This is a genomic window from Coprobacter fastidiosus, from assembly GCF_030296935.1.
GTDB classification, from domain to species: domain Bacteria; phylum Bacteroidota; class Bacteroidia; order Bacteroidales; family Coprobacteraceae; genus Coprobacter; species Coprobacter fastidiosus.
The window spans coordinates 3,056,585-3,114,255 of the sequence record NZ_AP028032.1 but is presented as its reverse complement, the minus strand read 5'-3'; the positions used below and the strand labels follow the sequence as shown (position 1 = coordinate 3,114,255).

The following is a 57,671-nucleotide window of genomic DNA, read 5'->3' as shown; positions in this document are numbered from 1 at the left end:
CCAAGGCGTATCTCCGAATGTGAATTTAGCATGAATATCAATTGCTAAAATTCCACCTTTCCATACTTTCTGATAAATATCAGCCAATACATCGGTCGTATAAAAAACATCTTTATTCCCAAGAAAACAGGGAGATAAACTTTGTTCCAACTTCAAATAGACTCCTTTATACGAATTAGTCTGAAAATCTCTCGTATCGTAGGAAATCGAACCTCCTACTCCAACCGACAATGTCGATTTAGCAGCTCCGTTCAATGTTTCAGGCTTCTCAAAATTCGACCCTGCAACATAATCGAAACTTGCCAAAGGTCCTGCATAAAGGTTATTGGCCAAACGAAAAAGAAAATCTATTTTGACCTGATTCTGAATACGCTTATAGCTTCCTTTATTATCATCATTACTTCCGGCTTCATATCCCGTCCCCCAAAAATATCCGGGGAAAGAGAAGAAATACAAATTATATAACAAACGGTACTTATCTTCTGGGAAAAAATGGGTTCCTTTTACTCCTAAAAGATAAAATCCTGTCGTAGATACGTCCCCATACAAAGACACCATCGAAGGCTGCATCAAAGTATCTTTTCCTTGATAAAGCCCGGCAGCAACCAATCCGAGTCCGAGTTTAGTATCGCTCGAATAATGAGGTCCTCCAATTATACTGAAATCAAATTTCTTACGGGGCTTCGGTTTATTGGCATCATTAAAATAATTCAAAAAACGACGGAAAAAAGAAGTTTTTTTCTTAATCTCAGCCGTATCTAAACTCAAAGACAAAGACGAACCGATAACAGTATCTGCATTAAAAGGCTCTGCAATGACAACTGATGTCTGTTCCACAGAATCGGTAGCTGACAAGAAAAACGATTCGGAAACCGGACAAGCAGATGCCGAAACTATAACTCCTTCTGAACATATCAGAATAATACATATAATCATCCGAACCTCTTTCATACATTCGATAAATACCTATTCTTAATAACAAGCAAAGTCTCAATGTGTTTGACAGTAAACCGAAATATATTCGATTCATAAGTCATAAACAGGACAAATTTATAACAAAACGTTTTAACACACGATAGTTTTCTTAAAATTATAATCTTACATTATGCTTTTTTATATTAAGCACAGAAACTTAGCAACATCATAGATTTTAAGAGCCAATCTAAATAATTATCTTCAATTCTCATTTGTAGAAACATACCGTTTTTTCATACCTTTGTATTATAATATAACCAAAATTTTAAATGAAAGAAATAAGTATCGTTTTTAACAATCCTATTCCCCGTTTACCAGAAATACGATTTAAAAGAGCACTAAACTGGTGTATAAAGCCAAACGAACAATGGGCGATTATAGGTCCTAACGGTGCAGGAAAAAGTATAATAGCCGGACTTTTACAAGGGAAATATGCCCTGAAAGAGGGAGAAATTATCAATAATTATCCCGGCAAAACATCTGACGTAATAAAAACTATTACTTTCAAAGATATTCATTCTATTACAGATAGCCGTACAACTTTCTATCAACAACGGTGGCATTCCTCCGAGAATGAAGGAATCCAGACAATAAGAGAACTATTATCGAACAATTATGATGAAATATCTATCCGGGAATTATTTATTCAATTCCGAATAGAAGAAATGTTAGACAAGAAAGTTATCTATCTATCAAGTGGAGAATTACGTAAATTTCTAATTATAAGGACATTGCTTACTCATCCACAAATACTGATTCTTGACAATCCTTTCATCGGATTAGATGCGACTTCTAGAATTCTGTTAACAGAAATGCTAACACAAATGTCCGAAATGAAAGAATTTCAAGTCATTCTGCTTCTATCCAATCCGGATGACATTCCAGAAATGATCACTCATATTCTTCCCGTCCGAAATCGTGTCTGCTATGATCCTATATCCCGCAATGATTTTTTACAAAATAACGATTTAAGGAATTACCTCTTTCCTGAAGTTCACAACCAAATACGACTTCCTGATCCTACTCGTAAAAAGTCAGAACACAATGTAACATTTCGAATGGAGAAAATCAATATCTCTTATGGATCACACCCAATACTTAAAGGATTAGACTGGGAAGTAAAAAACGGCGAAAAATGGGTACTACTGGGAGAAAACGGGGCAGGAAAATCTACACTCTTGAGTCTTATTTATGCAGATAATCCTCAATCTTATGCAAATACGCTTTTTTTGTTCGATCGGAAACGAGGCTCTGGAGAAAGCATCTGGGAAATAAAAAACAGGATCGGATATGTATCGCCAGAAATGCATTTATACTATACAGAAAATGTTCCTGCTATACAAATCGTAGGTTCTGGATTTTTCGATTCTATCGGACTATACCGAAAATGTTCCCCAGAACAGGAAAATATCGCACTGGCCTGGATGCACACTTTTGGAATCGAAACTTTATATAACAGACCTTTTCTTACTCTATCTTCGGGCGAACAGCGATTGATATTGTTAGCCCGAGCTTTTGTAAAAGACCCGGATCTATTAATTTTAGATGAGCCTCTACACGGTCTAGACATCAGTAATAAATGCCGTGTCAGAAAAATTATAGAAAATTTTTGTGAACGACCGGGAAAAACCTTAGTGTATGTAACGCATTATAGTCACGAAATACCTTCTTGTATCCGATACCGATTTAAACTAATAAAAAATCGGGAAAAGAGCTTGTAACCTCTATAAATATTTCCATTTCAAGCCAACATAAAACTCATTTTTTTGTTTACATTTGTAACAGAAAATATATACTTATTATACGTTATGAGCATCCTCAAAAAAAATATTCCGGTAGGTCTTGCAAGTGATCATGCTGGTTTTGAAATGAAACAATTTATCAAACAATTTTTAATCGAAAAAGGAATCGAAATTAAAGATTTCGGTACATTTTCTTGTGAAAGTGTCGATTATCCAGATTTTGCTCATCCTCTTGCTAATGCAATAGAATCAGGAGAGTGTTACCCGGGATTTGCATTCTGCGGGAGCGGAAACGGCATTAACATGACATTAAATAAACACCAAAAAATCAGAGCTGCCCTTTGCTGGAATGAAGAGATAGGAAAGCTTGCCCGCCTTCATAATGATGCAAATATTTGCGTAATGCCGGGTAGATTTATAAAAAACGAAGAAGCCGAAAAAATCGCTGAAACATTCTTAAATACAGAATTTGAAGGAGGAAGACATCAAAGACGTATAGATAAAATTCCTGTAAAATAAGCAAATTCAGAAGTCTCTCTTTTGTCGATTTGACAAAAGAGAGACTTCTGAATTTGTTCAAATTTTCCGATGCAAAAAATATTATTAGGTCACGCTTATGTTTTCTTCCGATCTTTTTTCCGTTTTCACTTGTCAGATAGTCTGCTATTATCCTTATAAAATCAGAAAAGCATCCTCGAAAGAAACTTCCAAATTTAATTCGAATAAAATTTAGACAGCCTCTAAAAATAATTTACAGTTCTTTCGTCCTCAACAAATTATAGTTTTCCTAAAATCAATATTTATCTTCATAGAGAGTTATTACTCCCTTCTCTAAAATAGAGATCCTCCTTTTTAAATTTGCAAAACTCTACTTTTACTTATTAAGAAGCAAGCAATAAATACTAAAAAAACAGAAGTTAAAATCAGACTGTCACTCTTTGAGTAACCCCCCCGGCACTTACCAAATAAAGTCCTCTTGATTTAGGCTGAAGTTCAGACAATCCAGGACCAGCATACGTATCCATTACCAGACTACCTACAATAGTATAAACTTTGACTTTGACTTTTTTGGAAGAGCGAACATAAATAGAACCATTACTGGCATATATTTGAACAGAATCTTCGGGTAAATCATTTTGTACCATGTTGACTTCAGCAGACATAGGCATATAATTATCTGCCGTCCGGAAAAAATCTTGCCCATAAACAGACTCCTGACGAGCAGATACCTGAACTACAGCCCAAGATACCAACAACGTAAAAATGAGTAGTTTTATAGTTTTCATATTTTCCTCTCCTTGAACAGATTCCTTAATTAGTGCCTAAAGATACATCTTTTTTGCCATCTTGAAAAAATTTCTGATGTTAATTATAAAAAAATAATCGGTTTAGGAATATTTGGAATATAATAAAAAGGCAATTACTCCGTTTTATTTGATTCATTATCCCAAGAATACACTCTATTCGGATTCTTAGGAAACCATCCTTTCCGTACCCGTTCTTCCTGTTCAAATATTTCTTTTATAGTCCAAAACGATGAAAAAGAAAAAACTCCGAGCAAAGCAGCGAACAATACATTATCTGTTATCAAAGAACCTGCCACACCTAAAATACCCAACAGTAAAAACACCCACCAATAACGAGTTCCCCAATAATATTCAACTTTCACTACTATAGGATGAAACAAACCTATAATTAAAAATGTAGAAACCCCGATAACCAATCCCAATAAATGATACTCTTCTAAAAACTCCATTTCAAAAAATATTGAAAAAAGAGTGTCCGGACTTAATCGCAAACACTCTTAATTATATCATCAATAACCTAACTCTTTTTGCCGTTTAACTTCATCCAAAACCGAATCAAGGCAAATAGCGAGCTGTTCGGCTATACCTTTGCCGCAATTTTCATCAGCTTGATAAAAACGGGCTACAGCCCGTATCTGTATCTCTTCTGGAACTCCCTGCATAGCCGCCGCTACATTAGAATGAATCCGCAACTTTTCATCGTCAGGCACAAGCCTGTATAATGCTCCGGGCTGAGAATAATAATCCTTATCCTTCCGGTTATCATAATTCCAAGCATCTCCATCTAAAGTCAAAGGAGGTTCATTGAATTTCCCGTCATCCGTCGGTCCTCCGAAACTATTCGGTTCATAATTAACCTGAGCGCCATTATTTCCATCAACTCGCATATAACCGTCACGATGATAATTATGAACAGGACATATAGGCTTATTTACCGGTATCGTATCCGAATTCACTCCTAAACGATAACGTGCCGCATCAGCATAAGCGAACAAACGTCCTTGCAACATCTTATCCGGAGAAAACGAAATTCCCGGAACGACACTTGCCGGATTGAATGCAGCTTGCTCAACTTCTGCAAAATAGTTTTCCGGATTCCGGTTCAACTCAAGAATTCCGACATCGATCAAAGGATACTCTTTTTGACTCCACACTTTCGTCAAATCAAACGGATTTTCTTTTCGGTTACGAGCCTCATCTTCTGTCATTATCTGAATGCAGAAACGCCATTTGGGGAAATTTCCTTTCGCAATATTTTCAAATAGGTCTCGCTGTGAGTATTCACGATCCTTTGCAACAATAGACGCAGCCTCCGAATCGGTGAAATTAGCAATGCCTTGTAAACTTTTAAAATGGAATTTCACCCAAAAACGCTCTCCTTCAGCATTAATAAAACTATAAGTATGGCTTCCGAAACCATGCATGTGACGATAATCTTGAGGAATACCCCGATCGCTCATCAAAATCATCACCTGATGCAGAGTTTCAGGAGAAAGGCTCCAAAAATCCCACATGGCAGTATTGCTACGCAGATTAGTTTTCGGATCTCTCTTCTGTGTATGAATAAAATCAGGAAATTTTAACGGGTCTCTGATAAAAAATACTGGAGTATTGTTTCCTACTAAATCCCAATTTCCTTCCTCCGTATAAAACTTAACAGCAAATCCACGTACATCCCGTTCGGTATCTGCCGCACCTCGTTCTCCGGCAACAGTAGAAAAGCGAAGGAAAAGATCTGTTTTTTTACCTACCTCAGAAAATAGAGCTGCTTTCGTATATCGGGTTATATCCTCGGTAACGGTTAAATTTCCATATGCTCCTGAGCCTTTTGCGTGTACCACCCGTTCTGGAATACGTTCTCGGTTAAAATGCCCCAACTTCTCCATATACCAGACATTTTGCAACAAAGCAGGACCTCTCTCTCCAGCAGTCAGAATATTCTGATTATCCGCAACAGGGACACCTGCTTGAGTAGTTAATTGAATCTTTTCCTTTTCTTTCATACTCTATATAATTAATAATTATTCTTTTTCCGCTCGAAATAAGCTTGCGGATGAGCACATGCCGGACATTTTTCCGGAGCTTTCTTGCCTTTATGTACATATCCGCAATTGCGGCATTGCCATTCTATTTCTTCATCTTCTTCAAAGAATTTTCCGGATTCTACTCTTGCCAACAATTTACGATAACGAGCTTCATGTTCGGCTTCTACTTTAGCAACCATCTTAAATGTTACCGCAATAGCAGGAAAGCCTTCTTCTTCAGCAATTCGAGCGAACTCAGGATATAAATCTGCCCATTCTTCATTTTCTCCGTCAGCTGCTGCCTTCAGATTTTCAACCGTAGTAGAAATAACACCGGCCGGATAAGATGCAGTAATCTCGACCATACCCCCTTCAAGATATTTGAAGAATTTTTTTGCATGCTCCTTTTCCTGTTCTGCCGTTTCCATAAATACTCCGGCAATTTGTTCATAACCTTCTTTTTTTGCCACACTTGCAAAGAACGTATATCGGCTTCTTGCCTGAGATTCTCCTGCAAATGACTTTAACAAATTCTGTTCTGTTTTTGTTCCCTTAATACTCTTTTCCATAATCTTGTTTTTAATTTAATTAGTAATTCTCTATATTTCCTATCAATTGTACTTTCACATCCTTCAACTCAAATCCGGGAATTTTTCTATTTTGTATAAATGTCCGAATCAATTCGGACAACTCATTATCATAAAAATCCTGTATCTCATGAGTTTCTTCACTATATAAATGATAATGCCGGCTTAGATTCGTATCGAAATACATTTTATTATCAACAGTCAATACTCTTTCTATCACTCCAGCTTTTGCAAAACAATCTAACGTATTATAAACCGTAGCGACAGTTACAGTCGGTAAGATACTTCTTACCCTCTCAAGCACTGCTTCTGCAGAAGGATGCTTAAGAGATAACAAAGCTTCATACACAGATATACGCTGAGGTGTCGCCTTTACCCCTTTTGATTGAAATAATTCTATGATTTCATTTACCCTCATCAACAATACTTGTTTTTAAACTGCGGTACAAATATAATTAGAATATTTCTAATATTAGAATAATTCTAAAATTATTTTCAGAAAAAATAATCGATACGAAATTTATCCTTTATATACAACTTAGAGCCTATCTAAATTTTCCAATAAAAAAACACAATCAGGTCATCTTTGCGTTTTCACTCGTCAGACAACTTGCTACCGTCCTCATAAATTCAGACAGAATCTCAGTAAATGAAACTCACATCCTTATTTTTTATCTTTTTGATAAACCGGGTTTATTTTTACACAAACTATATAATCCATATCTTCCGGAAGTCCATTGCGTGTACCGGGAATCCATTTTGGCATGTTTTTAACCAACCAATATGCTTTATCCAAAATTTCCTTAGAAATATGTCCTTTCAACTTAGATATCGGGGTTTTCAATTTTACATCGGAAATTTCTCCGGAAGCAGTCACCACTATCGAATAAAGAATACGGTCGACCAGCCATTCAGGTGTATTTCCTTCAGGCATCAATACATCAATAACCAAATATTTTTTCATAGCTTCCTCTCCTCCCGGAAACTGAGGAAGGACAATAACATCTTCACCTTTGATTATGCCAGACCGATATTCTACCAACTCTAATTCCGGAAAAGGAAATAAAGATAGCGGAACAAAAAGAAAAAAACACACCCAAAACAGATTTTTCAGTAATATGGACATAATACCCTCCTTTCCTTAATTCAATCTACTTAGAGCCTGTTTATTTTTTCATCATTATATATAGACTTTGTGAATTTCTTTTCGGACTATTCTCCCGCTTTAATATATCACACAGCCCCCCTTAACTAGGAATAGAAAAACATCTTCCAAAAAGATCTGAACAAAATTTAAACAAACTCTTGATTTTCAAATTTAATAAAAAGATTAGAGAATAACAATTATTTACAAAATAAATTCAGTGTTCATCTAAAACCCGTTTAAATTTCTCGATAAATATATACGATCTGTTAAGGCTCTTTTCGGTCTTGTTTTCACGTTTCTGCACATCGTATAAAGGAACAGTAAAACACTTTTGAAAACAGTCCTCAAAAAAAACATCCATGTAAAATTTAAATTCAAATAGATCACAAACTAAGCCATATATTATTATAACTATCGGTAATATCTACCAAAAGCGTCAAATATTCCACATTTCAATAAAGAGACGAAACTTATTTTTGCATATAATTATAATTCTAACATTTATGAAAAACTCAACTTATCTACTATTAAGTTTATTATTTTGTTGCATGTCTGCATTCCCTAAAGAAATTACAATTCATACCATCGGAGATTCTACGATGGAGAGCAAACCAGAGGATACGGAAAGTAATCCGAACGGACAAAGAGGATGGGCACAAATGTTACAGCAGTTTGTAACAAACGGTGCAACAGTAAATAACAGATCTAAAAGCGGAACTAGTTCCAAATCTTTTTATGAAGCCAAAGACGACAACAATAATTATCGTTTTTGGGCAACCGTGAAACCTCAGATCAAAGAAGGAGATTATGTTATTATTCAATTCGGACATAACGATGAAAAAGATGGAGGAGAAGAAGGTGAAATAGGAACCAATCCATGGAAAAGTTACACGGAATATCTGACTAAATATGTAACGGAGGTAAGAGAGCTAAATGCTATTCCGATATTATTCACCCCTATTGTACGCAACTATTTTGAAAGTGACGGAAAAACAATTACAGCACGAGGAGCCCATAATCTCGGTATGGGTTCGGACGGAAAAGAACTCGACTATGTCGCAGCCATGAAAAAGGTTGCAGAAAACACGAATTGTCTTTTGGTCGATCATACAGCTCTTACCAAAAAAGTTTGTGAAGAATACGGAAAAACTAAATCGACAGAACTCATTTACAACGTAGGAGACGGTACACATTTAGGAGAATACGGAGCTACTTTATATGCTCGTTTAGCAGTACAAGAATTAATAAAACAAAATATTCTGACAGAATATCTGAATGCAGATCCCGAATTAATATTAAGTAGTCCTGAATATAATTTTGGAAAATGCTATGCTAACACCGTCAATATTCATTCCTTTTCGGTAAGTGGAATCGATTTAGATCCGGTAAACGGGAATGTAACAATAACCGTTCCCTCAGAATTCAGTATATCAAAAGAGCAAGACGGCAACTATACTCAGCAGATAACCATACCCTATGAAAATGGCAACCTCAGCATTACTCCATTTTTTGTAAAATATGCACCTGAAGATACAGGTATCTCAACAGGAAATATTACAGTAAGTAACGGAAAGAACACGAAATTCATCGCCTTAAAAGGTGAATGTGTCTCTTTCGAAGGAGGTATCAAAGCAAAAGCATTTTGGGAATTATCAAAAAACGAAAACAGTATATCCGAAGGACCTATTACAGTATTACCTGAAACATTAAAAAACATGTTTACCGATAGGTATGCAAAACCGGGAAGCACAACAATATGGGAAGATAATCGCATCGATGGAGAAACAAAAACTCAACGTAATATTATCGAAGGAAGAACGTGGCCTGCTGGAGAAATAGACATCGTACATGACCGCTACATTCAATTCGGAGTTAAAGCGACTAAAGGAAGTGTTTTTAATGTCGATTCTATCGGATTATATGTAGGAGGATCTGGGAGCAATGGGATACGATTCAAAGTATATTATTGTAAAAACGAACTTTTCGGCGATGATGCCGTGATGATTGCAGACAGACAAAATAATACAAGCAATACTATGTATCCGATCTCTCACAAAAACATTATTGAAGTAAAAAGTGAAGAATCTTTATATATCAGAATCTACCCTTGGTTGAACAATGGAGGAGACAGTAAATCTATCTGTCTATACGGAGTTACGATAAGCGGAGTGGTTACAGAAGAAAGTACCGACGGAATAACGACTTCTATCATCGAGAATAACATATTCTGCTATCCCTCGAAAACTTCAGGTACAACCACACTCAATTATGTTACAACCGAATGTTCAGATGTTCTTATCGATATTTTTTCTATTGACGGGAAAAAACTCAATAGCTACAGAAAAGATTCTCTACCAGCCGGACAACATCAACAACAAATTAATCTGGAAGGGTTGAATAACGGCATATATATTTGTTCACTTACTAGCAACACAGACCGAAAGGCAATCCGACTGATAAAAGAATAATAAGATCGGTTAAACAAATGCGAAATGTGACGGATCTTTAAAGAAAGATTTCCGTCACATTTTTATATATAATTCCCGGTTTCTATCAAAACCTTATTTTTACATAATTCCTTTTTCACGCAAACGCAATTGCCATTTCCACGCAGAAGCTAACGTATCCTCGATAGACTCTTCCGCTTTCCATCCCAGCACGTTATTCGCCTTTTCAGGATTAGCCCACACTTGTTCAATATCACCTTCTCGACGACCGACAATCTTATAATTCAACTTTTGCCCTGTCACCTTCTCGAAAGTCTTTATCAGCTCCAATACAGAAAGTCCCCGACCTGTACCCAAATTGAATGTTTCTACATTCTCAAGAGATTTTCCGGTAAGCATACGATCCACAGCTACGACATGCGCTTTCGCCAAATCGACAACATTTATATAATCACGAATACAAGAACCGTCAGGTGTATTGTAATCATCACCGAACACACTCAATTGTTCTCGAATCCCCATAGCTGTCTGGGTAACAAAAGGAATAAGATTCTGGGGCACTCCATTCGGCAATTCGCCAATCTCTGCAGTAGGATGAGCTCCTATCGGATTAAAATAACGCAATATAATGGCTTTATAAGGGACACCCGAATAAATCGTATCACGAATTATTTCTTCATTTATTTGTTTTGTATTCCCATAAGGAGACATTGCCGGTTTTATAGGTGCATTTTCATCAACCGGAAGCACATCCGGCTGACCGTACACGGTACATGAAGAGGAAAAAACCAAAGCATCAACTCCATATCGAGGCATCAGCTCCATGAGCGTAAGCAAAGAATCGATATTATTACGATAATACAACAACGGTTTCTGTACCGATTCACCGACAGCCTTACTGGCTGCAAAATGAATAATACCTTTTATATTCTTCTGCTCCTCGAAAAGCTTTTCCATGCCGGCCTTATCATTGCAATCCAATTTCATGAAAACAGGACGCACACCCGAAATTTTCTCAATACCGTCGATTACGCTTTCACTTGAATTAGAAAGATTATCTACGATAACCACTTCATAACCGGCATTCTGCAATTCTACCGTAGTATGCGAACCGATATACCCGGCACCACCTGTAACTAAAATTTTCCCTTTCATGTTTTAAGTTAAGTTTAAGATGAATTGCAAATATAACGGATTTTTACCAAAAGATTTTATCAAAATCTCTAAACCTTACGACCAAACTTTATTTTTTGGAACAAAAAAACAGATAAACAAAGTGTATTAAACAAGACACATTATTTCAATACAAACTTTTTGGATAACACAAAAATAAGTCTTACCTTTGTCGCGCTTTTTGAGTATTCCGTGCGATGGGAAATTAAGAAGCTGATTATCTTAATTTTGAGTAACACAAAAAAATTAAAACAATGAAAACATTTCAATTAGAAGGAACTCCCAGAACCGATTTGGGAAAGAAAGCAGTAAAAGCTTTACGTAAACAAAATCTTATCCCTGCTGTTTTAAACGGCGGACAACTTGTAACCCTGCCTTATGATAATGCTCTTAAAGCTGGTGAAAAAGTAGTAGAAATTGCAAACAATCAAGCTTTGATCGTAACGGATTTCACTGTATCTACAGAATCTGTACGAAAATTAGTTTATACTCCCGAAATTTTCGCTATCGATCTGACTATCGGTGACAAAAAAACCAAAGCCGTTATAAAAGATATTCAATTCCATCCGGTAACCGATGCAATCCTTCACATGGATTTTCTTGAAGTTAATGAACAAAAACCCATTATTATGGAAGTTCCCGTGGCTCTTGAAGGACATTCAGAAGGTGTTAAAGCCGGTGGTAAATTGAGCCTCGAAATGAGAAAATTGAAAGTAAAAGCTATCTATTCTCAGATTCCTGAAAAGTTGGTTATCAACATCGATAATTTAGGTTTAGGCAAAACTATACAGGTAGGAGAACTTCACTTCGAAGGTCTTGAATTGATGAATGCTAAAAATGCAGTTGTTTGTGCTGTTAAACTAACAAGAGCAGCTCGCGGTTTGCAAGCAAAAAGCGGTAAATAATAATATTGCTTAAATGAAATATTTGATTGTGGGATTGGGTAATATCGGACCAGAATATGAAAATACCCGTCACAACATAGGATTCAGAGTATTGGACGCTTTAGCTAAAGCGTCCAATCTCGTTTTTACAGACAAAAGGTATGGCGAAATCTGCGAATTAAAAATCAAAGGACGCACATTAATCTTGTTAAAGCCGTCTACGTATATGAATTTGAGCGGAAATGCCGTACGTTATTGGCTGCAAAAAGAAAACATTCCGGTAGAAAATTTATTGGTAATAGTGGATGATTTAGCATTACCCTTCGGTAGTCTGCGTTTAAAGCCCCGAGGTAGCGATGCCGGTCATAACGGTCTGAAACATATTCAACAAATATTAGGGAGTGACAATTACGCCCGACTTCGATTCGGAATCGGGAATGATTTTTCTAAAGGACAACAAGTCAACTACGTATTAGGAAGCTTCCCCGAAGAACAAGAAAAAGAATTACCCGCCCGTCTCGAACGTGCAGGAGAGATCATAAAAAGTTTCTGTCTGGCAGGCATACAACTGACCATGACACAATTCAACAATAAGTAAAATTGTCATGGAAAAAGAAAATGAAGTTCGAATAGACAAATGGATGTGGGCTACACGCATTTTCAAAACACGTACAATTGCAACCGAAGCTTGTAAGAAAGGGCGAGTCTCTATCGGAAACGTCTCGGTAAAACCATCCCGTACAATAAAAGCAGGTGAAATCATCCAAGTACGGAAACCTCCTGTCACTTACTCTTTTAAAGTATTGGCTCTGACCGAAAAGAGGATGGGAGCAAAACTTGTCCCGGAATACCTTGAAAACGTTACACCGCAAGAACAATACGATATACTGGAAATGAACCGTATCAGCGGATTCATAAATCGGAGCAAAGGACTGGGAAGACCGACAAAACGAGAAGGAAGGGAACTGAAAAAGTTTACCGAAGGAGATTTTTTTGATGACGGATTCGACTTTGATTTTGATTTTGACGATTACGAAGAAAACGATTAAGCAAAACTTATACAACACTTGATCTGTTATACTGCAGCAACTTGTTCAATCCGCATCAAGACTATCTTTATAGGATTCACATAGGAGATAAGAAACTTTTAATCGGAATGACATGATCATGGATCTGCAAAAACGTAAAGAATTAAAAAAGAAACTATACACCATCATATTCAAAACCGATACGGAAGAAGGAAAGAGATTCGATATCATCTTACTGAACGTAATCCTTCTCAGCGTTATATTGGCAGCAATAGAAAGTGTAGTCGCATTCAACGCTCGATACGCACTCCCATTCCGTATCTGCGAGTGGATTATAACCATACTGTTTACTATCGAATATGCAACCCGTATTTACTGCAGTCCGAATCGAAAAAAATATATTTTTTCAGTTTATGGAATCATTGACCTCTTATCTATTTTACCGTTCTTCATCGGTATCCTGTACAGTAGTACTCACTATCTTATCGTTATTCGTGCCTTACGTCTTCTTCGTATCTTCAGAATACTAAAACTAACGCATTTTTTAAAAGAAGGCAACCATTTGGTCGATTCTTTACGAAGAAGCGTAAAAAAGATCATGATATTTACCTACTTCATCATGATTCTCGTAACGATATTAGGAGCTTTGATGTATTTGGTCGAAGGAAGTGTAAATCCTTCTTTCTCCAACATTCCCAAAAGCATATATTGGGCAGTCGTCACTATCACGACCGTAGGATACGGAGATATAACGCCTATCACATTCTTAGGTCAGACAATTTCAGTCATCGTCATGTTACTCGGATACTCGATACTGGCCGTTCCTACCGGTATTATTTCTTCAGAATTGATCAAACCTTTACGAAAAAAGAACATTACTTGTCCTAATTGCGGAGAGAATAAGCATGAGGCAGATGCTTCTTATTGTAAAAATTGCGGGACATTCTTACCTCATAACAATAACAACCTGTCATAAATTTTCTTTTTTTTCTTTTAAACCGGAATAATGTTCAATATTTCGGACAAAAAACAGTTACAATATTTATAAAAATTGTAACTTTGTAAATCTTACATGTAAATATCGAAAAACAATAATAAAAATGAAAACTATCGATTGGGCTAATTTATCATTCGGTTACATGCCGACCGATTACAATGTACGGTACAATTACCGGAACGGAAGTTGGGGCGAACTTGAAATAAGTAGCAGCGAATATATCAATATGCACATGGCAGCCACTTGCCTGCATTATGGACAAGAAGCTTTTGAAGGATTAAAAGCTTTTCGCGGAAAAGACGAGAAAATACGAGTATTTCGTCTTGATGAAAATGCGGCACGGCTGCAAAGTACTTGCAGAGGAATTTTAATGCCTGAACTATCTACGGAAAAATTCCGTGACGCTATCCTTAAAGTCATAAAACTGAATGAACGGTTCGTTCCGCCTTATGAAAGCGGAGCGTCTCTTTACATCAGACCATTATTAATCGGAACAGGTGCACAAGTAGGTGTACATCCGGCAAGCGAATATATGTTCATCGTATTTGTCACACCGGTAGGGCCATACTTTAAAGGTGGATTTTCAACTAATCCTTACGTCATTATCCGTCAATATGATCGCTCAGCACCATTAGGTACAGGAGTTTATAAAGTCGGAGGAAATTATGCTGCCAGTTTACGGGCCAATAAAATGGCACACGACATGGGATATTCCTGCGAATTTTATTTAGATGCAAAAGAAAAAAAATATATCGACGAGTGTGGTGCTGCTAATTTTTTCGGGATTAAAAACAATACGTACGTAACTCCGTTATCTACTTCTATCCTACCGTCTATTACCAATAAAAGCCTAATGACATTGGCAGAAGAAATGGGCTTGACCGTCGAACGCCGTCAAATTCCGGAAGAAGAATTAGATACTTTCGAAGAAGCGGGAGCTTGCGGTACTGCTGCAGTTATCAGTCCGATACAACGTATCGACGATCCTGAAAAAAATCGGTCATATATTATTTCTAAAGACGGAAAACCGGGTAAAATATGCACCCAATTATACAATAAACTCCGGGCCATACAATATGGAGATGAACCGGACAAATATGGTTGGGTAACTATCGTCGAATAATATTCAGATTAATTAAATAATACAAAAACCCGGAATGTCCTTAATGCTGTTCGTTCCGGGTTTTTATTTTTATATATAAAATGAAATATCGAACAAAAACACATCTTAAAGAGTTATAAATAAGGAACTATTTCCTAAAAATGACATTATGAAAACATTTCTGCTGACAGGACTCGCTATTACATTAGCTATCACTATATGGGCACAGCATAAAAAACAAAATAATATGAATCTTAATAAACTCACTCCAGAAGAAGAATATGTCATGCTGAAAAAAGGAACAGAAGCCCCTTTTAGCGGCGAATATAACAACTTCTATAAAAAAGGGATATACCTATGTAAACAATGTGACGCTCCATTGTACCGATCTTCTGATAAATTCGATTCGGGATGCGGCTGGCCGGCTTTTGATGACGAAATCCCTAACGCCGTTATCCGGAAACCTGATAACGACGGAAAACGAACTGAAATTATTTGCGCCAATTGCAAAGGTCATCTCGGACATGTATTCTTAAACGAACATTTGACACCCAAAGAGACCAGACATTGTGTGAACTCGATTTCTTTAAAATTTAAGCCCGATAAACCAGAGCAAATATCCAAAGCCTATTTTGCATCGGGATGTTTTTGGGGGACAGAATACTATTTTCAAAAATTAAAAGGAGTCAAAGAAACCACAGTCGGTTTTATGGGAGGATCTAGCAAACACCCGACATACAAAGAAGTTTGTTCTCAAAAAACAGGACATTTTGAAACTGTCGAAATAGAATATGATCCAGAAATTGTCAGTTATGAATCACTGGTAAAATTCTTTTTCGAGACTCACGATTTTACCCAAACCGATGGTCAAGGTCCTGATATAGGTACACAATATCTTTCGGTAATCTTCTATGCCGATCAAAAACAAAAAGAAATCGCTGAAGAATATATACATAAGCTCACAATTATGGGATATAAAGTCGCAACGCGACTTTTACCGGTCTCCACATTCTGGCCGGCAGAAAATTATCATCAAGACTATTATGAAAACAAAGGAACAACTCCCTACTGTCATAAATATCACAAAATATTTTGATGCCCAATAATCGAACATTCAACCCTATCAATATTTTTATAATTCTGTTCAATACGGATAAAAGAACAAAGCCTTTATTCTAAGAGCCTGTCTGAATTTTACTTAGGCCAGATTCGAGAGTTCCTTTCGAGTGAAAACAGAAAAATAGATTGGAAGAAAACGTAAAGATGACCTGATAATATTTTCTTATTGGAAAATTTAGATTGGCTCTAAAATTTTTTTTGTATTATTGCACAAAATACAATAGAAATGAATCCTTTTACAATCATCGATAAATATTATACACAAGGAACCGCACTATATGATATTTTAGTAGATCACAGTCGTCTGGTTACACAAAAGGCTCTCGAAATAGCAAATGCTCACCCCGAATTGAACGCAGACACAGAATTTATCTCCGAAGCAGCCATGTTACATGATATCGGAATCTTTCTTACCGATGCCCCCGATATAGAATGCCACGGCACACGACCGTATATCTGTCACGGTACATTAGGCAGCGAGCTCTTGAAAAAAGAAGGTTTTCCTCGTCATGCTTTAGTCAGCGAACGCCACACAGGAGCAGGACTTTCTTTAGAAGACATTATTAATCAAAACCTTCCTATTCCTCACCGAGATATGCTTCCGATAAGCATAGAAGAGCAAATGATCTGCTTTGCCGACAAATTCTACTCCAAATCAAACCCTTTAAAAGAAAAAAGTATAGAACAAATACGAAAAAGTATGAGTAAATACGGAGAGGCTTCCGTCGCCCGTTTTGAGAGGTGGTATCACCTTTTCCTCCTCTAAAATATATTAAATAGGCTTCAATACCTGATATGTTAGGGTAAATTGTGTATTTTTGCACCTCAATAACCTATTGGTTTGTGAATGTCATCGAGAAATAAGATTCATATAATAGTCCTTACCCTGTTTTGCTCCTTACTGCTGGTCAATCTCAGTGCCCAGCCTAAAAGGAAAAGCCATATACGGCAAGCGAATCCCGCTTTTGCCGACACTGTTACACCAGCAGACAGCGACAAAATAAAATCTATTTCCGATACATTTCCCGCTTTACCCGATTCTATTCTTATCCGTCCCGACTCATTATTGAAGAGTGTCGATTCTATTCTTGTTGACTCTGTCATGACCGATACGGTACAAGCTCCTCCTCCCAAAAAATCACCACTGGAAGATGTGGTAAAATATACGGCAAACGACTCTATCGTATTTTTAAGTAACAATCAAGCTTATATGTATGGACAAGGGGTTGTTACTTATCAAGATATAGAACTCGATGCAGACGAGATACGAATGAATATGGACAGTAGTACGGTGTTCGCGATCGGACGTCCCGATACCGCCGGCGAAATTGTAGGGAATCCCATATTTAAAGATAAAAGCGGAGAATATGAATCTGCTACAATGAAATACAATTTTAAAAGTCAAAAAGGATATATCACCAATATCATTACCCAACAAGGAGAAGGTTACCTGACAGGAGGTAGTACGAAAAAGAACAAAGAAGGGGATTTTTACTTGAAAGACGGGAAATATACGACATGCGATGACCATGAATGTCCGCACTTTTATCTCCAACTGACCAAGGCTAAAATGCGTCCGAAGAAAAATATCGTTACAGGTCCTGCCTACTTGGTTCTGGCAGGAGTACCTCTTCCGTTAGCAATTCCTTTCGGCTTTTTCCCTTTCACAGAAAAATATTCATCAGGAATCATTATGCCGACATTCGGGGATGAAATGGCTCGCGGATTTTATTTAAGAGACGGCGGTTATTACTTTGCGATCAACGATTATATCGATTTAGCTCTCACAGGTGAAATTTATACAAAAGGGTCGTGGGGATTGAATGCCATGTCTAACTACGTGAAAAGATATAAGTTTTCTGGGAATTTCAATATGGGATACCTGGTGACTATACTCGGAGACAAAGGAATGCCCGATTATCAAAAACAGACAAATTTCCGATTAATATGGTCACACTCCCAAGATGCAAAAGCAAATCCGAATATGAGTTTCTCTGCCAGTGTCAATTTTACGACAAGTGGATATGACCGAAACAATCTGAACAGCTATTATAACGCAACTTCTTTTACGGAAAACACCAAAAGTTCGACAGTGAACATGACCTATAATTTTCCGAATACCCCTTTTAGTATATCGGCAACAGCCAACATCACACAACGAAGTAAAGATTCCACTTTGAACGTATCATTTCCGGACTTTACCCTCAATATGAGTCGGGTATATCCGTTCAAACGAAAAAATCCGGTAGGCAAAGAAAAATGGTATGAGAAAATCAGTTTAAATTACACCGGTCTATTCCGAAACTCTATAGAAACAAAACAAAATCTGTTTTTCAAGTCAAGCTTGATTAAAGACTGGCGCAACGGCATGCAACACACGATTCCCGTATCGGCAACATTCAGCTTATTTAAATATCTCAATATATCTCCGTCGTTCAACTTCACCGACCGAATGTACACCAACCGCATCATGCAACAATGGGATCCCCAGTCCGCAGCCGTTGTAAGAGACACTACATACGGTTTTTATAACGTTTTTAACTATAGTTTCAGCGTCAGTGCCCAAACTAAGTTATATGGATTCTACCGACCTCTACCCTTTTTCGGAGGGAAAAAAATACAAATGATCCGGCACGTATTCACTCCCAGTGTCAGTTTTAGTGCCGCACCTGATTTCGGTAGTTCCCGATACGGATTCTGGCAAACATATTCAAAAATTGAGAACGGGAAACGGGTAGATGTAAAATATTCTCCATTCTCTCACGGTATATTCGGAACTGCGCCTCAAGGAAAACAGGGTACAGTATCTTTCAATGTTTCCAATAATTTGGAAATGAAAGTCAACTCAGATCGGGATACAACCGGAGTGCGAAAAATCAGTCTTATCGAAAATCTCACCGCAGGGATCAGCTATAACATGGCTGCCGACTCTATGAATTGGAGTAATATCAATACTTCGATATTAATCAAACTAACTAAAAATTTCAATCTGCAAGCTTCTGCCGTTTTTGATACTTATACTTATCAACTGAATGAATACGGCAATCCTGTACGTGTAAATATTCCACGATGGAAAGCTGGAAAAGGATTAGGCAGACTATCAAGTACAGGAACTTCTTTCTCTTATACATTCAGTAACGATACATTTAAGAAAAAATCGAAAAACAATACTAAAGAGACAGAAACTTCGACTAACGAAACTCCGATTGATAATAATACAGAAAACACTGAAAACAGAGAAAACGAAAGTCAAGAAAAAACAGAAGACTCCGGATTAGAAATGAAAGACGGATATATGGTATGGAATGTTCCCTGGAGCCTATCGGTTAACTATTCGATCAATTACGGATATGGCACTTTCAATAAAAAGAAAATGGAATATAACGGAAAGATCACACAAAATCTCAGCTTTTCAGGACGCATTCAACCCACAAAGAATTGGTCATTCAATTTCTCGGCAAGTTATGACTTCGACGCAAAAAAAATAGCATATATGAACTGTGGCATTACCCGTGATATGCACTGCTGGACTATGAGTGCAAACTTTATTCCGGTGGGTCCTTACAAATCCTATAATTTCCATATCAGCGTGAAGTCTTCATTATTAAGTGATTTAAAATGGGATAAGAGCGGAAACTCTTATGATCGCTTAAAATGGTATTAACCTTATATTTTTGTTTTTCGATAAAGCTTTTAGTGGGGAATAAAAATCGGCTATCCAACATATTCTTATTATAAAGTGACGAAAATATCTATCTTTTTATCTTTTTGTTTATTAACTTTGTAGACAAGACTCATAAAAAGGAAATCATGCACAAACAAGCCTCAAACCTTCGGAAAAAACACCGGCACATAAAAAACAATCTGCTGACAGACGAATATATATATACCGGAGATCGCAAAGGAGAAATGCACATTTATCTTACACAATATGATGCCGATAATTATATCCAACATTCTTTCACATCTCCGGAAAAGTTACCGGCTCTCATCCAAAACGGTAAAAAGAATTGGATACATATTTCCGGATTGTCCGACACTCATACTGTTGCACTCATAGGCAAAACATTAGGGCTACATTTTACGGATATACAAGATATACTTACCAGCCAACACATTGCGAAGATCGAGACCTATGAAGATAAAACATTCCTTATCCTAAATACATTCTATTACTCTGAAAACAAAGAATTGCAGCAAGAACATATTTGTATAATTATGGGTAAAGAATACGTATTTTCTTTTCAGGAATCAGATCTTCCGCTCTTCGATAATATAGAAAAAGCTATCACTCAAAATACTGCCCGTGTACGCAACCGCCCGACAGACTACCTATTTTGTTTATTGATAAATAACGTATTCAGCAATTATTTAGACATTATTGCAACCCTCGAAGATGTTTTGGGCACAATGGAAGACGAAATCATTACAGGAAACCCTCGTGATGATTTCGGCAACCGAATACAGGCGAACCGAAGAGATTACCTACAACTGAAAAAATCTATACTCCCCTTAAAAGATGATTTTAATAAACTGATACACAATGAGAACAAACTCATTTGTGACGAAGACATGATATATTTTAATGATCTTGAAGACCGGATGTTATTCATTATACAATCTATAGAAATATGTAGAGAAACTCAGGCTTCTTTACTGGATCTATATTTCTCGAACAATGATTTAAAAATGAATGAAATCATGAAACGGCTGACTGTAGTCACAACGATATTTATCCCTTTAACTTTTGTTGTGGGCGTTTGGGGTATGAACTTTAAGTCAATGCCGGAACTGGAATGGCAATATGGATACCTAATGGCATGGGGATTAATGGGGATTATCGTTATTGGAGTGTGGTGGTACATAAAAAAACAACACTGGTATTAAAGCCTGTCTAAATTTTGCACGGATCGAGTTTAATATTTTTTGAGAATGCTTTCTGTTTTTGAAATGGACACTGAAAGTTGGATAAAAAACTTTCGGTGTCCATTTCATTACTCATATAAAATCAATTAAAAATCATTTTTTGATAAATTGTAAGCGGACAATATCTGTATCTGACTTAATCAAAATCGAATATACACCTTGAACAAGAGACGAAACATCTATTTTATTATCTACAGGGAAGACAGACATGAGAAGTTGTCCGTTCACCGAATATATTTTTGCTTCTTTGGCTACTATACCCTTAATACAGATATTTGAAACAACCGGATTAGGATATACGGTCACGACCTCGGCTGAAGCTGTACTTAATCCGGTCGGAAGCGTCATTACAGCAATCTTTTCCGAAGCTGTAAAATAATCTCCTGAAGTGGCGGTTATAACTACAAAATATTGAGTAGAACCGGTCAAATCCATAAACGTAAAATTCGTTTCATCCGTCACAATATCATCATACCCATCCACCAGAACATCTCCTTTATATAAAGTTACGTGATACTCAGCAGCTCCGGCAACGACATTCCAACTTACTGGAATTTTACCTTCACACACATCACCGACAGCAATAACAGGTTTTGCCAGCGAAGATGTCCCGTTCAATGCTACATTCACCGACTGGGCATAATCCGAAGTCAACGAAAGAACCGCCTCATGCTCTCCTACCTCTTCAGACTCATAAGTTATCGTAATTTGCATAAGACCCGACTTATCCAAAATTAGCACATCTGTATCGAACTTATCAGCATCCGCACCCGTTATAGAAACTGTAATATCATCATATAGATCTGTAGCTGAAATCGTTATTTGCTGTTCAGCAACGACAGAAACTTCTGTTGTAAATTTTGGAATAACAGGCGTCTCAATAACCGGAACTACAGATGTTGTTATCATTTCCGAAACAGCTTCCGGCGAAACAAGCTCTCCATACTTGGCTACTATCTTAAAAATATACGCCGTAGCAGGACTCAAACCGGTTATTTGACAAACTGTACCAGCATCCACTTCTTTAGCAACATATCCGTCAACAGGTTTTCCTTCTACAGTCACAACAGTAAGTTCATACACAGTAGCACCCATAACAGCATCCCAATTAGCGAAAAAACCGTCAGGTGTAACTTGCGTTGTAATCAATCCTGTAGGGGCAGGCAATGTCGCCGTACCGTTCAACACCACTGTTACCGGCTCGGCATACTCCGACACTAAAGTTAACTTAGCCGTATGAGTTCCCGGCTTCACCGGTGTATAAGTTATATGTAACTGCTTAGAATCAGCATCCTTACCAATAGTTTCTTCTCCCTCTCCCAAAGTAAATAATGCAGCGTCATCTCCCGATATAACCACTGAAATATCACCATACAAATCGGTCGCACCAACTGTTAAGGTTTGCAATGACGATATACCTGCAACCGATTCAAAAGTCTCTATAACAAGGGGAGCAATCACAGGTTTCAATGTCGTTACTTCTTTTACCAAAGAAGCCTCAGATACAAAATCTTCAATTTTTGTTTTCACCGAATATTTATATAATGTACCGGGTACTAACCCTGTAATGTCGACCGATGTCGCCTCAGTAACAACAAAATCATTATACTCCCCTACTATATCACCATCGGCATCCGTTACCGTCAACAAATATGAAGAAGCATTTGTTACCGGTTGCCATGCTACTCGAAACGAAGTCAAATCAATATTATCAGCTGCTTCCACAGAAGGAGCTTCAGGAAGAACGGTGACAATGTCCAATCCCAATACTTTCGAATACGTATTATTTCCCTCATCTGTCACCGTAATATCCGCATGTTTTGCTCCAGTTACCGAAGGATTGTATATATATGATATTTCTTGACTACCTTCTTGCCCAGAAACTCCATTAATTCGAGTGGTCTGAAGAACAATATTCGGATCAGAAGAAATCAATATTAAATCACCCGAAGGGTTGGAGTAATTCACTGTAAATTTTCCGGTAAACGATACACCTCCAGTAATCGTATCCGTCACCACTGAAGAAGGGAAAGATATAGGCTCTGTAATCGTAATAGTCGGTATCCAGCCATGAGCACAGTAATTTAATCCAAACCAACCCGATGCAGTCACATCATAGTAGAAACGTATGTAACGATCATCTTTATTCAATGGTTGGTCAAAATCCACAGTACCGCTTTCATGATTAAAACTACCCAACTGCCGATAAGAAATATTATCGCTCGAGGCATATACTGTCAGTGAGTTTGTATGGCTTGTGCAAACAGAACCATTTTTACCCACAGTCATTTTCAAACGTCCGGGAACATCACCGATCCAAATAACAGCCGAAGACTCTCCCGTTTTTGAACCATCCTTTATAAAAGAAATCTGATTCGTTCCCGAGACAGATGCTTTAGCCGTACCACTTTCAGAGCGGGAAAAAAGCTGATCATTACTTGTAATATTCAATGGCAGCGATTGTGCCTCCTGTGCCGAAAGTCGTAAATTACCTAAACAAAATAATAAACTTAAAAAAAACGTGAGTCGTAAATCTTTCATATTACTCTTCTTTTATTGATTAATACCTATTTTTCTAAAAAATCGAAGCAAATGTAGATGTTTTGATTACAAATATTATAATATAAAACATTGTTAACGTTTCCCTAAAAGATTTACTATTTATATAAATTCTAAATAAGCAATTTCACTATTCTATTATACGGTAAATTCAAAAGATAAAAACAACGTATTTCAAAGAACTATACTTTCTATTCCTTTTTAAAGAATTAAATTTTTATCTTAAAAATAGAACACGATCATTCAATCTTCAGAAATGTTAATAAATATATAAAACACAAATTATGAGATCTAAACATTATGATAATATACCTATTACACAAATTTCCAATAATACTAACAAGAAAGAATATGCTACCAACCAATTAAAAAAAGAATAGTAAATAAGCATTTCCGCATTAACTCGATTGATATATTCGACAAGAGATAAAAAATACACAATTAAAATCCTGTATAAATTTTCCGCCCAAAATATCATCAAGAAGTGTTTGAATTTTATGAAAATATTTTATTTACAATCAAAAAAGGGGGTCAGGACTCTTTGTATATCAAAATAAATCACTACCTTTGCCCCGATTTTGAGACCATATAATGTCTAACTTATTAACAAGAAAATCAATTATTTAAACAAATGGATCAAGAATTAAAAAACTCACCCGTTGAAAATTTCGATTGGGATGCCTACGAAAAAGGCGAAGTGTTAGGTGAAAAAAGCCGTGAAGAATTGATCAACACTTATGATCAATCTCTTAACACTGTAAAAGACAAAGAAGTAACCGAAGGAACGGTTATCTCTATGAACAAAAGAGAAGTTGTCGTAAACATCGGTTACAAATCGGACGGCGTTATTTCGATGAACGAATTCCGTTACAACCCTGATTTAAAAGTCGGAGACACTGTCGAAGTGTATATTGAAAGTCAGGAAGATAAAAAAGGCCAATTGGTGCTTTCTCACAAAAAAGCGCGTGCTACCCGTTCTTGGGATCGTGTTAACTCGGCTCTTGAAAACGATGAAATCATTAAAGGGTTTATCAAATGCCGTACCAAAGGCGGTATGATCGTTGATGTATTCGGCATCGAAGCCTTCTTGCCGGGTTCTCAAATCGACGTTAAACCGATTCGCGATTACGATGTATTCGTAGGTAAAACTATGGAATTCAAGGTGGTAAAAATTAACCAAGAATTCAAGAATGTCGTTGTTTCTCACAAAGCTCTCATCGAAGCAGAACTGGAACAACAGAAAAAAGATATTATCGCCAAACTCGAAAAAGGACAAGTACTTGAAGGAACTGTTAAGAATATCACTTCTTACGGTGTATTCATCGACTTGGGTGGCGTAGACGGTTTGATTCACATCACAGATCTTAGCTGGGGGCGTGTCAGCCATCCTGAAGAGGTCGTTTCACTCGATCAAAAATTGAATGTCGTAATCCTTGATTTCGATGATGAAAAGAAACGCATCGCTCTCGGTCTGAAACAACTTACTCCTCATCCTTGGGATGCTTTGAGTTCTGAACTGAAAGTTGGAGACAAAGTAAAGGGCAAAGTAGTGGTTATGGCAGACTATGGTGCATTTATCGAAATTGCTCCGGGTGTCGAAGGTTTGATCCATGTTTCTGAAATGTCTTGGTCACAACATTTACGCAGCGCACAAGACTTCATGAAAGTAGGAGATGAAGTAGAAGCCGTTATTTTGACTTTGGATCGTGAAGAACGTAAAATGTCTTTAGGTATCAAACAATTGAAACCAGATCCATGGGAAAATATCGAAGCTAAATATGCCGTAGGTTCTCGCCACATGGCTAAAGTTCGTAACTTCACTAACTTCGGTGTATTTGTTGAAATCGAAGAAGGTGTTGACGGTCTGATCCATATCTCAGATCTGTCTTGGACTAAGAAAATCAAACATCCGTCAGAATTTACTCAGATCGGTGCAGAAATCGAAGTTCAAGTTTTGGAAATCGACAAAGAAAACCGTCGCTTAAGCCTTGGTCACAAACAACTCGAAGAAAATCCTTGGGATGTATTCGAAACAGTATTTACTGTCGATTCGGTTCATGAAGGAACAATTATCGAAATGCTCGACAAAGGTGCTGTTATCGCATTACCTTATGGTGTCGAAGGATTTGCAACTCCGAAACATTTGGTAAAAGAAGATGGTACTCAAGCTCAACTGGAAGAAAAATTACCTTTCAAAGTAATCGAATTCAATAAAGATGCTAAACGTATCATTTTGTCTCACAGCCGCATTTTCGAAGACGAAGCTAAGGCAGAAGCTAAAAAAGAATCTGCAGCCAAGAAAGCTGCTAAGAAAGCAGCCAAAGCAGAAAATGAAACTGCAGCTATCAACAACAATGTAGAGAAAACTACTTTGGGTGATATTGAAGAGCTTGCTGCATTGAAAGAAAAATTGGAATCGGAAAAGAAATAATCCGAAATCAAGTTATAAAAAACAGGCTATCATTAAGGATAGCCTGTTTTTTTATAGCCTAAAAACTGTTTTTCAAATATCATCAACGAATATAAAAAACTAAAGAACTTATCTTTATAGAATCCTATACTCGACATGGGTATCATCGCAATGCAACAATCGAATGCAGGAAAGAGACTGAAAACGATATTAACCAACCAGAGGCAAATAACTCTAATTGTCAAAAATAAGTTTTTCAAGTCTTTACAAAAACTCTGAATAAAATTCGATATTTTCTCGGCCAGAATTTATATATTTGTTTACACAAACGGCGGAAACCGGCATCCGAACTCTTTCCGAAACGTTTTTGGAATAATTAAATCCTAATTATATATTATGGAAAACTTCGAACTAACTATTTTAGGATGCGGATCAGCCATGCCTACAACTCGCCACTACCCAAGTTCTCAGATTCTAAATCACAGAGAACGTCTTTTTATGATAGACTGCGGAGAGGGAGCTCAATTACAATACAGAAGAAACAAAATAAAATTTACCAGATTACAACATCTTTTCATTTCGCATTTACATGGAGACCACTGCTTCGGATTGATAGGACTGATCTCCACCTTAGGTATATTGGGACGCACATCCGAACTGATTATTCATGCACATTCGGATGCAGAACGCGTGTTCAGACCTCAATTGGATTATTTTTGCCGGGACTTACCATTTAACGTTCGTTTTAATGCCATATCTACGAATCAAAATGAAATGATCTACGAAGATAAAGCATTAAAAGTTTCCACCTTACCTTTACGTCACCGGATACCGACATGCGGATTCTTATTTGAAGAAAAAGAAAAAGAAAGACATCTAATCCGCGATATGATACAATTTTACAATATCCCTATCAGAGAACTTGCCAAAATAAAACAAGGTGAAGATTTTATTACGCCTGAAGGGTTGATTATCCCTAATGAACGATTAAGCCGACCTGCTGATCCGGTTTCCCGATACGCCTATTGCTCTGATACTATTTATCAAGAAAAACTTATTCCCTTGATTGAGGGAGTAGACTTGTTATATCATGAAGCGACATTCGCAGAAGATAACAAAGCCCGAGCAAAAGAAACCTTTCACTCAACAGCAGTACAAGCCGCCACCCTTGCACAAAAAGCACACGTCAAGAAATTAATATTAGGACATTTCTCGGCCCGTTATCAAGACGACTCTATTTTTTTGCAAGAAGCCCAAGAAATTTTTCCACATACCATCATTGCTAAAGAAAGTATGCAGATACGTTTCTGAGCACTATCTTCTTTACTTATTTACGTACAATAATTGCCACTGACTTTATTTTTTCGATTCAGCACTTCGGAGCTCTTTGAAAAAAGCCAATTCTTCCGGATTGAGACGTGTCAACAATTCTTTTTCGTATGTAGCCATATCACGCTCCGACTCCACCTGATCTATAATACTCTGACCGATGTCGTGAAGATCTTTCAGACTTTTGGGCGTCAATAACTTACTAACCACATTGTAACCGTATGTACCCCCATGCAATACCATGCCTAATAAAAGGGCCATTTCCGGTTTTATCTCCAATTCTACTTTTACTCGAGTGTTTTCCATATTCTCCTGTACGTTTTCAAATTTTTGCTATAATCTATATTATCAACTACCATTTATTATCTCTATTCTATCTACCTCTTATTTCTAAAGAAGTCTTGCATCAATCGCGCGCAATCTTCTTGCAAAACACCTCCCTGAATCTCGGTCTTAGGATGCAAAGCCTTCGGGGCAAATTTTTGAAATCCGCGCTTATCATCGGCTGCTCCGTAAACAATCCGAGAAATTTGCGACCAGCCCAATGCTCCGGCACACATGATACAAGGTTCTAAAGTCACATATACAGTACACCCTATCAAATATTTACCACCCAATACACCTGCCGCCGAAGTAATCGCCTGCATCTCGGCATGAGCCGTAACATCGTTCAAAGTTTCCGTCAGATTATGACCTCTGGCTATTATACGATCTTTATAAACAATCACCACACCGACAGGAATTTCATCTCTGTCATAAGCTTCTTTCGCCTCAAACAGAGCCTGACGCATAAAATATTCATCCCGGTTTTCTTCCATTGAGTTTTCAATCTTCAAGATAATAATCGACAGTCGTCACAACACGTACGCTTTTTATATACGGAGTATTTACATCCCTGTCCTCGATAATGAATTGTCCTTGATTGGCACGTTTTATTTTACCTAATTCACTATCAGAATCCTTTGCAAATTTTTCGGCCGAAGAACGGGCATTTTTAGTTGCCTCTTCTATCATTCCAGGTTTTATTTCATTCAATTTTGTAAAGAAAAATTGCGGGCTATATTGATATTCTCCGCCTGTAATAGCAACTCCCAATTTCAATAAATCGGCCTGTTTATCCATTAATTTACGCACCCGATCAATCTGTCCCGAAGTAACGGTTATCACCGATGTAATGTTATAACGGTAAGGTGACTGAGTATTCGAATATCTTTCAGCTTTCATATCGATAATCTGAGGTGCAGACAATGATATTTCGTTATCGGTTATTCCGTTATTTTTCAGAAAAGTTACAATAATCTGATTTTTACGGTTCAATTCATCATACATCGAAATCATATCATTACCGATTTCTTTAAATGCCAAAGGCCAGATCACCTTATCGGCAGGAACTTCCTTTTCCGCCAATCCTTTAACCGTAACAACTCTGTCCCTATCCTTAATTTCCGTCAAAGCATGACTTAATGTCCACCCTAACAAATAAAGCCCAATAGCAATCAATAATCCGGCTATCGGCAATTGAAATCGTTTTGAATCCATTATCGTCAGTTTTTAATTAATAAATCCTTCTATTCACAAATATAGCATTTAAAAGAGAATAAGAGTTATCTTCCTCTGTTTTTTTAAACAAAAAATAAAAAGCGTTGAGATGCATTTTGCGTAATTCACCGGAAAGGCGTATTTTCGTAAACAGATTCATTTTCAAAATTTCCGATTATGGCAAAACATAACCAAACAGGAAAGACAGGAGAAGAACTAGCCGCAGAATATCTCATTGCCAGAGGTTATATAATCCGGGATATTAATTGGAAAAACGGAAAACTCGAACTGGATATTGTCGCATATAAGGATCGGACACTGATCGTTGTTGAAGTAAAAACTCGAAGTTCCGATTTATTCGGGCATCCGGAAGATGCGGTAAACACCCGAAAGATACGACATATCATAGACGCGACGGACGCATATATACAAAAATACGATCTCCCGTTCGAAGTCCGGTTCGATATTATTTCTATCGTTAAAAAAGAAAACGAATATGAAATCGAACATATTCCGGATGCTTTTTATCCTCCGTTACTATAAAACTTAAAACAATATGGATATAGAACAAATACGTGACTTTTGCTTAAGTCTTCCCGAAACGACAGAGTGTTTTCCGTTTGACGAAACTACTTTGGTCTTTAAAGTCGCAGGAAAAATGTTTCTTTATACGAGTCTCGAAGCCGAACAACATTGGGCAAATGTAAAATGTGATCCTGATCTGGCAATCGAACTACGGGAACAATATAGCTATGTAATGCCCGGATATCACGCTAATAAAAAATACTGGAATACGATCGTCTATGATAAAGCGAAAGAGGAACAAATGAAAGAATGGATGCTTCACTCATATACCGAAGTCGTAAAAAAATTGCCTAAGATCAAACGGGAAAAATTATTCGAACAACTCAAAAAAACGGGAAATTTAGACGACAGGCTCTAAAATAGCAGAAAGACAAAAGATAAAAATATGAACGAAACTTTTATACATCTGAATGAAACCCATTCGACCAATTCTTATTTAAGAGAATTGATCATGAGAGAAAAAGAGCAACCCGAAGGTACAGTCGTAATCACCGATTACCAAACTGCCGGACGTGGACAAAAGGGCAATAGTTGGGAGTCTGAACGGGGTAAAAATTTAACATTCAGCATTCTACTTCATCCAAACCATATTCCGCCGGGAAAACAGTTCATTCTGTCTCAACTCATTTCCATAGCAATTGTTGGTGTTCTAAAAGAATATGATCGGCATTTTACCATAAAATGGCCGAATGATATTTACTGGAAAGAAAAAAAAATAGCCGGGATGCTGATCGAGGTCGATCTTACCGGCTCATCCCTCAGTAATGCTATAATAGGAATCGGAATCAACATAAACCAGAGACATTTCAAATCAGATGCCCCGAATCCGGTATCACTTACCCAAATCACAGGTAAAGAACATAACCTCTCTGAACTCCTTGAGAAAATTCTCGACAGCATTGTCGACGAATACAACAAATACACTCCCGATAACGAAGAAGAAATAAGACAAAAATATATGGCGTTACTTTTTCGCAACAAAGGGATATATCCCTATTCATACGGAAAAGAAATATTCAACGCTTCGATCGAAGGAATAGAACCTAACGGGCAGTTGATACTGAAAAAAGAAAACGGCTCTATCCATACTTTCGCATTTAAGGAGATTTCTTTCGTGATTTAGACTCGTTCAGAATCATCTCTGCCTTTCCTATTTCCGATAAACGTGTATAAATAGAATACAGAGTCTTACGCAGATAAGGGGTAGTATATTGTTTATCGGCTTTCTCAAGATAAGATGCGGCTTCTCGAAAATCGGTATCCAGAATTCTGTTTTTCTCCCATTCATAAGAAGCATATTGCATTCGTGTAGGAGACATCAGACCGTCATAGTGCATTTCCAACTCCTTTAATTGTTCTATTCCCCGATTATACATAAAATTGCCCAGAAAGATCAGAGCATCCCGATTGGTCGAATCTTTTTGATATATCCGTTTATAACAGCCAAAAGATTGTAGCTCTTCTCCCTGTTCAAGCAAAGCATCTCCTTTGAGTTTAAGAAGTCTTTCATCATCCGGAAACATCTCTAAAAGTTCGTCCGAAATCTCTACTATACGAGGCGCATCATTTCTAAAACGATAAAAACGTAATAGATAAGTATTGATCAATTTTTTCAGCCAAGGTTGTTCTTTCTTAATCAACAATAGCATATTCTCATATATCTCAGATTTTCGGTGAGCCATAGTCAAAGCATTCACCCCGACGAACAGAGAATCTAAAGACACACCGTTACGCTCCGATAATTCGACATAATGCATTACCGACTGGGGAGCTTCCTTGTAAGATGCCGCCACAACAGAAGATACATATAATTTTACCTCTTTCGGATTCTCGATCAACAAAATATTATACATAGAAAGCGCCTCGCTCCATTCCCGATTCTCAAAATGAGTCTCTGCTTTACGATACAATTTCTCATTAATAATCGCCCCCTGAAGCGAATACACCACACTCAAAAATAATATGATAATAATCTTCCTCATCTATAATTTTCGAAACAAAGTAACAGGCTCTTATGTTGCAAATTTAATAAAAAAGGAAGTATATATTTCTCTTTTTTGAACAGGAGTTTATCCCCGTTCATTTAAAATGTTTAAATTTGGCAAGGAAACGACAAAACAGGGAATAAGAATTTCCTCAATCATAAAATCAAAAATATGGATATCAAGTACAAACGTATATTACTAAAATTGAGCGGTGAGTCGCTTATGGGAGAAAAACAGTACGGTATAGACGAAAAACGGCTGAACGAATATGCCGAACAAATTAAAGAAATCGCCGGGCTGGGTATCGAAATCGGCATCGTAATCGGAGGTGGAAATATTTTCAGGGGATTGAGTGGTGCAGCCAAAGGATTCGATCGTGTTAAAGGCGACCAAATGGGTATGCTCGCTACCGTAATCAACAGTCTCGCCCTCAGTTCGGCATTAGATTCTCTGGGACAAAAAGCTCACGTATTCACCGCAACTAATATGTTCCCCATAGGTGAACATTATAGCAAATGGAAAGCGATAGATGCCATGAAACGAGGTGAAATCGCTATTATCTCGGGCGGTACGGGCAACCCGTATTTCACTACCGATACAGGGTCGGCTTTGAGAGGCATAGAGATAGAGGCCGACGTAATGCTAAAAGGTACTCGTGTCGATGGTATTTATACTGCCGACCCCGAAAAAGATAAAACAGCCGTAAAATTCGATAAAATCAGTTATGATGAAATCTATACACGAGGACTTAAAGTAATGGACCTGACGGCAACAACGCTTTGCAAAGAAAACCGACTTCCGATCATCGTATTCGATATGGACACCAACGGTAACTTGAAAAAAGTCCTCACCGGCGAGAATATAGGCACGTTAGTCTATTAATCCGAGAAACGTTTTGAGATTTGCCGAAACTATTTTATATTTGTTCCATAAAGAAATAAATTATCGTTTCGATAATACATTAACATATCGGTTAAATAAAATCGAAACCGTTTATTCCTACTGAAAACCGAATTTTATAAACCATCGTATATAAAACCACTATGACAGACGTAAAAACATATCTGGATGCCGCTGAAGAAAAAATGGCGATGAGTGTTGAGTTTTTAGATGAAGCTCTGGCTACAATCCGTGCAGGAAAAGCCAGTGCCCGCATTCTTGACCCGGTACGGGTAGAATACTACGGCAGTATGGTACCTATCAGTAATGTAGCCACTATTACCACTCCCGATGCTAAAACCATCGCCATACAACCGTGGGAAAAATCGATGTTCAAAGAGATCGAAAAAGCTATTCAAAATTCCGAAGTGGGCATTACTCCCGAGAACAACGGTGAAATTATCCGTTTAGGATTACCCCCATTGACAGAAGAGAGACGTAAAGCTTTAGTCAAACAAGCAAAGCAAGAAGCTGAAAACGCAAAAGTAAGTGTACGAAATGCACGCCGAGATGCTATCGATGGGTTGAAAAAAGCTATTAAAGCCGGAATGCCCGAAGATGTTGAAAAAGACGGAGAAGCCAGTGTTCAGAAAATTCACGATAAATACATTAAAAAGATAGACGATATTTTCAATGCAAAAGAAAAAGAGATTTTAACCGTATAACTTGAATCTCACATTTATTTTCATTGTAAAAAGAATTTTTTGAACAGCATAAAACATATTGGAAGAACTAAAAGTCAGAACGGTTTGTTTTGCTTTTAGTTTTTCTTTTTTAAAATTACCCGGACAAGGATATAGTTTTATCAAATTAATATGGAACACGGACTCGTAATAAAAAACACCGGTAGTTGGTATATCGTAAAAACGGATGATGGGAAAGAAATCAAATGTAAAATAAAAGGTAATTTCCGTTTAAAAGGAATCCGCAGTACCAATCCCATCGCGGTTGGAGACCGGGTAGAAATAGAAAATAATAAAGAGGGGACGGCCTTTATCTCGAAAATAGAACCGCGAGAAAATTATATTATACGAAAATCGTCAAACCTTTCCAAAGAGTCTCACATTCTGGCGGCCAATATCGATCAAGCCTTGTTAATTATCACAGTCAGCAATCCTACTACCCATACGATTTTTATAGATCGTTTTCTCGCTACTGCCGAAGCATATCGAATCCCGGTAAAAATTGTCATCAATAAAACAGACAGTTACAACGAGGACGATACAGAATACATGAATGCTTTGATCCATCTTTATGACACTATCGGATATGATTGTTTTAAGGTATCGGCATTGACGGGAAAAGGCATCGAGGAGATCAAATCTCTTCTAAAAGGAAAAATCACTTTACTGTCCGGTAACTCAGGTGTTGGAAAATCCACTCTGATCAATACTATCCTTCCGGGATTAAACCTGAAGACGGGAAATGTATCGACATCACACCATAAAGGGATGCACACTACAACATTTTCTGAAATGTTCCCATTGCCCGAAGGAGGATATATTATCGATACTCCGGGAGTAAAAGGTTTCGGTACTATCGATTTCGAACCGGAAGAGGTCGCTCATTTTTTCCCCGAAATATTTAAAATTTCCCATGATTGCCGTTTTAACAACTGCACACATCGCCATGAACCGGGTTGCGCCGTACTTGCGGCAGTAGAACAACATAGGATCAGCGAATCCCGATATGCAAGCTATCTGAGTATCATAGACGACAGCACCGAAGGAAAATACAGAGAAGGTTACTGATTTTCGCCATCATCCTTCATTAACATATACCGTCAAGTCGCCATTGTCTCCGAATGCGCTTGCATACGACATCCGGAAGACAAACAACCGTTAATCAAAAAGCTAAAGGCTTCCCATTATAGAAATCTAAAACTTTTGAACGGAATAAAAAATCATAACGCGCTTGAACTTGTTCGGACAGACTTTTTTCATATTTATTTTTTGCATCGCTATATTCAAAAACCGTTGATTTTCCGGCATCATACTTTTTCTGCTCATACTCGAATGAGATACGGGCCGCATCCACCGACTTTTGAGAAGAAATATACTTTTTATGCGCGGCGACCGCGGCATAATACGCCTGTTCTATTTCTTTATAAAGTTGCTGACGAGCATTATCCAATGCCAATTCTTGCAATCGTATTTGCAATCGGGCTTGCTTTACTTGATTGCGGGTTACCAAACGATTAAAAAGCGGGACAGATAATGTAAAACCGAGCGTTTCACTCCCATTATTACGCATCTGTTCGGCAAAAGTCCAGTTATTTTCATCTCCCCCCTTATAAGCATGATAATAGCTCGTCCCGTAAGACGCTCCGAAAGAAAGTGTAGGATAATATCCCGAACGTGCTTGTTTCAACCCAAAACGACTGCTCTCTAAAGCATACAAAGCAGACTTTATACCGGGACGATTTTCTACAGAAAACTTAAATGCATCCTTCGGGGAAACCAAAGATGCTGTTTGTTGTAAAGTGACCGAGTTCATATCGGGTTCTTCAATATCAAAACCCTCTGCCTTTTCTAAATTCAGTAATTGGGAAAGATCGACTAAAGATAAAAGCAGATTATTTTCCGATTGGGTCACATTCATTTCATCTTCTGCAACTAAAGCCCGGCTTTCATACAAAGATGCCTCGGAACTCCGTCCTTGCTCCACCATTTTTTCGATTTTTTTCAATTGCAAACGACTAATTTCCAGTTGTTTTTGCGCAATACATAATATCTCTTTATTAAAAAGGGCCTGTAAATAATAAGATGTTACATTCAAGGCAACATCTTCTTTCGCCTTATTCAACTCTTCTACGGCAGCTTTCAAGTCGAACCGGGCCGAACCGATCTCACTCTGTATCTTAAATCCTGTAAATACAGGGAGTGACGATGATATGCGAAATGATGTTGAAGATTGAGATTGGTCTTCATAAACTCCTGTACGTGAAGGACTCCGTCCGAAGTAAAAATCTTGTCCGGCACTTCCGGTCAAATCAGGTAAACGACTCATTCGAGTTGTATTCAACCGTATTTCACTATTTTCTTTTTCCAGTTGTTTTTGCTTTACCTGAATATTATTTTGTACGGCATAATCGATACATTGCGACAGCGACCATTTTTCTTGTGCTACAAGCGAAAAACAGCATGATGTTATGCCCAAACTTATTACGACTATTTTACGAATATCCATCATTTCATTTCTTTATAATTCTATTTCCCCGAATAAAATCTCCCGCTTTCACTCCCGAAATTACCTCTATCGATATTCCATCCGACAATCCGGTTTTTATCGGTTTTTGCACAAATACCTGAGGACGGCTTATACTATCCTGCACCAGTTGCACAAAAGTAGAATCCCCATGAAACTCCACCGTACTTTCCGGTATCGTGAGCACGTTTTCTCTCCTATCCAGAATAATTTCAGCATTCGCACTATATCCGGCACGAACAAATACGGTATCAGGAATCGAAGCCGCTGCTTTAATTTCGAACAAGACTGTCCCGTTCTCCTCTGTACTTTTCGGTGATATGTACTCCAGAACCGCATCAAAACAAGCATCTCTGAGTGCACCGACAGTAAGCTTGATCGGCATGCCCTCATGAAGTTGACCGACTTCTGTTTCGTCTATTTTACCTTTGAAAATCATATCATTCATATTTGCAATAGAAGCTATCGTAGTACCGTCATTAAAATTGTTTGATTGTATCACAGAGTTACCTACTTTTACCGGAACATCGAGAATCATCCCATCGATGGTGGAACGAATCTGAGTATTGCTATACTGTGCCGAACGCCTGGAAATCCCATCTCTTACAATTTCCAGATTATCCTGAGCATTCTGTAACTCTTCTTTCGCCCGGTTATTTTCCAACTGGCTTTTTTCAAACTCCTCTTTTGAGATCACACCGGAACGAAATAAATTTTGAGCCCGGTCGAAGTCCCGTTGAGTCTGACCGAAATTGATCTGAGCGACATTAACCCGAGACTCTGCAGCATTCAATGTTCCCATTTCCGGAATCACCTTCACCAAAGCAATTACATCACCGGCTTTCACCATCTGACCAGCTTCTTTATAAACCGCAGACACAATACCCGAAATCTGAGGCTTAATCAAGACTTCATCACGCGGCTCTACTTTTCCGGTAGCTATTGTTTTTTTCTCTATCGTCCTTTTCTGAGGAGCAACTACTTCATATACAGTTATCTCAGGACGGGACTTTTTCCATAAAAATACAAACGTTCCCACAAGCATTACTGCAAATACCAACAGTAAAAAAAACCTTACATATCTTTTCATAATCTATATTATTATTTTTCTTATTTATTCTTCCCGTATCGCATCTATTGCTTTTATCTGTAAAGCTCTCCATGCAGGCAGGCATCCCGCCAACAAACCGGTAACGATCAAGACTATCGATGCCGAAACCGCTGTTGCAAAAGAAATTTGAGGTGGAGCAAAAAATATCTGTTCTCCGGATTGCAACATGTTTTGCATAAATATATCCACCACATATAGAAGAGCTACCCCCATAAACAAACCGAAAAAACCGGCCAGCAATGTCAAGATGAGACTTTCGGACATAATTTGCATCAATATAGAACGAGGACAAGCTCCCAATGCCCGACGGATACCGATCTCTTTAGTCCGTTCCCGTACGGTCACCAACATAATATTACTCACACCTACCGCCCCAGCCAACAATGTCCCTATTCCTACAATCCAAATCAGAATATTTATCCCACCGAATAAAGAGTAAAACATTTTAAATTCTTTCTCAACATTTATACTGCCGACGGCTTGCAAATCGTCAGGAGAGATTCGATTATGCTTCTTAACGACATTTTTCATTTCCTCCTCCAAAGCAGAAACCGAAAACTTTTCATTTACAGACAATGCTACACAGTCTATCTTGTCCCCTCTATTATAACTCTGCTGCATAGTACTAAACGGTAAAATAATAGATGCTTCGGAACGGCCTCCGATCTGTATTTTCGTTACCGGAATATTCACACCTACTACCCGATAAGCCACTCCATTTATCTGTAACAACTTTCCTAACGGATTCTCTCCCGGCATAAACATCTCTTGATACACCTGTTCCCCTATTACGCAGACTTTTCGCCTCTCCCTAATATCCACTTCATTTATATAGCGCCCATAAAGCATACGTTGGGGTTCTATAAAAAGGTAATCAGGAGAAAGCCCTTTTACCATATAAGCCCCATATTTATTATTTCGCAACGTATTTTTCTCATTCCACTCAAACATAATAGCAGATATTCGCTCTATTTCGGGAAAACGCCCCCTCAGCACCTCCACATCCGACGTATGTATAGACCAATTACGCCCTTTTGCAAAACCGGCATAAGCTTTAGAGGTCCTCTCAGAGAAGAAATAACAAGAATTTTTCGGAAAATTTTTCACCCCGGAAATTATCCCTTCTTCAAGCCCGTTTCCCGATCCTGACATGAGAACTAACATAAATATCCCCCAAAACACCCCAAATGCAGTCAAAAGACTACGGATTTTATTCCGCGTGATCGTAAGCCATATTTCCTGCCATCTATCTTTATCAAACATAACTTCAAAACTTAATCATTCACTCCGCAATGCTTCTATCGGTTTTACCCGTACGGCTTTCCGAGCCGGAAAATATCCGGCAAGAACTCCGGACACAACAAGAACCAACGTAGCAGAAACAGCTATCGAAAGATCTACCGTAGGGTTCTGAAATATCATATCCTTATTCATTCCTCCTCCAACCAACAAAGCATTCACACCTTCCGTCAAACCGATTCCTGCAATCATTCCCAAATAGCCGAAAAAAAGTGTTACAAACACCGATTCAATCACGACTAGTCTCAAAATCGAAGCTGGAGTAGCACCTAATGCTTTTCGGATTCCTAATTCCCGAGTCCGCTCTTTTACCGAGATTAACATAATATTACTAACCCCTACAATCCCGGCGATAAGAGTTCCGATGCCGATAATCCAAACAAAAATCTGGATTCCGTTAAATATTCCCTGTGTCTGCAAATAATTCGATATCGTATTACTGACATACAAAGCATTCCTATCGTCCGGAGAAAAATCTCCGAGCTGGCCCAACGTTTCCCGCATTCCTCGTTCAAAAGCAGCATTTTCCTCTAACGAGTTTACACCCTCGACCAACATCTCCAAGCTCTTATATTTTTCGTCAGGAAAATAAATTTTCCCGGCAGTCGATAACGGAATAAATACATCTGGCGAACTCTGCATAAGTTCTTCCATATAAATGCCGACAACTTTATAGACGATATTTCCGGCTTTGATCTGCTGTCCTATAGCTGGTTTGGATTTAAATAACGTCTCGGCCGTACGCTCGTGAATTACAGCTACTTTACGAGCCATTTTCATATCAGCTTCATTAATAAAACGCCCTCCTCCCGCTACAATCTCTACATTACGAATAGATGGATATTCGGGAGAAACAGCCTTTATCAAATTAAACATAGATTCTTTTCCTACCGACAAAGTATCTCCCCAACGATCAAGAACGGCTGTAAAACGGGTAACCTCCGGGTGAAGTTTACGAAACTCGGAAACATCTTCAGGACGGAAACTTACTTGTCTGTTTTTAGGCATACCTTTATACGGAAGATAAGTCTTTCCCGTCCATAATGCTACGGCATTCTTTGCACGCCATGAAAATTTACTCCGCACCCCGTTCTTCAGCCCGTTACCTGCCCCCAATAACAGAATAAGCATAAAAATGCCCCAAGCAACAGAAAATCCGGTCAAGAATGTTCGTAATTTATTATTACGTAAAGCTCCCCATATTTCTTGAACAATGTTCCACATACTCGTTTTATCTTAAAATTTCTACCGAACCGATAATCCCATCTTTGATATGAACGATCTTATTCGTCTGAGTGGCAATATCTCTCTCATGAGTTACGACAACCAAAGTCATCCCTTCTCTATTCACTTCTTTCAACAGATCCATAACCTCCTGGCTCGTCTTACTGTCCAACGCTCCGGTCGGCTCATCAGCCAATATAATCTGCGGACGGGCAATCAGTGCCCTTGCTATGGCAATCCGCTGTTTCTGACCTCCGGATAATTCCGAAGGCAGATGCAAAGCATGTTCTTTAAGTCCCATTTTTTCGAGATATTCCATTGCCTGCATATTTCTTTTTTTACGTGATACATTTTGATAATATAGAGGAAGAGCAACATTCTCCATTGCATTTTTAAAAGATATCAAATTGAATGATTGAAAAACAAATCCGATCATTCGATTGCGATATTCAGCAGCTTTAGTCTCCGATAAATTCTTAATAAGCACATCATTCAAATAATAATTACCCGAGTCATAATCATCCAAGATACCCAATATATTCAACAGAGTGGACTTTCCAGATCCGGATGCCCCCATTATCGAAACTAACTCCCCCTTGCCGATCTCCAAATCGACACCTTTCAGTACATGTAATGGAGAACCATTATGGTAAGTTTTGTGAATTTGCTCAAGGCGTATCATAGTCAAATATTCTATATAATTTTAATCTTAGACGTATATTACAGATCTAAAGGTTGCAAATAATAATTTTTAGTCAAAAAAATATCTGTACAAAATTTTAACAGACTCAAATCTACCTCTTATTCTACTCCACAAATATATAAAATATAAAGTACCATGTAATACATAGTACCATTAAACACAAATAAAACAGCATAATTTAACATTTATGATTAAAAACTATAAAAAAGCCTATAGAAATCGGATCGATGAAAATTCGATAACACCCCAACAGGAAGATAGTCATGTCGATAAAAGCCGTATAAAGCGACTCATAAAAATAAACCGGTACTACAAATTAAATGTTAACCCTCCCAAATATATTTCTTTTCTATATAATAATTGACATAGAATTACTATTTTTGTACTCCTATTAACTACCGAACATGAAGCAATATTTAGATCTTTTACAACGTGTATTGCAGGAAGGAACTCATAAGGAAGACCGTACCGGGACAGGTACGATTAGTGTATTCGGACACCAAATGCGATTCAATATGGAAGATGGTTTTCCGCTATTGACAACAAAAAAACTGCATTTGAAATCGATTATATACGAACTTCTATGGTTTCTTAAAGGTGATACAAATGTCAAATATCTTCAAGATAATGGAGTAAGGATATGGAATGAATGGGCCGATGAAAACGGTGATTTGGGACATATATACGGTTATCAATGGCGGTCATGGCCTGATTATAACGGTGGCCATATAGATCAGATAACCGAAGCTGTGGAAACAATCAAACACAATCCCGATTCTCGCAGGATAATCGTAAGTGCATGGAATGTCGCAGATCTTCCTCAGATGAATTTACCTCCATGTCATGCGTTTTTCCAATTTTATGTAGCAAACGGACGCTTAAGTCTGCAACTCTACCAACGTAGTGCCGACATATTTTTAGGTGTTCCGTTCAACATTGCATCATACGCTTTGTTATTAAAAATGATGGCACAAGTTACCGGATTAAAAGCCGGAGATTTTGTTCATACATTGGGAGATGCCCATATCTATAGTAATCATATCGAACAGGTAAAATTACAATTGACCCGGGTACCTCGTCCATTACCTCAAATAGAAATAAATTCGAATGTAAAGGATATATTCGGATTCAAATATGAAGATTTTACACTTACCGGATACGATCCGCATCCTCATATAAAAGGAGAGGTTGCGGTATAAGTTTCGGCAAAACTATTTAATAATAACCTAATACAGATAATATTATGCCAACAATTTCTTTAATCGCCGCAGTAGCTGAAGATATGGCTATCGGCAAAAATAAAGAGCTTTTGTGTCATATGCCCAACGATCTGAAACGGTTTAAGGACTTGACCGTAAATCATGCCGTTATCATGGGACGCCGTACATTCGAATCCCTTCCTGACGGGGCATTACCTAATCGTAAAAATTTGGTTCTTACTTCTATTCCCGAATCATTTTATGATAATGCCTTTGCTTGTTCTTCTATAGAAGATGCACTGAATCTATGCGAATCGCAAGATGAAGTTTTTATCATCGGAGGAGCCATGATATACAAACAAACTATCGAAATGGCCGACAAATTGTATATTACGGAGATTCATCATAAGTTTGAAAATGCCGATACATTTTTCCCGGTCATAGATCCTAATAAATGGAAAGAGGTTTTTCGGGAAGATCATCCGGCAGACGAAAAACATTCTTATCCTTATTCCTTTGTTATTTACGAAAAGAAATAATACAAAAACAACCCGGAAACATCTCTCTATATTTTAAGTGATGTTTCCGAGTTTAATCATCTATTTATCAATCAGTCTACAATTTCTGTGATAATTCCTCCATCACGATTAAATTTCAATTTCACCTCCGGTTGGGTTTCAAGATTTACCTCATAGCCATAACTATGCTGGCTGATCTCAACAATAGAAGCATCCGGATATTCTTGGGCGACATACGTCAAAATAGCTCCCGGTAACAGATCATACAAGACAGGTCCTGGAATTTCAACGCCATTTCCATCTACTTCTTGCCATCCGCCATTCCTGTAAAATCGCAATACAAAACCGTTTGCAAGCTCCACTTTATAATGAGGCTCTCCGTCCTCTTTCTCAACAGAAGCCACATCTACCCCGGAGAAATAATTCTCTATAAAATGTCGGCTCTCGACTGGCAAATTATTATAAACGATTTTTTTATCGTCATCATCACACGAGAAAAATATTCCCATGACCGAAAATAATAATATTGTAACTATCCCAATAGATTTCAATTTCATCGTCTTTTCGATTTAGCATTTGTAATACATTGGGATAACAAGGCGTCATGCAAAAGTTTCACAGGATTAAGATTATTTGACTACATTTAAGAGGTTGTCTGAATTTTCCGATAAATAAATATTACCAGGCCATTTTTACGTTTTCACTTGTCAGATAGCCTGCTCTCTCTCGTAAAGACAAAAAAAACGTTTCCTCAAAAACTATCAGACCTGACCCGAATAAAATTTAGACGACAGGTTCTAATCTATAATGAAAAATCCGCATCTTATAAAAAATGCGGATTTCAGACCAATAAAGATCAAGTATCATTACTTGATTCTATTCTCGAAAGTTTCGATTCCTCCTTTTAAGAAATTCAAATAAGCGGAAATATCCTCATTATAAGAATACGGAGGAGCTATAGGATAACCATCGGTATCCAATAAAACATAAAACGGTTGTGCATTAGCACCGAATTTCGACCGTTGCAAATAACTCCAACGATCCCCTACCGTACGAAGCGTACGCATCTTTCCATACTCTTCTATTTTTACCGGTTCAGATAACGGAGTCTTGTCATCTACCATTAAAGTAATCAACACATAATCATTATCGATCATCGCTTTTACGGCCGGATCAGTCCATACAGCAGCCTCCATTTTCCGGCAATTCACACAACCGAATCCGGAAAAATCGATCATAACCGGTTTATTAACTTTCTTGGCATACGCCATACCCTCATCATAATCCGTAAATTTGGCATGTACTTCTTCCTTATAAAGATTAAAGTCTTGTGTATTCAACGGAGGAGTAAATGCGCTGATCGCTTTCAAAGGCGCTCCCCATAAGCCGGGAATCATATAAATAGCAAATGCGAAAGAAATAATTGCCATAAAAAGGCGTGGTACAGAGACATATTTTATATCACTGTCATGAGAAAATTTAATTTTACCGAGTAAATAAAATCCCAATAAAGTAAAAATAATAATCCATAAAGTCACGAATACCTCTCTGTCAAGGATATGCCAGCCATAAGCCAAATCGGCAACAGACAAGAATTTTAAAGCCAAAGCCAGTTCTAAGAAGCCTAATACCACTTTTACAGAATTCAACCACCCCCCCGATTTAGGCATCGACTTGAGCATAGAAGGGAATATGGCAAACAAAGAGAAGGGAATAGATAATGCTACTGCAAATCCCAACATTCCGATCGCAGGTCCGGCAATTTCACCCATCGATGCCGCCTGAACCAAAAGCGTACCGATAATAGGACCGGTACAAGAGAAAGATACCAAAACCAAAGTAAATGCCATAAAAGAGATACTCAAAATACCGGTAGTTGCATCGGCTTTACTATCCAGCTTTGTAGTCCATGAAGCCGGCAATGTTAATTCGAACGCTCCGAAAAATGATATGGCAAACAGTACCAACAATGCAAAGAATATAATATTGAATATTGCATTCGTCGCTAAATTATTCAAAGCACTCGCCCCGAAAATAGCCGTAATAATCAAACCTAACACTACATAAATAACGATAATGGCAATACCGTACATAACAGCATCCCTTATCGATTTTTTACGATCTTTCGTACGTTTCAAGAAAAAACTTACAGTCATCGGGATCATAGGCCACACGCAGGGAGTAAGCAAGGCAAGCAAACCTCCGCCGAATCCCAAAAAGAAAATAATCAGAAGCGATCTTTCGGTAGTTCCGCCATTCTCGCCAAAAGCATTGAGCTCATCTATTACCGGAGTCCACAAATCGTTTTCCGAATTCTTTGTGTGAACAGTAGCAGAATCGACAGCAACAACCCGGGCAGCCATAAGTGTATCGGCTTTCAAAATTCCGCTCTTTTGTTCCGGTTCAAATGTTGATTTTATATTTTCTTTTTGTAAAGACTCCGGCTTCGTTGCTTCTGCAGGAGTACCTTTTCCCGTAAAAGTAAACTCCTCAGTCGTCGGAGGAAGACAACTCTGGTCATTACAAGCCATTGCCCTCACATTACCCGTTATAGAAAATGTCGGTGCTGTCAATTTTATTTTCTGAATAAATACGGCCTGCTTTTCATACCAACTGAGTTCCATTTCGAACTGTTTATCATATTTTTTTATCAGACGAGACGACGAGGTTACCCCGCCATCTAAGACCGCACCATGTATCTCATCGAATGAAAATGTTGTTGCCGCAGGTCCTCCATCCGGAATATTCATTCCGTAAAGATGCCATCCGTCATCCATATTGGCAGTAAATACAAGTTCTTTTTCAGAACCGGAAATATCCTTTACAGAAAAACGCCAATGTACCGCCTCGATAATTTGGGCATAACTTATAACACTCACACACAAAAGAAACAACAGCGAAAATAATTTCTTCATTATCATTTAGTTTTTTAACTTACATCTCACACTACCGGAATTTTCTGATCCATAGAAAATAACTCTATATAATTAACAGAAAAGCCGAAAAAAAGATTGTTTCAAAACATCTGTAAAACTTATTTTGAAACAATCCAGTCCTACTTTCTACAAAGTTATCTAATGACTGCGGTATTTGATATAATTTCACCTGCTTTATTAACAGTTTTTACAAAATAAATCCGATAACGAGATTTGAAATTTCCTCTTTCAAAATTCCTTTCATCTATTCTACCAATGTATCACAAATATAGAACTTTAAAGATATTTCTATATCTATTAAACTCCTGACAAATAAATCCCGTTTAAATTTTCCGATAAAGTAATTCAGTCAGGCTATAAAAACACGGATAAATCAAATTTGTTTTGTACATTTGTTCTATCAAGATCATAATCGATATATGAAACTTATTCATACGGCAGACTGGCATATCGGACAATCATTTTACGGGTATAACCGAGACAACGAACATCAAATGTTTTTTGAATGGCTGTGTGCTGTAATAAAAAGGGAAAAAGCCGATGCCCTGCTCATTGCCGGAGATGTTTTCGATTCTCCTAATCCTCCGGCCTCGGCACAACGTTTATTTTACCATTTTCTGAGAAAGGCCACTGAAGAAAATCCGCAACTGCAAATCATAATCATATCGGGAAACCACGACTCGGCTGCCCGCTTGGAAGCTCCCATGCCTTTGTTGGAATCGATGAACATCACGATCAAAGGTGTTATAAAAAGAAATGAAGACGGAATCGACTACTCAGATTTGTTAGTTCCCATTTATGATAAAGAGGGAAATATCCTCATTTGGTGTATGGCTGTCCCCTACATAAGACAAGGAGATTATCCTCCTTCAGACAGTTACGCAGAAGGTATAAAAAATCTGTATAACGCCATATATAACGAGGCTTTGAAGCATGCAGAACACGACCAAATGATTATCGCTATGGGACATTTGCAGGCCACAGGATCTGAGATTTCAGAAGACGACCAGAGCGAACGTACCGTAATCGGCGGTTTGGAGTGCATTTCTCCCGAAGCCTTTGCTCCCGACATTTCTTACACGGCTCTCGGCCATTTGCACAAAGGACAGCGTGTCTCGAAACGAGAAAATGTCCGTTATGCCGGAAGTCCTTTGCCGATGTCTTTCGCTGAAAAAAATTATAAGCACGGTATCGAAGTCATCGAATTAGAGAAAAACAAAGTTATAAATATACACCGAGAAATCTTCGATGCACCGATTCCTCTGCAATCAATACCCGAAACAGCCGAACCGATAGATAAAGTTTTACAGGCAATAGATAGTATAGACCCGTCTTCAAAAAATTATATAGAGGTGCTTGTATCGGTCGATGGTCCTGAACCGTCTCTTAATTATAAAATAGAACAAGCACTGGAGAATAAACAAGTACGTCTTACTCGTATTTTGCGAAAATCGGCGGTTGTTTCCGGATCAAGCGAGCAACGGATAATAAATTATGACGAGTTTAAGAAAATCAGTCCTATAGAGATGGCAAAGGAGGCTTTTTTGAAGAAATACGGATCAGAAATGCCCACAGATATAGAAAGCTTGTTAAAAGAAGCAATCGAACAAACGGAGATTTGAGAACATGAAAATATTAGCCATACGAGGAAAAAACCTCGCCTCGTTAGCCGGGGAATTTACAATAGATTTTACAACCGAACCATTATGTTCAGCCGGAATATTCGCAATTACCGGAGCTACGGGCTCCGGCAAATCGACTTTACTCGATGCATTATGTCTGGCTCTATTCGATAAAACTCCCCGCACCGAAGGCAGTTCGGACAGTATATCGGTTTCTGATACCGAAGGACAAAGTATCGGACAAAAAGATCCTCGTAGTATTTTGCGCAGAGGTACGACACATGGATATGCAGAGGTAGATTTCAAGGCATTAAACGGTCTCTGTTACCGTAGTTCTTGGTCGGTGGCACGCGCTAGAGATAAAATAACCGGGAAATTAAAAAATGCCGAAATACGGGTATTCAGACTCGATAATCAAGAAGAAATACAAGGTACAAAAACCGAGATTCTGTCTCGTATTCAAGAACTGCTCGGCATGAATTTCGAACAATTTACTCGATCGGTACTATTAGCTCAAAATGATTTTTCTACCTTTTTAAAAGCTAAGCAAAACGAAAAAGCGGAATTGCTGGAAAAACTTACCGGAACTGATATCTATTCCCGTATATCGAAAACAATATACATGCGTGCAAAAGATGCTGAAGAAAAATGGCAATCTATGTACAACCGCACCAAAGATATCGAACTGCTGCCGGAAGAAACCGTAAAACAATATTTAACAGAGCAAAACTCGATCATCGAATCTCTTTCTCTTTTGCAAAAACAGCAAAAAAGTATCGAAGAGAAATTGAATTGGATTAAAAACCGAGAAACACTTTTCTTTGAAAAGGAAAAAGCACAAAACGATCTGACAAAAATACGACAAGAACTTCTTGAAGCTCAGCCCCGCTTCAACTATCTGCAACGTATCGACTGCATACAACCGATAAAAGAATACTATCTGAAACTAAAAACAGCAGAAGAACAACATATTAAAGCCAAAGTTCTCTATCAAACGCTACAAAAACAACGAAACGAAATTTCAGAAAAATATAAAACAGCAGAAGATGTTTATAGGCAAAACGAATCTCAACTGAAAAAGATAGAAGATACCTATATTCTTATAGAACCTCAATTAAGAAGGGCTCGTGAACTGGATATACGAATCGAGAACGGGAAAAAACAGACCGACACTCTAAAGTTTGATATAGACAAGATTACAAAAGAATTGGACGCAGAACAACAAATATATGAAACTCTGCACAAGGATATATCTACAACCGAGACTCAAATAAAAGAGATTAAGAAATGGTTTACCGAACACGAGCACTTTAAAGATATAATCCCTCACATAAGCTTGATTTTGAATTTAATCCACGAAACGGAGATCGCCCGCAACCAGAAATTATCAAATGAAAAGACACTTATATCATTAAATAAAACTCTCGAAGCGCAAGAGAAAAAATTAACGCAAGTAAGAACAGAACGCGAAAATCTGGAAAAACATCTTCCCAAAGAAATCATTTTATGGCGTTCCCAACTTACCGAAGGCACTCCGTGCCCGGTATGCGGGAGCATACACCATCCGATAAAACAAAATACCGACACTTCGGAAGAGTCTTTACAATCGGAAAAATTGGAAGAACTCAAAGAAAATGCCGATAAAATGATCTCTTCTCTTTCGGAAGAAATCGGACAAATCTCGATTTCTATCGAGCGATACCGCACTTTAATACAGAACTACGAAACATCGTATAAAAATGCGCATGAAAATATTGCCGGATATTTCGAGACTTTTCCTGATTGGGAAAAGTTATTACAAGAAGAAACACTGGGAAAACTATTAAAAGAAACTGCGTCTTTTTGGCAAATAAAACAAGAATCTCTTTCTCGTTTATCAGAAAAACAAAATACATCGAACGAAAAGCTCTCTGCAAAAACCGATCTTATCAAACGATTGGCAGAGACCCGAAAAGAGAGGGAGCAACAACAACTCTCAGAATCTTCCCGATTGTCTCAACTGCTCGAAGAAAGAAAAAGTTTATTCGAAGGACGGCTGGCAAACGATATACAAACAAATTATGAGAAACGAAAACAAGAAGTTTCAAAACAACTCGAAGATTCTCGAAAAACATTAAACGATATTGCCGGACAACAAGAGCATCTAAACGGTATATCCGCAGCAAACGAACTCGAACTTAACCGACTTTTACAAGAAATCGAAACGGAAAAGCAAAACATAAAGGTATGGATTTCCGATTTTAATCGTACCTCGGCCTTCCGTCTCTCGTCAGAAGATTTGCCGGAACTCTTATCCCGGTCTCCGGAATGGATTACCCGTGAACGAGAACAATTAGCAGACCTTTCTCGTCGGGAAAGCATCTGTAAAGCAACACTTATCGAAAGAGAAAACAAACTTAAAACTCACGAATCGAATAATCCGGGAGTTATAAGCACAAATCATGATGAATCTTTGATAAAACAAATTGAAGAGATTAATAACAATATAAAATCATATCAACAAAGAAATACCGAGATTTCCGTATTATTACAATCCCACCAACGAAATTCAGAAAAAGTAAAACAGTTTACAAATGAACTCGATCGGTTAAGTCTTATTTCGGAAAAGTGGAATAAACTAAATGAATTATTAGGTTCTCAAAGCGGTGATAAATTCAAAAAAATCGCACAGGGATATACCCTCGACATATTGTTATCTTATGCAAACAAACATCTGCAAGAGTTATCAAGACGGTATGTACTACAACGCATTCCGGACACACTCGGGCTTCAAATCTCCGACCTCGATATGGGAGGAGAAATAAGATCGGTACACTCTCTATCAGGAGGAGAATCTTTTCTCATATCTTTGGCCCTTGCCTTAGGCTTGTCTTCCGTATCCTCGAACCGCATGCAAGTCGAATCCTTGTTCATCGACGAAGGATTCGGTTCTCTCGACATAGATACCCTGCGTATTGCAATGGATGCTCTTGAACGGTTACAAACAGGAGGAAGAAAAATCGGCGTCATATCACATGTACAAGAAATGACCGAACGCATTGCTGTGCAAATACAAGTAGAAAAAATAAACAACGGAAAAAGCAAGATATCGATAACAGGATAAAAAAGAGATGACAAAACCAAACAGTCTGTAAAAATGTTTATACCATATAAATTCTAAAAACAGATTGTCATGAGTTTTTTATGGTACATATTGATCGGTATTCTCGCAGGATGGGTCGCTGGAAAAATTATGAGAGGCGGAGGTTTCGGATTGGTTGTTAATTTGGTAGTCGGCATTATCGGCGGTTTGCTCGGAGGCTGGTTGTTCGGGCTTTTCGGTCTTATTCCCGTCGGCTCGATCGGTAGTTTTATCACATCCGTAATCGGAGCTATTGTTCTGTTATGGCTGGTTTCATTCATGCAACCCAAACAGAAACAATAAAAATTTCCACTGAACTTTCTTTCATTTAGAGCCTGTTTAAAGAACCCCCAAACCTGATTCGGGTAAAATTCAGACGACAGGCTCTTAGCTTCGTTCTTAAAAAAACAACCGCATATATCGCCTGTCTAATTTTACATTTATTTCTTCTCTACGATTATTAATCCCCAATTAATTAAAATATAATTGATCTAATAATCGTCTCATCACATATTTGCAACAATGTTAACCGACAATTATTTCCGGACTATTATTTCTAATAAATATACTTATGAAAACATGTACATTCAAACAAACAGCTTCTTTACTTTTATGCTGCCTCATTACTACGGCTTCTGCCAAAGAAATCTATCTATCATCTAATGGAAAAGACAAAAATGACGGTACAACTCCTACTACGGCTGTAAAAACCCTCTCAAAAGCTTTATCACTTGCAGATAAAGGCGACGAAATCAAAGTATCGGGATTTATCGATATTTCTAAAGAACCGACTTCTGATCAATACGGAAATGGATGCTACAACCTGAAAGGTAATCAAGGAGTAAAGTTTCCCAACAAAACATTGACTATTACAGGAGATAATCGAGAAACTTGCGGATTCGACGGAAAATCAAATTCCGGAAACGGAACAGGCTGCCTTCGTTTAGATGGCATATACGACGGATTAACGGTCAAGAACCTTACTATAAAAAACGGTGATCCTTGCGGAGATAAAGGTGGAGGTGCTTATATTCGAGGAGGTAAAATCACATTCGACAACTGTGCTTTCATAGACAATCGCAACTATAAACAGAATAACGGGACTACTCGAGGAGGCGCTATCTATTACGAAGGAAATCATCCGGACTCCAAACTAACTCTTAACAAATGTATATTTAAAGGTAATCTGAACAAAGAAGGTAGTGATATCTTTTTCAGTAACGGAGCATTACTTGTCGACGGTTGTTCTTTTGAAGGAACTGATGCCAGCATATATACAGGATCGGAAGGCGGAGTACTAAAAACTACCACACAAGGAGACTTCAATGACATCGTATTTCGCAACTCGGTTATCAGAAACTATAAAGTAGATACGAATGGTGCGGCATTCAGTCTGAAACATCTCGTAAAAGATAAAAATTTAAATCTCCGGGTTGAGAACTGCCTCATTTACAATAATCAATGCCTGAAATATCAGGGTGGAGTATGCATTGTAGATAACAGCCAACCTTCGGGCACAGATAAAGTAACCTTTATCAATACGACCATGTATGGGAACAAAGCCATGTCTGGTGGAGCTATCATGCTCGACCAAGTTCCCGAGACGACAAGCACATTCGACCTTATCAACTGCACTATCGTAGGCAATGACTCCCAATCCGGCGGAGGGATACGCATCAACAATAGAGCTGTAAATATGACCAAACGCATCTATAACTGCATTCTGGAAGGCAATACCGAAAAAGGAGAACGCCCTTCTGACTTGTCCATACAATATAATGATGTCAATGAAAACGAACTGGTTATCAAAAATTCATTTATAGGAGCAGAATCCAGCAATAAATTAAGCGACGGCTTTGCCGCCGAAAGCCAAATGAATTATACCCCGAACGGCATATCATGCGGTCTTGTGGAAAATCCGATCGAGTGCATACAAAAACTAAAATGTATTCCTTTAAAAGACAATTCTCAAGCACTAAAAGCCGGAAATGCACAATATTTGAAAGAAGTAGGCATATATGTCGATCAACTACAAAAAACAAGATCTTATACCGATAACAAGTGTGCCGCCGGAGCAATAGAAAACCCGATCGGTAAAATCGGAAAGTAACTTTATAAATTAAGAGCCTGCTAAAATTTAGACTTAGTTACCATTCGGAAGAATCATTCGAACTCCGGATGGTAACTTTATTCTGCAAATTATTTTTTAGAGCCTGTTTAAATTTTACTCGGGTCAGGTTTTGAGAATTTCTTCCGAGTATGTTTTTCTGTTTTTAAGAGGATGATAGCGAGCTATCTGACGAGGGAAAACGAGGAAAAAGACCGGAAGAAAACGCAAAATGACCTGATAGCATTTTTTTATTGGAAAATTTAGACTGGCTCTTACTATTTCATCTTTCAGAACCTACGAAAAACTAAATGATTATAATACACCCAAAGAAAACAATCCATCAAATATTTTACAATCACTTCAGATTTTCTTTAAAAAATGTCTCTAATTTGTCAAAAGGAATCATATCGGCACGATCATAGAGGTCGATATGGCGCGCTCCCGGTACGATATAAAGCTCTTTCGGTTCAACTGCCCGCTCATAAGCATCTTCACTGAAATAACGCGAATGTGCATTCTCTCCTATAATAAAAAGTAAAGGACGAGGAGAGATAGTCTCGATATAGTTCATCAGAGGGAAATTAATAAACGATAAATGACTCGTTTCGGAAAAACCTCCCCGGGCACGAGGATGATGCCCTCGTTTAAGAGCATAGTATTCCCAAAACTCAGCGCCTATCGAATCGAGTCCTGCAGGTATCTCTGTTGCGACCTCGACCGGAAATGACGGATTATACTCAGGTTCTCCGGCCTCAAAATCTTTCCAACGCTGCTCACTGAGACGTTCGAGCATCTGATCATATTCAACCTTCGTCATAGAATCTTTCCATCCGTAATGATCTGCACGACTAATATCGTACATACTTGCCGTAGCAACGGCTTTAATACGTTTATCTACCTGGGCCGCCGTAACAGCAAAGCCTCCACCCCCGCAAAGCCCGATCGCGCCGATACGATTTCGGTCAACAAACGATCGTGTACCGATAAAATCGACCGCAGCACTAAAATCCTCGACAAAAATGTCCGGAGAAGAAATATGGCGAGGTTCACCGCTGCTTTCTCCATTATAAGACTCATCAAAAGCCAAAGTTATAAACCCTCGTTCGGCAAGTTCCATAGCATAAATACCTGCACCTTGTTCCTTCACCCCACCATAAGGCGTTCCTATGACAATTGCCGGATATTTTTCAGACTTGTCAAAGTCTTTCGGCACATACATATCTGCAGCAATCGTAATTCCGAAACGATTTTTATATCGGACATTCTCAACTTCTACCTTATCACTGACGATAAAAGTCTTATCATTTTTTTGAGCACCAAGCGTATTCATAATTAACGACATTAAAAATATCAAAAAACATAATTTTCTATTCATCCTATCCTATTTTTATAGAATCACACATTTTTACCCATTTCGTATGCCTCTTGCATAGCAGCATTACCCTTAATTTCGCCAATATTCCATACTCCCAAACCGAATACAGTTCCTTTTATCACCGGATTCTCTAAACAATCGAGAAAACCTTGAAAAGTATCGACCGTGCGTAACATTTTTTCTTTATCGTCTTCTGCCGCCGTTATAATAAAAAAGAAATCTTTATTTTTTATCTCTGTATAACGTGCACAGCAACGATCGATAAGGGTCTTCATTTGTGCCGACATTGTATAAAAATATACCGGAGTAGCCATAACAATCACATCCGCAGCAAGCATTTTCTCTATAATTTCAGACATATCATCTTTCTGAGGACAAGGCTTACCATACATACTGCACACGCTACATCCTGTACAGTAATTAATATTTTTATCCCGAAGAAAGATCTTTTCTGCCTCATTACCGGCTTCTGTAGCTCCTCGTAAAAATTCATCACACAAAGTGTCGGAGTTACCGCCACGACGCGGACTCGATGAAAGAATCAATATTTTTTTCATTTTCTTACTTAATGTTTTTATTCGGTACAAAAATAATAGCTCTTCTATTACAGACTTGTAGATAAATCTCCGATTCTATTAACCAAATTACGGATTTTTCTATCAGAATAATTTTTACATGAATATCTCATAACATAAAAAAGGCCATCAGACAATCTGCCCGATGACCTTTTAGGAAATAATATATAGTTTTAGAATGCCAAACCGAGACGGAATCCGAAGTTATTTAATCCGTCGAGCGAATAAGTAAGAACATTTCCTTTATTGGTAGCATAACTATAATATAACGCTACATGGAAACCGACTGACTTGTCCTGAGTAGGATACATTGTAATACCTACTTCAGGAGAAATATAAAATCCCCAATCATAATCATGCGATTTATACACATTATAATATGATGACATCTCACTATATTCAGGACCTAATTTCAATGACAAATAAGGAATGAACTGACTTTCGGGAACAAAACGATAACGGAAAGACGCTCCGAAAGGCAATTGGAACAACGAGTGTTGTTGATCTGTGGTCATTGCTGCTGTTTCGGAAATATTCAGTGTTTTCTGCCCAAAATATTCATTATTCGTACTGTAAGCCAAGAAAAGACCTACTCCAATATTATCGGTGATAAAATAACCACCTTCAAAGTTCATACCCCAACCACTGGCAGTGCTTGCGAATTTATTACTTAGCGGTACGTTGAATTGCCAGTCGACATTAGCATAACCTTTTTTCACCTGAGCTTGTCCTACCGCAGGAACAGCCATGAAAACCGCCATTATAACGGCGAGTTTCAATCCTATATTTTTTATTGTTTTCATCTTGTCTGTAATTTTATTTTTTCAAATAAGGAGATTGGACATAAGCTTGATTTACAGCCGTGATAGCAAGTTGTGTATTAAAGCGGTTAGAACCGGAAAGCAAACCGGTCATATACGCACTCCACAAAACAGGAAGTTTTTCTTTTTGTCCGGTCGGCGCACTCAAATTTACCAATTCTGCGAGCATAGAACCTACATTATAGCTATAAACTACGCTATAAGGATAGTACCAGCCGCCACCCCAGTAGCCGCCCCAATAACCGGGATACCAGTAACCGGGATAATCCCACCACCAATAGGGGTTGCTATAACCTGTAAAATAGTATGAATCTTCGACATAACTTACTTGAATACCCAAATCGGCATCCTCTTTCTCTTCGACCCTTGTGTAGCCTCTGTCATCCATGTTTTTCACATAAGTGTCGATAATATTCAACGCATTATCATCTTTCCAATATTTTGCCTCTTTACTGTCCGAGATAAGTAAAATACTGTCCGGAATATAATACGTTGAAAACTCGCTGAAATTTTCTTTTTTATCATAATCGGTATAGACCATGAAATTGTCATCCAATTTAGACATATCGGGGTCTTTCTGACACGATGTTGATAAAAATAATACGAATAGTACCGGTAGTACAGAAATCATTTTTTTCATATTACTTTCCATTTAAATTTATTATTAGAAACGATTATGATTCCATAACAATACTTATAAAAGAAAGTTTGAAAAACAGATGTTAATAAGCTATAACCGGATACAGTTTTAACATTTTATCCCCTAAAAGCCTATCTGAAAATCCCTATAAAAATTGTATTTTCTACAAAACGACTCACCACAACACGTTTTTCGTTATTTTTATGTAAGTTTGCCGGTAAATGCAAAAAACCGGAAAAATGCAAACCGATAATTGTCTTCAACTTCCTAAATACGCTATTATCGTGGCCGGAGGAAAAGGATTGAGAATGGGTGGAGAAATTCCCAAACAATTCCGCCCGATCTCAGGTCATCCGGTACTGATGCACACCCTCGAAGCTTTTTATAGATATGATCCCGAAATAAGAATCATTTTGGTATTACCCGAAGAACACCAAAATTATTGGAACGACTTATGTCTTCAATATCGATTTACCCTTAAACACAGAGTCGTTACAGGAGGGCCTACCCGTTTCCATTCAGTAAAAAACGGACTCGATACTTTGCCCGATAACGGGCTGGTAGCCGTGCACGACGGTGTACGCCCATTAGTTTCCGAAAAGGTAATCGACAATGCATTCGAAGAAGCAAAACGGTCAGGCGCGGTAATTCCGGTCATTGAAGTAACCGATTCTCTACGAGAGTTGACCTCGGACGGAAAAAGCAAATCTGTCCCGAGAAACTTATACCGAAGTGTACAAACTCCCCAAGTTTTCAAAACCGCACTTTTGAAAGAAGCATACAACCAACCGTTCTGCGATTGCTTCACCGACGACGCATCAGTCGTCGAGGCTACAGGCAAAGAGGTCAAGTTGATAAAAGGAAATGCGGAAAACATAAAAATTACAACCCCGAAAGATTTGTTATTGGCAGAAATGTTATTATCCCATGTCTGATTTATCGACCCGCGACATAAAATTTCTACCGGGAGTAGGTCCGAAAAAAGCGGAACTGTTCAATAAGGAACTGAAAATATTCAGCTTCGAAGATCTTTTATACTATTTCCCTTACAAATATATAGACCGCAGCCGTACCTATAAAATCAAGGAAATAGACGGAAATATGCCCTATATACAACTACGGGGAGAGATCTTGAATTTCGAAACACAAGGCGAAGGCAAAGGTCGTCGACTTATCGCCCGTTTTTCGGACGGAACAGGCATTATCGAACTCGTATGGTTTAAAGGAATAAAATTCATTATCGAAAAATACAAACCGGGGATAGAATACACTCTATTCGGGAAACCGACCCGGTTTGGCAGCAAATTCAATATCGCTCACCCCGAAATCGATCCGATCGACGATATTATCGATAAAGCTCCGGGATTACAAGCTTATTATAGCACGACAGAGAAGATGAAAAGTCATTTTCTCAATTCGAAGGCTATACAAAAAATCATGTATAATCTTTGGAAAAGTATTAATGGCCCTCTTCCCGAAACACTACCGGCACAGGTTATCGCCCGTTCCCAAGTCATTTATCTGACCGAAGCCATACAAAATATACATTTCCCGCAATCTCCCGACTTGCTTAGAAAAGCACAATTCAGACTCAAATTCGAAGAACTGTTCTACCTGCAACTGAATATACTCCGCTTTACCCGACAAAGACAAAAAAAACTGGGCGGTTTTCGGTTCGACCATATCGGAGACTATTTCAACAATTTTTATCACCAATGTTTACCTTTTGAGCTGACAAACGCTCAAAAAAGAGTATTACGGGAAATTCGTGCGGATGTCGGAAGCGGAAAACAGATGAACCGCTTGTTACAAGGGGACGTCGGAAGCGGAAAAACTTTGGTGGCCTTAATGAGTATGCTGATGGCTGTCGATAACGGATTTCAGGCATGCCTCATGGCTCCCACCGAAATACTGGCATCTCAGCATTACGAATCGATCAGCGAATTAGTAGCCCCAATCGGCATACATGTAGAATTGCTAACCGGATCGACACGAAAAAAAGAAAGAGAACGCATTCATGAAGGATTACTGACCGGAGATGTAAATCTGATTATCGGTACACATGCACTGATCGAAAATACCGTACTCTTTTCAAATCTGGGATTAGTAGTCATCGACGAGCAGCATCGCTTCGGAGTAGAACAACGTGCACGACTATGGAAAAAGAACAACCGGCCTCCCCACATACTGGTAATGACGGCAACACCCATTCCCCGAACATTGGCAATGACCGTTTACGGAGATCTGGACGTTTCGGTAATCGATGAACTTCCTCCGGGAAGGAAGCCGATACAGACCATACACCAATACGATAATAAACGAGGAGCTCTATATGCATCTATTCGCAAACAAATCGAAATGGGCAGACAAATTTATATCGTATATCCGCTTATACAAGAAAGTGAA

The 57,671-nt window shown here is 38.0% G+C and carries 52 protein-coding genes (2 of these 52 running past the window's edge); 28 read left to right on the top strand and 24 right to left on the bottom strand.

Going from position 1 to position 57,671, the window contains the following annotated elements:
• Nucleotides 1-936, bottom strand: partial view of a BamA/TamA family outer membrane protein gene (locus QUE35_RS12300; protein WP_244925464.1) — the 5' portion only. It extends 309 nt beyond the left edge of the window; only the first 936 of its 1,245 coding nucleotides appear in the window; it begins with the start codon at nt 934-936; its stop codon lies beyond the left edge, outside the window.
• A gap of 308 nt (nt 937-1,244) precedes the next feature.
• On the opposite strand from QUE35_RS12300, the gene QUE35_RS12295 reads away from it, so the two are divergent.
• A complete protein-coding gene (locus QUE35_RS12295; RefSeq protein WP_022601495.1) occupies nt 1,245-2,696 on the top strand; it encodes an ATP-binding cassette domain-containing protein in 1,452 nt (483 codons plus the stop codon).
• An 87-nt stretch (nt 2,697-2,783) separates the two neighbouring features.
• Nucleotides 2,784-3,236, top strand: coding sequence for a ribose 5-phosphate isomerase B (gene rpiB / locus QUE35_RS12290; RefSeq protein ID WP_009317756.1), 453 nt, complete (start codon nt 2,784-2,786; stop codon nt 3,234-3,236).
• Nucleotides 3,237-3,640: 404 nt separating this feature from the next.
• On the opposite strand, the gene QUE35_RS12285 is transcribed toward rpiB, so the two are convergent.
• From QUE35_RS12285 to QUE35_RS12260, 6 genes are all read right to left on the bottom strand, one after another.
• Nucleotides 3,641-4,003 carry a hypothetical protein gene (locus tag QUE35_RS12285; RefSeq protein WP_009317757.1) on the bottom strand — a complete coding sequence of 121 codons (363 nt, stop codon included), beginning with the start codon at nt 4,001-4,003 and terminating at the stop codon, nt 3,641-3,643.
• Between the two features lie 134 nt (nt 4,004-4,137).
• Complete coding sequence (locus QUE35_RS12280; RefSeq protein WP_022601497.1) at nt 4,138-4,473, bottom strand: DUF4491 family protein; 336 nt, start codon at nt 4,471-4,473, stop codon at nt 4,138-4,140.
• Nucleotides 4,474-4,533: 60 nt separating this feature from the next.
• Nucleotides 4,534-6,027, bottom strand: coding sequence for a catalase (locus QUE35_RS12275; protein WP_022391309.1), 1,494 nt, complete (start codon nt 6,025-6,027; stop codon nt 4,534-4,536).
• A gap of 11 nt (nt 6,028-6,038) precedes the next feature.
• Complete coding sequence (rbr, locus tag QUE35_RS12270; RefSeq protein ID WP_022601499.1) at nt 6,039-6,617, bottom strand: rubrerythrin; 579 nt, start codon at nt 6,615-6,617, stop codon at nt 6,039-6,041.
• Nucleotides 6,618-6,636: 19 nt separating this feature from the next.
• On the bottom strand, nt 6,637-7,053 hold the full coding sequence (locus QUE35_RS12265; protein WP_009317761.1) for a Fur family transcriptional regulator: 417 nt from the start codon (nt 7,051-7,053) through the stop codon (nt 6,637-6,639).
• A gap of 246 nt (nt 7,054-7,299) precedes the next feature.
• On the bottom strand, nt 7,300-7,761 hold the full coding sequence (locus QUE35_RS12260; RefSeq protein ID WP_009317762.1) for a hypothetical protein: 462 nt from the start codon (nt 7,759-7,761) through the stop codon (nt 7,300-7,302).
• A gap of 524 nt (nt 7,762-8,285) precedes the next feature.
• On the opposite strand from QUE35_RS12260, the gene QUE35_RS12255 reads away from it, so the two are divergent.
• Nucleotides 8,286-10,250, top strand: coding sequence for a GDSL-type esterase/lipase family protein (locus tag QUE35_RS12255; protein WP_022391307.1), 1,965 nt, complete (start codon nt 8,286-8,288; stop codon nt 10,248-10,250).
• A gap of 99 nt (nt 10,251-10,349) precedes the next feature.
• On the opposite strand, the gene galE is transcribed toward QUE35_RS12255, so the two are convergent.
• Nucleotides 10,350-11,384, bottom strand: coding sequence for a UDP-glucose 4-epimerase GalE (gene galE / locus QUE35_RS12250; RefSeq protein ID WP_009317765.1), 1,035 nt, complete (start codon nt 11,382-11,384; stop codon nt 10,350-10,352).
• A 272-nt stretch (nt 11,385-11,656) separates the two neighbouring features.
• Here galE and QUE35_RS12245 point away from each other — a divergent pair, with 272 nt between their 5' ends.
• The 9 genes from QUE35_RS12245 (at nt 11,657) to corA (ending at nt 21,419) form a co-directional block, all read left to right on the top strand.
• Nucleotides 11,657-12,307 (top strand): 50S ribosomal protein L25/general stress protein Ctc, encoded by a 651-nt coding sequence (locus QUE35_RS12245; protein ID WP_009317766.1) that lies wholly within the window; start codon nt 11,657-11,659, stop codon nt 12,305-12,307.
• Nucleotides 12,308-12,320: 13 nt separating this feature from the next.
• Nucleotides 12,321-12,884 (top strand): aminoacyl-tRNA hydrolase, encoded by a 564-nt coding sequence (gene pth / locus QUE35_RS12240; RefSeq protein ID WP_009317767.1) that lies wholly within the window; start codon nt 12,321-12,323, stop codon nt 12,882-12,884.
• A gap of 7 nt (nt 12,885-12,891) precedes the next feature.
• Complete coding sequence (locus tag QUE35_RS12235; protein ID WP_009317768.1) at nt 12,892-13,335, top strand: RNA-binding S4 domain-containing protein; 444 nt, start codon at nt 12,892-12,894, stop codon at nt 13,333-13,335.
• A 112-nt stretch (nt 13,336-13,447) separates the two neighbouring features.
• Nucleotides 13,448-14,290 (top strand): ion transporter, encoded by an 843-nt coding sequence (locus tag QUE35_RS12230; RefSeq protein ID WP_081705684.1) that lies wholly within the window; start codon nt 13,448-13,450, stop codon nt 14,288-14,290.
• A gap of 118 nt (nt 14,291-14,408) precedes the next feature.
• A complete protein-coding gene (locus QUE35_RS12225; protein ID WP_256998646.1) occupies nt 14,409-15,434 on the top strand; it encodes a branched-chain amino acid aminotransferase in 1,026 nt (341 codons plus the stop codon).
• 148 nt (nt 15,435-15,582) lie between these two features.
• Nucleotides 15,583-16,509, top strand: coding sequence for a bifunctional methionine sulfoxide reductase B/A protein (locus QUE35_RS12220; RefSeq protein WP_022601508.1), 927 nt, complete (start codon nt 15,583-15,585; stop codon nt 16,507-16,509).
• 249 nt (nt 16,510-16,758) lie between these two features.
• Complete coding sequence (locus tag QUE35_RS12215) at nt 16,759-17,298, top strand: HDIG domain-containing metalloprotein (RefSeq protein WP_022601510.1); 540 nt, start codon at nt 16,759-16,761, stop codon at nt 17,296-17,298.
• 81 nt (nt 17,299-17,379) lie between these two features.
• Nucleotides 17,380-20,196, top strand: coding sequence for a putative LPS assembly protein LptD (locus QUE35_RS12210; RefSeq protein ID WP_022601511.1), 2,817 nt, complete (start codon nt 17,380-17,382; stop codon nt 20,194-20,196).
• Between the two features lie 146 nt (nt 20,197-20,342).
• Nucleotides 20,343-21,419 carry a magnesium/cobalt transporter CorA gene (corA, locus tag QUE35_RS12205; protein WP_022391299.1) on the top strand — a complete coding sequence of 359 codons (1,077 nt, stop codon included), beginning with the start codon at nt 20,343-20,345 and terminating at the stop codon, nt 21,417-21,419.
• Nucleotides 21,420-21,551: 132 nt separating this feature from the next.
• On the opposite strand, the gene QUE35_RS12200 is transcribed toward corA, so the two are convergent.
• The gene (locus tag QUE35_RS12200) at nt 21,552-23,999 is read right to left on the bottom strand and encodes a fibronectin type III domain-containing protein (protein WP_022601514.1); all 2,448 of its coding nucleotides are present in this window, start codon (nt 23,997-23,999) and stop codon (nt 21,552-21,554) included.
• A 649-nt stretch (nt 24,000-24,648) separates the two neighbouring features.
• On the opposite strand from QUE35_RS12200, the gene rpsA reads away from it, so the two are divergent.
• Both rpsA and QUE35_RS12190 read left to right on the top strand, forming a co-directional pair.
• Entirely contained in the window at nt 24,649-26,448 is a 1,800-nt protein-coding gene (rpsA, locus tag QUE35_RS12195) for a 30S ribosomal protein S1 (RefSeq protein WP_022600349.1), read from the top strand.
• Nucleotides 26,449-26,823: 375 nt separating this feature from the next.
• Nucleotides 26,824-27,738: a ribonuclease Z gene (locus QUE35_RS12190; RefSeq protein WP_031258246.1), complete on the top strand. Its 915-nt coding sequence runs from the start codon at nt 26,824-26,826 to the stop codon at nt 27,736-27,738.
• A gap of 45 nt (nt 27,739-27,783) precedes the next feature.
• Here the strand turns inward: QUE35_RS12190 and QUE35_RS12185 are convergent, their stop codons facing one another.
• The 3 genes from QUE35_RS12185 to QUE35_RS12175 form a co-directional block, all read right to left on the bottom strand.
• Nucleotides 27,784-28,062: a hypothetical protein gene (locus QUE35_RS12185; protein ID WP_022600342.1), complete on the bottom strand. Its 279-nt coding sequence runs from the start codon at nt 28,060-28,062 to the stop codon at nt 27,784-27,786.
• A gap of 71 nt (nt 28,063-28,133) precedes the next feature.
• On the bottom strand, nt 28,134-28,574 hold the full coding sequence (locus QUE35_RS12180; protein WP_009317785.1) for a nucleoside deaminase: 441 nt from the start codon (nt 28,572-28,574) through the stop codon (nt 28,134-28,136).
• Nucleotides 28,575-28,581: 7 nt separating this feature from the next.
• Nucleotides 28,582-29,295, bottom strand: a complete 714-nt coding sequence (locus QUE35_RS12175) for an SIMPL domain-containing protein (protein WP_009317786.1) — start codon at nt 29,293-29,295, stop codon at nt 28,582-28,584.
• 177 nt (nt 29,296-29,472) lie between these two features.
• On the opposite strand from QUE35_RS12175, the gene QUE35_RS12170 reads away from it, so the two are divergent.
• The 3 genes from QUE35_RS12170 to QUE35_RS12160 are packed head-to-tail and all read left to right on the top strand — an operon-like array spanning nt 29,473 to nt 31,003.
• Nucleotides 29,473-29,838 carry a YraN family protein gene (locus QUE35_RS12170; protein WP_022600338.1) on the top strand — a complete coding sequence of 122 codons (366 nt, stop codon included), beginning with the start codon at nt 29,473-29,475 and terminating at the stop codon, nt 29,836-29,838.
• A gap of 13 nt (nt 29,839-29,851) precedes the next feature.
• Nucleotides 29,852-30,238, top strand: coding sequence for an MmcQ/YjbR family DNA-binding protein (locus tag QUE35_RS12165; protein ID WP_022600336.1), 387 nt, complete (start codon nt 29,852-29,854; stop codon nt 30,236-30,238).
• 27 nt (nt 30,239-30,265) lie between these two features.
• Complete coding sequence (locus QUE35_RS12160; protein WP_022600334.1) at nt 30,266-31,003, top strand: biotin--[acetyl-CoA-carboxylase] ligase; 738 nt, start codon at nt 30,266-30,268, stop codon at nt 31,001-31,003.
• Here QUE35_RS12160 and QUE35_RS12155 read toward each other — a convergent pair.
• A complete protein-coding gene (locus QUE35_RS12155; RefSeq protein ID WP_022600332.1) occupies nt 30,978-31,862 on the bottom strand; it encodes a tetratricopeptide repeat protein in 885 nt (294 codons plus the stop codon). The genes QUE35_RS12160 and QUE35_RS12155 overlap by 26 nt on opposite strands.
• 174 nt (nt 31,863-32,036) lie before the next feature.
• On the opposite strand from QUE35_RS12155, the gene pyrH reads away from it, so the two are divergent.
• The 3 genes from pyrH (at nt 32,037) to rsgA (ending at nt 34,555) form a co-directional block, all read left to right on the top strand.
• Complete coding sequence (pyrH, locus tag QUE35_RS12150) at nt 32,037-32,747, top strand: UMP kinase (RefSeq protein WP_009317793.1); 711 nt, start codon at nt 32,037-32,039, stop codon at nt 32,745-32,747.
• A gap of 161 nt (nt 32,748-32,908) precedes the next feature.
• Nucleotides 32,909-33,469, top strand: coding sequence for a ribosome recycling factor (gene frr / locus QUE35_RS12145; protein WP_009317794.1), 561 nt, complete (start codon nt 32,909-32,911; stop codon nt 33,467-33,469).
• A 150-nt stretch (nt 33,470-33,619) separates the two neighbouring features.
• Complete coding sequence (gene rsgA / locus QUE35_RS12140) at nt 33,620-34,555, top strand: ribosome small subunit-dependent GTPase A (protein ID WP_022391291.1); 936 nt, start codon at nt 33,620-33,622, stop codon at nt 34,553-34,555.
• Nucleotides 34,556-34,649: 94 nt separating this feature from the next.
• On the opposite strand, the gene QUE35_RS12135 is transcribed toward rsgA, so the two are convergent.
• From QUE35_RS12135 to QUE35_RS12115, 5 genes are read right to left on the bottom strand one after another with little or no spacing between them, the layout of a single operon-like run.
• Nucleotides 34,650-35,996 (bottom strand): TolC family protein, encoded by a 1,347-nt coding sequence (locus QUE35_RS12135; protein WP_022600326.1) that lies wholly within the window; start codon nt 35,994-35,996, stop codon nt 34,650-34,652.
• 1 nt (nt 35,997) lies between these two features.
• Complete coding sequence (locus QUE35_RS12130) at nt 35,998-37,101, bottom strand: efflux RND transporter periplasmic adaptor subunit (protein WP_031258244.1); 1,104 nt, start codon at nt 37,099-37,101, stop codon at nt 35,998-36,000.
• Nucleotides 37,102-37,125: 24 nt separating this feature from the next.
• Nucleotides 37,126-38,385 (bottom strand): ABC transporter permease, encoded by a 1,260-nt coding sequence (locus QUE35_RS12125; RefSeq protein WP_022600322.1) that lies wholly within the window; start codon nt 38,383-38,385, stop codon nt 37,126-37,128.
• A 15-nt stretch (nt 38,386-38,400) separates the two neighbouring features.
• Nucleotides 38,401-39,645, bottom strand: a complete 1,245-nt coding sequence (locus QUE35_RS12120) for an ABC transporter permease (protein ID WP_022600320.1) — start codon at nt 39,643-39,645, stop codon at nt 38,401-38,403.
• 7 nt (nt 39,646-39,652) lie between these two features.
• Nucleotides 39,653-40,327 (bottom strand): ABC transporter ATP-binding protein, encoded by a 675-nt coding sequence (locus QUE35_RS12115; protein WP_009317800.1) that lies wholly within the window; start codon nt 40,325-40,327, stop codon nt 39,653-39,655.
• Between the two features lie 425 nt (nt 40,328-40,752).
• On the opposite strand from QUE35_RS12115, the gene QUE35_RS12110 reads away from it, so the two are divergent.
• Both QUE35_RS12110 and QUE35_RS12105 read left to right on the top strand, forming a co-directional pair.
• The gene (locus QUE35_RS12110; RefSeq protein WP_022600319.1) at nt 40,753-41,547 is read left to right on the top strand and encodes a thymidylate synthase; all 795 of its coding nucleotides are present in this window, start codon (nt 40,753-40,755) and stop codon (nt 41,545-41,547) included.
• Between the two features lie 44 nt (nt 41,548-41,591).
• The gene (locus tag QUE35_RS12105) at nt 41,592-42,086 is read left to right on the top strand and encodes a dihydrofolate reductase (protein WP_009317804.1); all 495 of its coding nucleotides are present in this window, start codon (nt 41,592-41,594) and stop codon (nt 42,084-42,086) included.
• A gap of 71 nt (nt 42,087-42,157) precedes the next feature.
• Here QUE35_RS12105 and QUE35_RS12100 read toward each other — a convergent pair whose 3' ends face one another.
• Together QUE35_RS12100 and QUE35_RS12095 are read right to left on the bottom strand one after the other, a co-directional pair.
• Complete coding sequence (locus QUE35_RS12100; RefSeq protein ID WP_022600318.1) at nt 42,158-42,622, bottom strand: PepSY-like domain-containing protein; 465 nt, start codon at nt 42,620-42,622, stop codon at nt 42,158-42,160.
• Between the two features lie 309 nt (nt 42,623-42,931).
• Entirely contained in the window at nt 42,932-44,980 is a 2,049-nt protein-coding gene (locus QUE35_RS12095) for a protein-disulfide reductase DsbD family protein (RefSeq protein WP_031258241.1), read from the bottom strand.
• Between the two features lie 440 nt (nt 44,981-45,420).
• Here QUE35_RS12095 and QUE35_RS12090 point away from each other — a divergent pair, with 440 nt between their 5' ends.
• The 4 genes from QUE35_RS12090 (at nt 45,421) to QUE35_RS12075 (ending at nt 51,854) form a co-directional block, all read left to right on the top strand.
• Nucleotides 45,421-46,623: an exonuclease SbcCD subunit D gene (locus QUE35_RS12090; protein WP_022600316.1), complete on the top strand. Its 1,203-nt coding sequence runs from the start codon at nt 45,421-45,423 to the stop codon at nt 46,621-46,623.
• A gap of 4 nt (nt 46,624-46,627) precedes the next feature.
• The gene (locus QUE35_RS12085; RefSeq protein ID WP_022600315.1) at nt 46,628-49,726 is read left to right on the top strand and encodes an AAA family ATPase; all 3,099 of its coding nucleotides are present in this window, start codon (nt 46,628-46,630) and stop codon (nt 49,724-49,726) included.
• A 69-nt stretch (nt 49,727-49,795) separates the two neighbouring features.
• A complete protein-coding gene (locus tag QUE35_RS12080) occupies nt 49,796-50,047 on the top strand; it encodes a GlsB/YeaQ/YmgE family stress response membrane protein (RefSeq protein ID WP_009317809.1) in 252 nt (83 codons plus the stop codon).
• 268 nt (nt 50,048-50,315) lie between these two features.
• Entirely contained in the window at nt 50,316-51,854 is a 1,539-nt protein-coding gene (locus QUE35_RS12075) for a hypothetical protein (protein WP_022600313.1), read from the top strand.
• A 355-nt stretch (nt 51,855-52,209) separates the two neighbouring features.
• On the opposite strand, the gene QUE35_RS12070 is transcribed toward QUE35_RS12075, so the two are convergent.
• The 4 genes from QUE35_RS12070 to QUE35_RS12055 all read right to left on the bottom strand — a co-directional run bounded on the left by QUE35_RS12070 (nt 52,210) and on the right by QUE35_RS12055 (nt 55,265).
• Complete coding sequence (locus QUE35_RS12070; RefSeq protein WP_022600309.1) at nt 52,210-53,184, bottom strand: alpha/beta hydrolase; 975 nt, start codon at nt 53,182-53,184, stop codon at nt 52,210-52,212.
• Nucleotides 53,185-53,249: 65 nt separating this feature from the next.
• Complete coding sequence (locus tag QUE35_RS12065) at nt 53,250-53,786, bottom strand: flavodoxin family protein (RefSeq protein ID WP_022600308.1); 537 nt, start codon at nt 53,784-53,786, stop codon at nt 53,250-53,252.
• A 191-nt stretch (nt 53,787-53,977) separates the two neighbouring features.
• Nucleotides 53,978-54,607 (bottom strand): outer membrane beta-barrel protein, encoded by a 630-nt coding sequence (locus QUE35_RS12060; RefSeq protein WP_022391282.1) that lies wholly within the window; start codon nt 54,605-54,607, stop codon nt 53,978-53,980.
• Between the two features lie 13 nt (nt 54,608-54,620).
• The gene (locus QUE35_RS12055; RefSeq protein ID WP_031258237.1) at nt 54,621-55,265 is read right to left on the bottom strand and encodes a DUF4136 domain-containing protein; all 645 of its coding nucleotides are present in this window, start codon (nt 55,263-55,265) and stop codon (nt 54,621-54,623) included.
• Nucleotides 55,266-55,504: 239 nt separating this feature from the next.
• Between QUE35_RS12055 and QUE35_RS12050 the strand changes: the two genes are divergently transcribed.
• Together QUE35_RS12050 and recG are read left to right on the top strand one after the other, a co-directional pair.
• Nucleotides 55,505-56,200: a 2-C-methyl-D-erythritol 4-phosphate cytidylyltransferase gene (locus QUE35_RS12050; protein ID WP_031258235.1), complete on the top strand. Its 696-nt coding sequence runs from the start codon at nt 55,505-55,507 to the stop codon at nt 56,198-56,200.
• Nucleotides 56,193-57,671: the 5' portion of an ATP-dependent DNA helicase RecG gene (recG, locus tag QUE35_RS12045; protein WP_009317816.1), read on the top strand. Its footprint extends 618 nt past the window's final position; 1,479 of the gene's 2,097 nt are visible here — the first part of the coding sequence; the start codon lies at nt 56,193-56,195; its stop codon lies beyond the right edge, outside the window. Before QUE35_RS12050 ends, recG begins: the two co-directional genes overlap by 8 nt.

Excerpts from the sequence above, each read along its gene's own strand:
- QUE35_RS12295 (WP_022601495.1), top strand. The coding sequence starts at position 1,245 with ATGAAAGAAATAAGTATCGTTTTTAACAATCCTATTCCCCGTTTACCA.
- rpiB (WP_009317756.1), top strand. The coding sequence starts at position 2,784 with ATGAGCATCCTCAAAAAAAATATTCCGGTAGGTCTTGCAAGTGATCAT.
- QUE35_RS12285 (WP_009317757.1), bottom strand. The coding sequence starts at position 4,003 with ATGAAAACTATAAAACTACTCATTTTTACGTTGTTGGTATCTTGGGCT.
- QUE35_RS12280 (WP_022601497.1), bottom strand. The coding sequence starts at position 4,473 with ATGGAGTTTTTAGAAGAGTATCATTTATTGGGATTGGTTATCGGGGTT.
- QUE35_RS12275 (WP_022391309.1), bottom strand. The coding sequence starts at position 6,027 with ATGAAAGAAAAGGAAAAGATTCAATTAACTACTCAAGCAGGTGTCCCT.
- rbr (WP_022601499.1), bottom strand. The coding sequence starts at position 6,617 with ATGGAAAAGAGTATTAAGGGAACAAAAACAGAACAGAATTTGTTAAAG.
- QUE35_RS12265 (WP_009317761.1), bottom strand. The coding sequence starts at position 7,053 with ATGAGGGTAAATGAAATCATAGAATTATTTCAATCAAAAGGGGTAAAG.
- QUE35_RS12260 (WP_009317762.1), bottom strand. The coding sequence starts at position 7,761 with ATGTCCATATTACTGAAAAATCTGTTTTGGGTGTGTTTTTTTCTTTTT.
- QUE35_RS12255 (WP_022391307.1), top strand. The coding sequence starts at position 8,286 with ATGAAAAACTCAACTTATCTACTATTAAGTTTATTATTTTGTTGCATG.
- galE (WP_009317765.1), bottom strand. The coding sequence starts at position 11,384 with ATGAAAGGGAAAATTTTAGTTACAGGTGGTGCCGGGTATATCGGTTCG.
- QUE35_RS12245 (WP_009317766.1), top strand. The coding sequence starts at position 11,657 with ATGAAAACATTTCAATTAGAAGGAACTCCCAGAACCGATTTGGGAAAG.
- pth (WP_009317767.1), top strand. The coding sequence starts at position 12,321 with ATGAAATATTTGATTGTGGGATTGGGTAATATCGGACCAGAATATGAA.
- QUE35_RS12235 (WP_009317768.1), top strand. The coding sequence starts at position 12,892 with ATGGAAAAAGAAAATGAAGTTCGAATAGACAAATGGATGTGGGCTACA.
- QUE35_RS12230 (WP_081705684.1), top strand. The coding sequence starts at position 13,448 with ATGATCATGGATCTGCAAAAACGTAAAGAATTAAAAAAGAAACTATAC.
- QUE35_RS12220 (WP_022601508.1), top strand. The coding sequence starts at position 15,583 with ATGAAAACATTTCTGCTGACAGGACTCGCTATTACATTAGCTATCACT.
- QUE35_RS12215 (WP_022601510.1), top strand. The coding sequence starts at position 16,759 with ATGAATCCTTTTACAATCATCGATAAATATTATACACAAGGAACCGCA.
- QUE35_RS12210 (WP_022601511.1), top strand. The coding sequence starts at position 17,380 with ATGTCATCGAGAAATAAGATTCATATAATAGTCCTTACCCTGTTTTGC.
- corA (WP_022391299.1), top strand. The coding sequence starts at position 20,343 with ATGCACAAACAAGCCTCAAACCTTCGGAAAAAACACCGGCACATAAAA.
- QUE35_RS12200 (WP_022601514.1), bottom strand. The coding sequence starts at position 23,999 with ATGAAAGATTTACGACTCACGTTTTTTTTAAGTTTATTATTTTGTTTA.
- rpsA (WP_022600349.1), top strand. The coding sequence starts at position 24,649 with ATGGATCAAGAATTAAAAAACTCACCCGTTGAAAATTTCGATTGGGAT.
- QUE35_RS12190 (WP_031258246.1), top strand. The coding sequence starts at position 26,824 with ATGGAAAACTTCGAACTAACTATTTTAGGATGCGGATCAGCCATGCCT.
- QUE35_RS12185 (WP_022600342.1), bottom strand. The coding sequence starts at position 28,062 with ATGGAAAACACTCGAGTAAAAGTAGAATTGGAGATAAAACCGGAAATG.
- QUE35_RS12180 (WP_009317785.1), bottom strand. The coding sequence starts at position 28,574 with ATGGAAGAAAACCGGGATGAATATTTTATGCGTCAGGCTCTGTTTGAG.
- QUE35_RS12175 (WP_009317786.1), bottom strand. The coding sequence starts at position 29,295 with ATGGATTCAAAACGATTTCAATTGCCGATAGCCGGATTATTGATTGCT.
- QUE35_RS12170 (WP_022600338.1), top strand. The coding sequence starts at position 29,473 with ATGGCAAAACATAACCAAACAGGAAAGACAGGAGAAGAACTAGCCGCA.
- QUE35_RS12165 (WP_022600336.1), top strand. The coding sequence starts at position 29,852 with ATGGATATAGAACAAATACGTGACTTTTGCTTAAGTCTTCCCGAAACG.
- QUE35_RS12160 (WP_022600334.1), top strand. The coding sequence starts at position 30,266 with ATGAACGAAACTTTTATACATCTGAATGAAACCCATTCGACCAATTCT.
- QUE35_RS12155 (WP_022600332.1), bottom strand. The coding sequence starts at position 31,862 with ATGAGGAAGATTATTATCATATTATTTTTGAGTGTGGTGTATTCGCTT.
- pyrH (WP_009317793.1), top strand. The coding sequence starts at position 32,037 with ATGGATATCAAGTACAAACGTATATTACTAAAATTGAGCGGTGAGTCG.
- frr (WP_009317794.1), top strand. The coding sequence starts at position 32,909 with ATGACAGACGTAAAAACATATCTGGATGCCGCTGAAGAAAAAATGGCG.
- rsgA (WP_022391291.1), top strand. The coding sequence starts at position 33,620 with ATGGAACACGGACTCGTAATAAAAAACACCGGTAGTTGGTATATCGTA.
- QUE35_RS12135 (WP_022600326.1), bottom strand. The coding sequence starts at position 35,996 with ATGATGGATATTCGTAAAATAGTCGTAATAAGTTTGGGCATAACATCA.
- QUE35_RS12130 (WP_031258244.1), bottom strand. The coding sequence starts at position 37,101 with ATGAAAAGATATGTAAGGTTTTTTTTACTGTTGGTATTTGCAGTAATG.
- QUE35_RS12125 (WP_022600322.1), bottom strand. The coding sequence starts at position 38,385 with ATGTTTGATAAAGATAGATGGCAGGAAATATGGCTTACGATCACGCGG.
- QUE35_RS12120 (WP_022600320.1), bottom strand. The coding sequence starts at position 39,645 with ATGTGGAACATTGTTCAAGAAATATGGGGAGCTTTACGTAATAATAAA.
- QUE35_RS12115 (WP_009317800.1), bottom strand. The coding sequence starts at position 40,327 with ATGATACGCCTTGAGCAAATTCACAAAACTTACCATAATGGTTCTCCA.
- QUE35_RS12110 (WP_022600319.1), top strand. The coding sequence starts at position 40,753 with ATGAAGCAATATTTAGATCTTTTACAACGTGTATTGCAGGAAGGAACT.
- QUE35_RS12105 (WP_009317804.1), top strand. The coding sequence starts at position 41,592 with ATGCCAACAATTTCTTTAATCGCCGCAGTAGCTGAAGATATGGCTATC.
- QUE35_RS12100 (WP_022600318.1), bottom strand. The coding sequence starts at position 42,622 with ATGAAATTGAAATCTATTGGGATAGTTACAATATTATTATTTTCGGTC.
- QUE35_RS12095 (WP_031258241.1), bottom strand. The coding sequence starts at position 44,980 with ATGAAGAAATTATTTTCGCTGTTGTTTCTTTTGTGTGTGAGTGTTATA.
- QUE35_RS12090 (WP_022600316.1), top strand. The coding sequence starts at position 45,421 with ATGAAACTTATTCATACGGCAGACTGGCATATCGGACAATCATTTTAC.
- QUE35_RS12085 (WP_022600315.1), top strand. The coding sequence starts at position 46,628 with ATGAAAATATTAGCCATACGAGGAAAAAACCTCGCCTCGTTAGCCGGG.
- QUE35_RS12080 (WP_009317809.1), top strand. The coding sequence starts at position 49,796 with ATGAGTTTTTTATGGTACATATTGATCGGTATTCTCGCAGGATGGGTC.
- QUE35_RS12075 (WP_022600313.1), top strand. The coding sequence starts at position 50,316 with ATGAAAACATGTACATTCAAACAAACAGCTTCTTTACTTTTATGCTGC.
- QUE35_RS12070 (WP_022600309.1), bottom strand. The coding sequence starts at position 53,184 with ATGAATACGCTTGGTGCTCAAAAAAATGATAAGACTTTTATCGTCAGT.
- QUE35_RS12065 (WP_022600308.1), bottom strand. The coding sequence starts at position 53,786 with ATGAAAAAAATATTGATTCTTTCATCGAGTCCGCGTCGTGGCGGTAAC.
- QUE35_RS12060 (WP_022391282.1), bottom strand. The coding sequence starts at position 54,607 with ATGAAAACAATAAAAAATATAGGATTGAAACTCGCCGTTATAATGGCG.
- QUE35_RS12055 (WP_031258237.1), bottom strand. The coding sequence starts at position 55,265 with ATGAAAAAAATGATTTCTGTACTACCGGTACTATTCGTATTATTTTTA.
- QUE35_RS12050 (WP_031258235.1), top strand. The coding sequence starts at position 55,505 with ATGCAAACCGATAATTGTCTTCAACTTCCTAAATACGCTATTATCGTG.